Here is a 56,012-nt window from a genome sequence, read left to right as displayed (position 1 = left end):
GGCCGGGGATCGGTGCTGCGCCGTTCGGGCCGTTCGGGTTCACGAGGCCGCCCGCGTTGGTCACGGTGTTGCCGACCGAGGTGACGAGCTGACCGACATCGCCGACGAGCGGCTGGTTCGACGTGCCGGCGACCTGCTTGCCCGCCGAGCTGATTGCACCGCCGATCTGGCCGAGCAGACCCGACACCGGTTGTCCGAGGCCCGTGGTCGTGCCGACCTGTTGCGTGACCTGGCCCGCGGTGATCACCAGCGGCGTGATGGCCGAGCTGAGCGGTTGCGTCACTTGCTGCACGGCACCCGACGACAGCGTCGAGCCGATCGTCGTGCCGGCGGCCGTCAGGCCGTTGGCGACGGTGTCGAGCACGGTGCCGACCGGTGTCGTGACAGGGGCGAGCGGCGCGAGCGGACCCGTGCCGAGCGCCTTGACCGTCGAGCTCAGTCCGGACACGGTGTTGCTCGTCGCACCGACGACATTCCCGAGCCCGGCGACCGTCGTGCCGACCGGATCCTTCGTTGTGCCGATCTGTCCCAGGCCGTTGCTCACGGCATCGGCGGCTGCGTCGATGATCGTGCCGGTGCTCGAGACGGTGCTGCCGACACCCTTCGTCACACCGTCGCCGAGACCCGGCACGGTGACGTTGCCGATCGTGCCGCCGAGGTCGGTCGCGGTCTGGCCGAGCGTGCTGACGGCGCCCTTGGTGCCGGTCGTCGTGCCACTGGTGCCGCTCGTGCCGCTGCTGCCGCTCGTACCGCTGGAGCTGCCGTTGTTGCTGCTGGTGGGCGGCGTGCTGACGCTGTTGCCGCCGCACGCGGCGAGCAGGCAGGCCGTCGCGAAAACGGTAAGGGGCACTCGCCATTGGCGCAGGGCGATCGTCGTGATGGAACGCTGGGACATGATGGACTCCTCGCTGTCTTGTCGATGAATGGATGTCGGGTTACTTGTGCGTGCCGCCGAGCAGGCCGCCGAGCAGCGACGTGACAGGCGCGAGCAGGTTCGTGCCCGAGCCGGAGCCCGTGACGGCACCCGTGCCGCCGCTCAGTGTCGGTGCGCCGGCCGTGCTGGTGACTGCGGGGACCGGAGCGGCAATGGGGTTGCTACCGCTCGTTGCGCTGCCGAGTGCGCCGGTGACCGCGGAGACGAGGCCCGTGACCGGGGCGAGCGGGCCGCCGCTGCCGCCTGCAGCGCCGCCGAGTGCGCCGGTCACGGTGGAGACCAGGCTGGTGACGGGGGCGAGCGGACTGCCGCTCGTGCCGCCCGTTGCGCCACCGAGTGCGCCGGTGACGGTCGAGACGAGGCCGGTGACCGGAGCCAGTGGGCCGCCGCTCGTGCCGCCTGCAGCGCCGCCGAGCGCGCCGGTGACCGTGGAAACGAGGCCCGTGACCGGGGCGAGCGGGCCGCCGCTGGTGCCGCCGGTTGCGCCGCCCAGGCCGCCAACGGTCGTGAGGAGGCCCGTGAGCGGCGCGAGCGGATTGGTCACGCCGCCGGTGCTGCCGGTAAGCAGGCCGCCGACAGCCTTCACGGTATTGCCGGTCGACGAGACGGTGTTGCCGAGGCCGGTCGTGACGGGGTTGCCGCCCGTCGATGCGATCAGCGCGCCGCCCTGGTTCAGGCCGTTGCCGATCGTGCCGAGCAGCGTGTTAACCGGGGCGCCGAGGCCGGTGGCCGTCCCGATCGTCTGCGTCGTCTGACCGACCATCGTCGTGATCGGCGTGATCGCCGAGCTGACCGTCTGCGTGACCTGCTGGATCGGGCCGGTCGACAGCACGTTGGACAGCGTGGTGCCGCCGTTCGCTACTGCGTTGCCGACCTGCGTGACGAGGCCGCCGACGGCGCCGGTGACGGGGGCGAGCGGCGACAGCGGACCGCTGCCGAGGCTCGTGACGAGGTTACCGGTTTGCGTGACTGCGCCGCCGAGCTGGTTCACGACGCCGCCCGTGCTGGCGACCGTGACGCCGACCGGATCTGTCGTCGCACCGAGCTGGCCGAGGCCGTTGCCGAGGCCATTGCCGAGCGCCGTGACTGCGCCGCCGACGTTCTGCACGATGCCGCCTGCCGCTTGCGTCGTAGCCGGGTTGACGCCGGGCAGCGACTGGCCGGCGATCATGGAGCCGAGACCCGACACCGTGCCGCCGACATCATTGATGAGATTGCTGCTGCTTGCGAGGACAGTTCCCACCGCGTTCGACGACACACCGGAGGTGCCGCTCGTGCCGCTGCTCGTTCCGCTGGTGCTGCCGCTCGTCGAACCGCTCGTGCTGCCGCTGGTCGAGCCGCTGGTGCTACCCGACGTGCTGCCGCTCGTCGAGCCGGACGTGCCGCCCGAGGTGCCGCCGCCCGACGTGGAGATCGAGTCGCTGCCACCGGAGCCGGAGCCGCCGCTGAGCCCCTTGCTGATGGAACCGGAGCCGCCGCACGCGGAGAGGGAAAGCATGGCTGCCACGGTGGCCGCGATCATAGTCGTCCGGAGCGTGCCATGAGGGATAACCTGAATGTCCATTTCGTCCTCGCATTGAAACTGATGTTGTGTTGAGTGATGCGGGGATTACTCTGCAACTGTCGTGCCATTTCGATGGCCGACGGCTCGACGATTGGTTTTAAACGAGACAATTCCTTGTCGGAAAAGGAGTTTGTGGTAATTGAAAGATTGTTGAAATTGTTTAAAAACGGTCGAATGAGAACGGTTTCGGCCGTTTCGTAACGTAACGTCTCATCATTGGCGTTACGCGCGTGGCGTAACGTGGGGGCGAGGCAGGCCCCTGCAGGCGGTCTGATTGTTTTACTGGTGGATTAGGTGTGCACATCTAACCTATCGTTAGTCCTATGTGTAAGTCGTACCGAAACCCCGTACAAATACGCTGTGCTTCCGGAAAGTTTTTTCGATCCGGTCTTGAAAGAGGTTGGAAGTTAAATGGGATCGGATATAGAATCCGGGGCAGGTGTAAGGAAATGTACAGTTCGGTACACGACGTTCGAGGAGGGGCACTATCGCGAATGTTAACTTGCATCAAATCGTGACACATGCCCCTCGGGGTGACATATAAAGAAAGCGCATCCGGTTGTCGTTAACAGGTGTAACGAACGACACGGGGCAAGGGCCATATATGCGGGGATGTACAACGTATAAAAGGCCAAAAACGTACATACAGGCACGAGGAATTAAAAAATGAAAGCACTTATCAAGCGCTTCCTCAAGGAAGAAGACGGGGTTACCGCGATCGAGTATGGGTTGATTGCGGGTCTGATTGCTGCCTTGATCATTACCAGCGTGACGACCATCGGCACGAAGATCTCGGCTTTGTTCGCCACGATTGCCAGTTCGCTGCCCTGACCCTTGCAGTTCGTTGGGGGGTGAGCGAGCCGCGGTTGCGGCTCGCTCGCCGTTACGTGGGCATGCGCAGTCGATCGCGATATGGCACATCTCATCAGCACCAGCATTTTTTTTGCCTGGGCCGCGCTCGTTGCTGCCGGTGATATTCGATTTCGGCTTGTTCGGAACTCGCTTGTCATCTGCGGAGGCGCTGCTGCACTCGTCAGTTCACTGATAAACGCAAATCCGTTTGGCATTTCAACCGGGCAGGCATTGATCGGCATGCTGACCGGCTTGGTCGTTTTCTTTCCGCTTTTTGCGATGCGCGTCATGGGCGCGGCCGACGTCAAGGTATTCGCGGTTCTCGGCGCGTGGTGCGGCTTACCGATATTGCTCTGGCTGTGGGTGATTGCCAGCCTTGCCGCCGGATTACACGTACTTGGGCTGATGTTGCTCACTCATACGCCGCTCAGTGCGTTGTGGGTGCGCGGGGCGCCCGCAATGGCACTCGGCGGGCGGCGCTCGACACCGTACGCGGCATGTCTCGTCATTCCTGCGGCAATTTGGCTGGCCTATCTGGTCGTTACCTGGAGCGGGCGATGAAACGGCAGTATCGACCGGGCGCGCGTTTGCGTGAGCGAGGAGCGACTGCCGTCGAGTTCGCGCTGGTATTCCCGCTGTTTTTCCTGATCCTTTACGCGATCATCACGTTCGGACTGATCTTCGCGGTTCAGCAGGGCCTGACGCTCGCTGCGACCGAGGGGGCGCGTTCTGCGCTGAACTATGTGTACGAGGCCAACGGTTCGGGTACGCAGGCGCTGGCAGACCGGGCGAGTGCGGCAAAAGCGACGGCTGCCGGCCTCACTTCATGGCTGACCAATGTCCAGATCCCGACACCGGTATCCGGAACATGCAGCTACGACGCGACGATGTATTGCGTGACGGTCACGGTGACCTATCCGTACCAGGCGCATCCGCTGGTTCCATCTTTGCCGTTGCTGGGTCTCGTTACGCCGACGCAGCTGACCGGCACGGCCACCGTCCAGATCAATCCGGCAACCATTCTATGAGCCGGACAGCACGCCCCGCGGGGCACACGCATGCAGCGGTGCCCATGCTCGAACATAACTACATCAATCTACGGCACCGACATTCACCATGGCCAACAACTTGACGAAGATCATCGCCGGGCTGCTGATCGCAATCGCCGTTCTGCTCGGGATCTACGCGTGGACGCTCGGTCGCGCGCCGGCCCGTCCGCCGGTCGTGGCAACGCCGACTGCAGCGACACAGTCGGTGCCGATCGTCGTGGCGGCGCGCCTGCTGCCGGCCGGCCAGCCGATCCCCGCCGATGCATTGAAGCTCGCGCAGGTTCCCATGCTGCCGGCGGGCGGCTTTAGCGATCCGACGGCGCTCGTCGGCCGCGTGCCGGCGAACGACATTGTTGCCGCAGCACCGGTGCTCGAAGGCGGATTGACTTCCGGGCTGGCCGACCAGGTGACGCTCGGCGAGCGCGCCGTGGCCGTCAAGGTCGACGAAACCAACGCGGTCGGCAACCGGTTGCGGCCCGGCAACTTCGTCGATGTGTTCCTGAATCTGCGGCGCGACAACTCCGGCGGCGCGCAGGCGAACTCGGAGATTCCCGGTACGCAGGCGCGCCTGCTGTTGTCGAAGGTCCGTGTGCTGTCGTTTGGCGACGCGACGTCCGATCGGGACGGCGGTGGCGGACCGAGCGGCGCGGTACGGACCGCGGTGCTTGCGGTGCCGACTGCGCAGGTCGATGCGCTCACGCTTGCCGAAGCAAGCGGCCGTCTGACGCTCGCGCTGCGCAATCCGCGCGACACCGAAATCGCTGCACAGACGGTCGCGGTTCGTACGACGGTCGGGAATACGACGCCGTCGGCGCTGGCCGCGAGCGGCGTATGGCTCGACGATCTGTCGGGCGCTCGTGTGCGCGGTACGCCTCGCGCACCGGTTGCGCCGCGCGCACCTGTCATGGCCAGGGGGAGCGGCAGCAGCATCGAAGTCATTCGTGGCGGGCGTGCCGAAACGGTCGCCTATTGACATCAACATACGATCATCGACAGCAGCTAAGAGAGAAGGCCGCGCGACGGCCTCCGACACAATGACAAACAAATTGATTGCATACGCGATTGCCATTTGGGCCATGACCTTTGCCGTCCTGACGGAGGCGGCCGGTACAAACGCGTCGATCGACCTTGCGGTCGGCTCGCAACGACAGATCGCTGCAGGCCGCACGCTGCAACGGATTGCGGTCGGCGATCCCGCCGTCGTCGACGTCCTGGTCATGAAGGGGAGCCGTGCCGGGTCGGTGCTGCTGGTTGCGAAGGCACCGGGTTCGACAAACGTGTTGTTGTGGGAACGCGGCCGCGACGAGCCGACGGTATGGAACGTCAATGTCGTCGATGGGGCCGCTCAAGCGGTACTGGATGGTTCGGGGCCGAAGGTGAAGGCATACGGCGGAGCCGCGGTCCTGTCGGGTTCCGCGGCGTCGCTCGATGCGCATGAACGCGCCGTGGCGGTCGGCAAGCGGATGGGCGGCAAGGACGGCGCAGTGATAGATGCATCGACGGTCGGTAACCGGAGCGTCGTGCAGGTCGACGTGCGCGTCGTCGAGTTCAGCCGCTCGGTGCTGAAGGAAGCGGGGCTGAACTTCTTCAAGCAGAGCAACGGGTTCGCGTTCGGCGCATTTTCGCCGGGTGGCCTTCAGTCCGTGACGGGCGGGGCGACGGCGGGCTTCCTGGCGACGGGCGGCATTCCGATCGCGTCGGCGTTCAACCTCGTCGTGAATTCCGCCGGCCGCGGCATCTTCGGCAATATTTCGATCCTCGAAGCGAACAATCTGGCCCGTGTGCTTGCGCAGCCGACGCTGGTCGCGCTGTCGGGGCAGAGCGCGAGTTTTCTCGCCGGCGGTGAAATCCCGGTACCGGTGCCGCAGGCACTGGGTTCGACAGCGATCGACTGGAAGCAGTACGGCGTCGGTCTGACGCTGACGCCGACCGTGCTGAGCCAGCGCCGGATTGCGCTGAAGGTCGCGCCCGAATCGAGCCAGCTCGACTTTCAGCATGGCGTGACGATCAACAGCGTGTCGGTGCCCGCCATCACGACGCGGCGCGCGGATACGACGGTCGAGCTGGGCGACGGCGAGAGCTTCGTGATCGGCGGCCTGATCGACCGCGAAACGATGTCGAACATCAACAAGGTGCCGGTCCTGGGCGATCTGCCGATCATCGGTGCGTTCTTCAAGTCGTTGAATTACCAGCAGAACGACAAGGAACTGGTGATCATCGTGACGCCGCATCTGGTTGCGCCGATCGCGAAGGGCGCGCCGCTGCCGGCGACGCCGGGCGAGTTGTCCGAGCAGCGCGACGGGCCCGTATGGCGCTCGTATCTTGGTGGTATCGCGTCGCCCGATGCCGCGCCGGGATTTTCGAAATGACCGCACGGCGCGGCGTCGCGCGATATGGATTCAGGGGTATTCAACATGAACGCGAGAACCCTTTCATTGGCTGAGCCCGCCGTGACCGACTACTTTGTGTGCGCCTCGCGCCAGGACGAGCATCTCCGCTGGCTGGGAGACACGCTCGTCCCGGCCGGTACGGTGGAGGCGGTGGCGCTGGAGCCTGGCGCGCTGGCCCAGCGCATCATGGGGCTCAATCCTGCGATCGTCTTCATCGATTTTTCCCGAGCGCAGGCCGAAGCGAGTGCTGCCGCAGCAGCGGTGCGTCTCGCGCACCCGAGCCTGCCGGTCGTCGCACTCGGTACGCTGGCGGAGCCGGAAAGCGCACTCGCTGCGCTGCGGGCCGGCGTGCGCGATTTCATCGATGTTTCAGGCAGTGCGGAAGACGCATTGCGTATCACGCGCGGGCTGCTCGAGCACGCCGGCGCGGAACCGGCCAATCGCCACGGCAAGCTCGTCGCGCTGCTCGGCGCGCGCGCCGGGATGGGCGTGAGTACGCTCGCATCGAACCTGTCCGTATGGCTGCACAAGCGCGGGGCGGCCGCCAGCGTCGCAGGCGACGCGCCCGCGTTCGGTGTTGCCACGCCGCAAGCCCGGCAAACGGCGCTCGTCGACCTCGGCCTGCCGGCGGGCGATAGCGCGCTGTTTCTCAACACACGCTGCGAATTCCACTTTGTCGAGGCCGTCCGCAACCTGCGCCGCATCGACCGGACGTTCGTCAACACGGCCCTCGCGCGGCACGCGAGCGGCGTCGCGTTGACGACGCTGCCGCCGAACCTCGCCGATTTGCGCGATGTGTCGTATGCGGCATGCGTTGGCCTGCTGAACCGGTTGCGCGCATTCTTCGATCAGCAAATCGTCGATCTGGGTGGTTTTACGAACCTGGAGTTCGTCGCGCAGATCACGGCGGTTGCCGACGAGGCGTGGCTCGTCTGCGACCAAGGCGTCGCGTCGATCGTCTCCGCAGTCGAGCTGCTCGAAGGATTGCGCGACGCGGGAATCAACCTCGGCAAGATGCGTCTCGTCGTCAACCAGTACGACACGGCGCTGAGTCTGACGCCGGCCCAGATCGCGGACCGGCTCGGCATCGCGCTGCTGACGACGTTGCCTGCTCGGCGCGTGTCGATCGGGCAGGCGGCGAACCAGGGGCGACTCATCGTCGACATGGCCGAGCGCGATCCGTATGTGCGTGCGCTCGAGCCGCTCGCGGAGCGGCTGACAGGCACGGTGACGGCCGGAAAGGGCGCCGCTTCGGGCCTGTCCGTGCTCAAGCGTTTCATTCAACCTTCGTCCAAGCGTTCGTAAGCGATGGCACACGACATTCAATTTGCCGACGGCGCCGCGCCGTTCTCCCAGTCGCAGCAGTTCCATGACATCAAGAATGCCGCGCACGAACACTTGCTGACGCGCATCGAGGAACTGGGGGCCGAATTCGGTCGTTGGTCGCGCCAGGCGATCAACCAGTTCGTCGATCTGGAAATCGACAGCTTCGTGCGTTTGCGGCGCATTCCGCTCAACGAGAACGAGGTCAGGACGATTGCCGAGGCGTTGACCAAGGAGCTTGCCGGGTTCGGGCCGATCGAGGATCTGCTCGCCGATCCACATGTCGAGGACATCCTGATCAACGGCTACAAGGATATCTACGTGTCGCGCCACGGGATTCTGGCCAAACTGCCGATTCGCTTTACCGATAACGCGCACCTGCTGCGTATCGTGCGACGCATCCTTGCGCCGATCGGCCGCCGCCTCGACGAATCGAATCCGATGGTCGATGCGCGGCTGCCGGACGGCGGGCGCGTCAACGTGGTGATCGAGCCGCTGTCGATCGACGGGCCGGTCGTGTCGATCCGGAAATTCCGCAAGGACCCGCTGAAGCCGGCCGATCTGCTCGGCAACGGCACGTTCAATGCAGAGATCGGCGCGCTGCTCGAGGCGGCGGTCGAGGCTCGCTGCAACATCCTCGTGTCGGGCGGCACAAGCTCCGGCAAGACTTCGCTGCTCAATGCGCTCGCGTTCCACATACCGGAGCCGGAGCGCGTCGTGACGATCGAGGATACGGCCGAGCTGTCTCTGAATCACCCGCATGTCGTGCGGCTCGAAAGCCGGCCCGGCGGCTTCGACGGGACCGGTGTCGTGTCGATTCGCGATTTGCTGCGCAATACGTTGCGGATGCGCCCGGACCGGATCATCGTCGGCGAAGTGCGCGGCGGCGAGGTGCTCGAGATGCTGCAGGCGATGAACACAGGGCACGACGGCTCGATGGGGACCGTGCATGCGAGTTCGCCGCGCGAGTGTCTCTATCGTCTCGAGATGCTGGCCGGCTTCGCCGGGTTCCAGGGAACGGAATCGAGCCTGCGTCGGCAGATCGCGAACGCGATCGATTTCATCGTGCAGATCGGCCGCCTGTCGAACGGGCGGCGCCGGATCCTCTCGATTACCGAGGTAACCGGGCTGTCGGACAACATCATCGCGACGCAGGAACTGTATCGCTACGACGCGCGCGTGACGCCGGAGGGCGAAGAAGTCGACAACTGGGAATCGCTCGGCATTCATCCACACTCGCCGAAGCTCGCCCGATTCCGTCAGGCGCTGCAGGGCGGTTTCGGTGGCAGCGGCGGCGGTGGCTTCGGAGGCAGCGGCGGCGGTGGCTTCGGAGGCGGTGACGGTTTCGGCGGCGGTTTCGGCCGAGGGCGCGGGGGTTTCAATGTATAGCGTGCTGGCAATGGCGCTTCTGCTCGTGGCCGCCGCGCTGATGCTGTGGCGGCACGGCGAGATGAAGCGCGATCGCGCCGACGTGCAGCGCTTCATCGACAGCCGGATCGAACCCGGTGCGCGAGCGGGCCGTGTGCCACCGCGGGAAGCCGGGCCGGTGCCTGCCGCTGCGGCCGCACCCGTCGCGGCGCGCGTGGCGCCCGGCATACCGGCTTCGCAATGGGGACGCTGGCGTGCCATCGCGGCCGAATATCTGGCAAACGTGGCGAGCCGCGCGGGAATCGAGGACGCGCGCGGCAAGGCGCTGTTTGCACTGGTGGCGCTGGCCGGTGCCGCGCTCGCTGCAGGCGACCGGGGCGGCTGGCTGGGCGCGGTGGCGGCACTCGTCTGCGGAGCCGCGCTGCTCGTGTTCTGGCTGGTCTCGCGGATTCATCGGCGGCGCCTGATGATCGTTCGTCAGCTGCCGTCGTTTCTGGACGGGATCGTGCGGCTGGTGACGCTGGGCAATAGCGTGCCGGCCGCGTTCCAGGCCGCGCTGCAGACGACCGAGGCGCCACTGCGCGGATGCCTGGATCACGTGTCGAGGATGCTGCGTTCGGGTGTCGAGATCGATCGCGCGATGATGCATATCGCGAGCGTGTACCGCACGAGGGAGTTCGAGCTGGTCGGGTCGGTGCTGCGGCTGTCGGTACGGTATGGCGGTCGCGCGGACGTCATGCTCGACCGGATGTCGACGTTCATGCGCGACCTCGAACAGGCGGAGCGCGAACTGGAAGCGATGTCGTCGGAAACGCGATTGTCTGCGTGGGTGCTCGTCATGCTGCCGATCGCGATCGGCAGCTTCGTCATTGCGACCAATCCGCTCTATCTCCAGTCGATGTGGAACGACTATACCGGCCGTCAGTTGCTGGTCCTTGCCTTCATGCTGCAGGTCGCGGGCGGGATCTGGCTTTACCACATGGCCAAACTCAGGTGACGGCATGACAGCCAATCAACTTGGTTCGCTCGCACTGGTGCTTGGCGCGCTGGGCATCCTGTTGCTGGCGCTGCTCGCGATCCGCAGTGCGAATGCGCAATCGCGCAGCGGCCGGACGCTGACCAACGCGCTCGAGCGGCGGCTCGCGACGCTGGCGGCCGCGAGCGGGCGGGCAGCACAGGATGCGGACGAGCCGTTGCGGAAAGATCCGGACGCGCGGCAGGCAACCGGTCAACCGTCGCGTTTCGCGCAATTGCAGGCGCGTTTGTCGGCGCTCGGGATGCGCTGGCTCGATACCGGTATCGGCCGGCATATCGTCGCCGAAGAAGACAGATTGCTGCTCGAGCAATGCGGTTTCGTCGATACGCGCACGCGCGGCTTGTTCCTGAGTGCGCGAATCGCTTGCTCGATCGTCATTCCGCTGGCCTACATCGGCTTGGTCGGGCCGCATGCGAGCGGCACGCAGTGGTGGCTCGGCGTGGGCATTTCGTTCATCGTCGGCTTCATGGTGCCGAAGCTGTACCTGCGGCGCCGTGCCGCGAAGCGCCGGCAATCCGTCACCGACGAACTGCCGTTGCTGGTCGACATGCTGCGCTTGCTTCAAGGAGTCGGCCTGTCGCTCGATCAGAGTATCCAGGTCGTCACCAACGACTTCAAGGGAATGATGCCCGTGCTGTCGTCGGAAATGGAGATCGCCCAACGGCAGTTCGCGGCGGGGCGAACGCGCGAGCAGTCGCTGCAGCGCCTGTCGTCTGGCTTTGAAAACGAGGATCTGCGTGCCATCGTGCGATTGCTGATCCAGGTCGACAAGCACGGCGGCGCGGTCCAGGAGCCGCTCAAGCAGTTCGGCGAACGCCTGCGAGAGGCACGTCGTGCAATGCTGCGCGAGCGAATCGGCCGGCTGACTGTGAAGATGACGGGCGTGATGATCGTGACGCTTTTGCCCGCGCTGCTGATCGTGACGGCCGGTCCGGGGATGATCTCGGTGTTGCGTGCGCTGAGCCAGGCGCAGCACTGACGCGGGGAAGGGAAAGGACGGAAGATGAAACGCATCGATGAAGTCGCGAAATTGGCCGGCATGGTGGCGATGGCGGGCCTGCTCTGCGCGTGTTCGGCGTTCAAGGAAAGCGGGTACGGCGTCGGTCCGCAGGCCGAGCGTGCGGCATTGATGGACGCCGCGGCACAGAAGCAGGCGGCACCCGATACGCCCGGCATGTATCTCGGCCTGATCGAGCGGATGCAGTCGCAAGGACTGTATTACGCGTCGCTCGCGCATATCGACGCTTATGAGAAGCAGTACGGTGCGTCGCCACAGACCATCCTGCTGCGCGCCGATGCGTTGCGCATGACCGACCAGCCGGCCGCGAGCACGGCCGTCTATACGCAACTGCTCAACACACCGCTGGCCGCGCGCGGCTATCGCGGGCTGGGGCTGATCGCCGGTGCGGCGGGCGATTTCCCGCGCGCCGCTCAGGCATTGTCGCAGGCGACGGTGCTTGCGCCGACCGATGCCTCGACGCTGTCGGATCTCGCCTACGCAAAACTGCGTAGCGGCGATATCGATGGAGCGCGCATCCCGCTGATGAAAGCCGCCGAACTCGACCAGAACAATCCGAAAATCATCAGCAACCTGGTGCTGTACCTGCTCGCGTCCGGTCGTACGCACGACGCACAGCGGCTCATGGCGCAACAGAAGCTGTCGGCAGACGTTCGCAACGACATCCGCGGCGACGCAATGAAAATCACGGCGGCAGCGCGTGCGTGGCGGCGCGCGGCACCGCCATCGGGCCCGGTCGCGGCGGCGACGCCGGTGGGCTCGGGCAGCGTGGTCAATGTGTCGGGCGCCGATGTCGCGCGGCGGCCGTCGCCGGTCGCAAACATTCAGGGATTCGATCCCACCGCGCCGCTGCTGCAGCGGTTCGCACAATGACAAAGCATTCGGGGGAAGTGACATGACGGACGACAAACGTTTCAATTGCCGCGCTGGATGGCTGCACCGCGGTATCGCGCTGGTTGCGCTGATGGGGGGCGCGACGGCAGCACATTGCGAGCAATCGATGCCACCTGCGTCGGAAATCGGTCATGCGACCGATGCGCTGCTCGCACTGCAGCGGGACAACCGTACGGCCGGACCGGCGTTGCCGATGCTCGGCGATACCGCGTCGCTCAGCTACCAGCGCTATCTCGATTCGTTCAAGCACAAGATTCCGGAGTCGATGGGGTCGCCGGTCAACGAGAACGGCAATGGCGGGTCTGGCGGACAGCATCCGATGCAGTCGTATTGAGCGAGGCGGCAATGAGCGCGGCTCGCCATTCATCAAATCGCGTGACCGGACGGGGCCACGCCACGCCGCGGCGCCAGCGCGGCGCGGTTGTCGTCATGGCGTCCGTGTGGATACTGCTGGCGATGGTGATTCTCGGTTCGGTCGACATCGGCAATGTGTTCCTGGCCCGTCGCGACATGCAGCGCGTCGCCGATCTCGCGGCACTCGCCGCGGTCCAGCGGCTGAACGATACGTGTGCGAACGTGACGAGCGTGGCCACGAACAATGCGTCGAAGAACGGCTTTTCCGTCGGCGGCACAACGACGCTGTCGGCCGATTGCGGCTATTGGGCACCGACGGCCACGGGCACCTCGAGCAGTTTTTATGCGTCGAAGACATCGGTCCCGCAGCTCACCCAGTTGAACGCGGTCCGGGTCACGATTTCCAAGTCGATGCCGTATTTCTTCTTTGGACCGACGCGTACCGTGACCGCCACGTCGACCGCGAAGGCGACCAACATCGACACGTTCTCGATCGGCGCGACGCTGGCCGCCGTCGGCGGAGTCGGCTGCTCGGGCGTGCCGACCGGCAATCCCGGCCTGGTGAACGCGCTGCTGGGCGCGTTGCTGCAAGGCCAGGGCGGTACGCCGCTGACGCTCAATCTCGCGTCTTACCAGGGGCTCGCGTGCGCGAACGTCAAGCTCGGCGATATCGCCGTTGCGCTGCAGTCGCTGTCGGTCGGCAACGGGACGATGGGCGGGCTGGTCAATGCGCAGGCATCGGTCGGGACGTTGCTCAAGGCGATGGTGGCGGCCGTCGGGAAGACCTCCACGCTCGGCGCCACCGTGCAGTCGAGTGCCACCGGTGCGCTGAACAGCATTGCCAACCTGAGCCTGCTGAGCAATGCCGGCATCAAGGTCGCTAGCCTGACCGGACAGGGTGCCACGTCGCTGCTCACGCTCGGTCTCGCGAATGCGCAGGCGGCGGCCGACGCGAGCGTGAACGTGCTCGATCTCGTGATGGCGATGGCGCAGATCTCGCAGAGCGGCAAGCCGGGCGTCGTGATCGGCGCCAACGTGCCGCTGACGCTGTCGAACGGCAGTTCCGTCTCGATCGTACAGTTGCAGGCGCAGGTCATCAGCCCGCCGACCATCGCGGTGGGCGAAGGCGGGAAGGATGCGACCGGCGCGTGGCGCACGGTCGCGACGAATGCGCAGATCGGCCTCTATCTCCTCGTCAACCTCGGCGTGAATCCGCTGCCGGTCGTGGCGTCCGCGAACGTGTACCTGCCGCTTTACGTGCAGCTCGGGGCCGGCAGCGCGACGTTGCTGTCGACCAATTGCATGACCTTGCCGAATTCGGCCACGATCAGCGCGCAACCGAGCGTCGCGAATCTCTGTATCGGCCAGCCGCCACTCAGCGGCAATCTGCTCAACCTGCCGGCGACCTACAGCTGCTCGACGCCCGCCACCGTCCTCGACGTGCTGGTGCTCGGCGGTGCGGTCGAGGTATCGGCAACCGTCTCCAACGTGTCGGTGAATCTGGCCGGCAACACGGCGACCAACACGTTTTACGGACGGGGCGGAAGCGATCCGTCCTACTACTGGACCACCAACACGAATGCACTGGGTTCGGCCGTGAGCAATGCATTGGCGGGCCTGAGCTCGGCCACGATCACACCGAAGGTCAGTGTGTTGTTCGGACTGCTTTCCGTCACGATCACACCGGATTTCATTCCGAAACTGCTGGCGGTCCTGACCGGTGTTTTGAGTCCGCTGTTGAGTGCGCTGGACGGTATCATCGATCCGCTGCTGGATCTGCTTGGCGTCCAGCTCGGTGCCGCCACGGTGCATCAGATGTCGCTGACCTGCGGCGCTGCGCAAACTGTCAGTAATTAGAGAAGCAAGACCACCCGATGAGAACCACCTCCGCAATCGCAGAACTCGACCTGTACGTCTGGGAAGGCAAGGCGGACATTGTCGACCGCGTTGCCCGCTGCATGGCGAGCTTCGACGTCGAAGTGATCCGCGCCGACAATGCGGAAATCTCGCCGGAGCGCGCCGCATTGCGGCCGTCGCTCGCGATCATCAGCGTGACGATGATCGAAACCGGCGCGGCGTTCCTGCGCGACTGGCAGGCCAACATCGGCATGCCGGTCGTCTGGGTCGGCGCGGCGCGCGACCACGACGCGTCGCAGTATCCGCCCGACTATTCGCACATCCTGCCGCTCGACTTCACCTGTGCCGAACTGCGCGGGATGGTCGGCAAGCTCGTCACGCAGCTGCGCGCGCACGCAGCCGAAACACTGCAGCCGTCCGAACTCGTCGCGCACTCGGAGTCGATGCAGGCACTGCTGCATGAAGTCGACACGTTCGCCGACTGCGACACCAACGTGCTGCTGCACGGCGAAACCGGCGTCGGCAAGGAACGCATCGCGCAATTGCTCCACGAAAAGCATTCGCGCTACCGGAACGGCGAATTCGTACCGGTCAACTGCGGTGCGATTCCGGACGGCCTGTTCGAATCGCTGTTCTTCGGGCATGCGAAGGGCTCGTTCACCGGCGCGGTTGTTGCGCATAAAGGCTATTTCGAGCAGGCGGCGGGCGGCACGCTGTTCCTCGATGAAGTCGGCGACCTGCCGTTGTACCAGCAGGTCAAGCTGTTGCGTGTGCTGGAGGACGGCGCCGTGCTGCGCGTCGGCGCGACGGCGCCGATCAAGGTCGATTTCCGTCTCGTCGCGGCCAGCAACAAGAAGCTGCCGCAGCTCGTGAAGGAAGGCCTGTTCCGCGCGGATCTCTACTATCGGCTCGCGGTGATCGAGCTGAGCATTCCGTCGCTGGAAGAGCGGGGCGCGGTCGACAAGATTGCGCTGTTCAAGTCGTTCGTCGCGGAGGTGGTGGGCGACGAGCGGCTCGCACAGCTGTCCGACCTGCCTTACTGGCTCGCGGACGCGGTCGCGGACAGCTATTTCCCCGGCAACGTGCGCGAGTTGCGCAACCTTGCGGAGCGCGTCGGCGTGACGGTGCGGCAAACGGGCGGGTGGGATGCCGCGCGACTGCAGCGACTGGTCGCGCATGCGCGCAATTCGGCACAGCCGGTGCCGGCGGAGAGCGCGGCGGAAGTGTTCGTCGACCGCAGCAAATGGGACATGAACGAACGCAGCCGCGTGATCGCGGCGCTCGATGCAAACGGTTGGCGGCGCCAGGACACGGCGCAGCAGCTCGGCATCAGCCGCAAGGTATTGTGGGAAAAGATGCGCAAGTATCAGATATTTGACGAAGAGCCTGAGACCCGCGAAAGCGAGTAATTAATGGGATAAAATCGCGCTGAATTACAACGACACGGGCGGGAATAAAAATTCATGAGCCATTTGACGGGGTTGGGGCGAGCGTGTGTGTTGCTCGCCATGATGGGAGGCATGCAGGGCGCGGTCGCGCAGGGGTTGGCAGGCAATGCATCGCCGGCGGTACAGCAGGCATCGGCACCGGTGGCGGCGATTCCGGTGATCGATCAGCAGGTTCAGACGTCGGCGCAGCCGCAGGCGGGCGAGACAACCGGGCCGAGCACGGTCGCCGAACTGCAGCGCCAGATCCAGGCGCATTCGCTGACGGAAATGCGCACCAGCTACAACGGCAGCTACGGCGCTAGCCTGCTGTTCAGCGTGAAGGACGGTTCCTATTTCATCGCGTTGTTCCAGCAGAAGGCGTTCTGGCGCGTGATCAAGACTTACGACGAAACGCGGGCGGAAGCGATCTATCGCGATTTCTCGCGTCAGGCGGAGCGGCTGTCCGTCAACGAACTGCGTGCGGCGAAGCTGGAATCGCAGAAGGCGCAGATGGACCGGCAGATCGAAGTCACGCAGGAGCGGGCGCGGCGTCTGCAGGCCGACATCTCGATCGCACGCGAGCAGCAGGCTGCGGTCGCGGATCGCCAGAAGAGCGTCCGCAATGAAACGGCGGCGTTGCAGGCGCAACAGGCGGAGCTTCAGTCGCAACTGCGCGCATTGCAGCAGCAGGTGCGTTCGCTGCAGCGCGAGGCCGACGCGGGCTTGCCGACGACGGTACGCTGAGCGATCACGGCGCGGCCGTGCGGCGACATGCCGCGCCGGCCCACCAGGAAAAAGGGCAAGCCGGTTGGCTTGCCCTTTTGCTTTACTGGCCGTCCGGCACGATTCGCCGGCGGCGCGTGACGATCACCGGCCCGTTGCCGCCGCGTGCGTCGGACGGCGACGGGCTGCCCGATGCGTCGCCGGCATCGCGCGGCGCGCCGTAGCTTTCACGCGGTGCGCCGTAGCCTTCGCGGGGCTCGCGCGGTGCGCCATAACCCTCGCGTGGTTCGCGGGAGCCATAGCCTTCGCGCGGCTCGCGCGAACCGTAACCTTCACGCGGCTCACGCGAGCCGTAGCCGCCGTCGCCGCGCGATTCGCGGGCGCCGCCGTGCGAACCGTAGGGGCTGTGGCCGCCGCCTTCGCGGCCGCCGCCCGGCCGACCGCCGGTACGCGGGCCGCGGGGACCGCCGCCGCCCGGGCGCGAGCCGCCCGTGTCGAGCTGGATCGTGGAAATCGCACGCTTGTAGATGCCTTGCAGACCCACGGGGGTGCGCAGCATCACCAGGTACTGGTCGAACGACTCGATACACCCCGTCAGACGAATGCCGTTGACAAGATAGATTTCAACACGCTTACGTTCCTTGCGCGCCGAATTGATGAAGTCGTTTTGCGGATGGGATTCTGCGGGATTGGCCATTGAGGTGCGGCAGGAGCCTGCGTCAGAGAATATGTTGTGCGTGTGTGTGGCGTGTTCGCCCACCAGGTGTTTGGCGGGATTTTACCCTGTTCGTTCCGCCAGCGCGCGGTCGTGATTGTGTCGAACCGTAACCCACTATAGACGTTCCCATGCGTTTTCGCGATTCGGTCAAATGGCTAGTGCCGTTTGGTTACGTCGCGTTACGACTCTCGCAACGGCGTAGCACCTGGCGGCACGCGGCGGAATTACATTCGACGCGCGTGCCGGGCAGGCCGGCGGATCAGGGAAGGGAACATGAGCAAGAGGAGCTTGGCGGTGTGGATCGGAAGCGTGGCGTTGCTTGCTTCCGGCAGTGCAATGGCGGGGCACGTCGACCTGTCGGTGGGCATAGGCGTGCCGGTCGCGCCGGTCTATGTCGCGCCGGCGCCGGTCTATGTGGCGCCACAGCCGGCGGTGGTCGCCTATCCGGGTTACGGATACGGTTACTACGGCGACGAAGACGACGACGGCTACCGGAAATGGCGCAAGCACTATTACAAGCATTGGCGCAAGCATCACGACGATGACGACGACTGAGCGCGACGTGCGTGGCGCCGGTGACGATCAGAACGCGTAGTCCGGGTTTTTCGGGTCGAACGCAGATTCGTCGAGCGTTGCCGGCGCGATTTTCTCGATGATGATCCGCTCGAAGATCCTGCCGTCGTTGTCATAGGACTCGACAGTCCGGAAGTAGGGCGCGTGCAGGTCGAGCCCGAGGATTTCCTTCTTCGCGTAGAACTGCGGCCGGCCGGTCGGCGTCTCGTAGGTGAGCGCGACGACGCGCACGCCGCCGATTGTCTTCGCCTCCACCTGCGTCGGCCGCTGCACGCCGGCTTCCTGGTATTTCCTTCCTTCGGTCAGGTACAGGTTCGTGATGAACTCGGTGCCGAGATCCTTCACCTGGTGATTCGACTGCGCGCGTGCGAGTGCACCGTCGAGTGCCGTCCACAACGGAATCTTGCCGAGCAGGCCGCCGAGATGGCCGTACATCTCGTCCTTGCGCCGGGTCGTGTCGTAGATCGTCTCCTGCCCCGCGTGCGCGCCGCCTGGCAGCCATTTCGCATATACCCGCAACGGCTCGCGGGTGGTCTTCACGAGCATGCGGTCGGGCGTGTCGGACCATTTTCCGCTGATGCGTTCCTGACGCACCATCGTGAACTGGTACGACGGATAGCCGTTGGGACCATTGCGGATGTAGAACGGTACGGCGAGCGGATCGAGCGCCCTGAACAGCGCCGTGAGCGTCGCGTCGTCAAGTTGTGCGAGCGTGCCGCGCTGTGCGGCTGCGCGCAGCCAGCGCGCCTGCTGACTGACCGGCTCGCGCGTGACTTTCGCCAGTTCCGGCGGTAGCGCGGCCTCCGGTGTCGCGCTCGCGGCATCGGCCGTTTCCTGCGCATGCAGGCCCGGCTGCGCGAGCAGCAGCATGCAGGCGACCGCGGCGGCGGCATGCGCCGCGCGGCGCTTGTTTCCCTCGTTCATCGACAGCGTCTCCTCGAGCGATGCGGCGTTCAGCCCTGCTTCGCGGCCTTGATCCTGGCGAGTTCCTCGTCGCGCAGCGCGCGGCGCAGGATCTTGCCGACGTTGGTCTGCGGCAGCGCGTCGCGGAACTCGACGAACTTCGGTATCTTGTAGCCGGTCAGGTTCTTGCGGCAGTGCGCGAGCACGTCGTCGACCGTCAGCGCCGGGTCACGGCGCACGACAAAGACCTTGATCCGTTCGCCCTGTACGTCGTCCGGGATACCGATCGCAGCCGCTTCGCTGATGCCCGGGTGCGTGACCAGCACTTCCTCGATCTCGTTCGGATACACGTTGAAGCCCGAAACGAGGATCATGTCCTTCTTGCGGTCGATGAGGCGGATGAAGCCGCGCTCGTCCATCACGCCGATGTCGCCGGTGCCGAGCCAGCCGTCGGCGTCGATCACCTTCGCGGTTTCGTCGGGACGCTGCCAGTAGCCGCGCATCACCTGCGGACCGCGCACGCACAGCTCGCCTGGCTCGCCGACGGCGGCCCAGGTGCCGTCCTCGTGGCGAAAGCGCACGAGCGTCGACGGCGCGGGCAGGCCGATCGAGCCGCTGAACGCGGCCATGTCGTTCAGGTTCACCGGATTCATGGTGACGATCGGCGAGCATTCGGTGAGCCCGTAGCCCTCGACGACCGGCCGGCCCGTGACTTGCTGGAAGCGCTCCGCGACGGCGCGCTGCATCGCCATCCCGCCCGCCATCGCGAGCTTGAGCTTCGAGAAGTCGCGCTTGCGGAATTCCTCGTTGTCGAGGAACGCGTTGTACAGCGTGTTGATGCCGGTGATCCCGGTGAAGGTTTCGTTGCGGATGATCTTCATCACCATCTTCATGTCGCGCGGGTTCGCGATCAGGATGTTGCGCCCGCCGAGCCCCATGAAGATGAACGCGTTCACCGTCAGCGAATAGATGTGATAGAGCGGTAGCGGCGTCAGTACGGTCTCGACGTCGCCCGAAACCTGGTCGGCGATCCACGCCTTGGCCTGCAGCAGGTTCGCGATCAGGTTGCCGTGCGTGAGCATCGCGCCTTTCGCGACGCCGGTCGTGCCGCCCGTGTATTGCAGGAACGCGAGATCGTCGCGCGTCACCTGCACCGGCTGCGCTTTGCCGCGTGCGCCGAGCGCGAGGGCGGAGCGCAGCCGGATCGCCTGCGGCAGGTTGTAGGCCGGCACGAGCTTCTTCACGTGCTTCAGCACGAAATTGATCAGGCGTCCCTTCGCATTGAAACCGTCGGCGAGCAGGTCGCCGAGCGCGGTGACGAGGATGTTCTTCACCTGCGTTTCCGGCAGGGCGTCCTGAAGCGTGCGCGCGAAGTTCTCGAACACGACGATCGTCTGCGCGCCGCTGTCCTTCAACTGATGTGCGAGTTCGCGCGCGGTGTAGAGCGGATTGACGTTGACGACGATCGCGCCGGCCTTTAGCGTGCCGAACAGCGCGACCGGGTACTGGAACGTGTTCGGCAGCATGATCGCGACGCGGTCGCCCGGCTTCACGCCGGTGCTTTGCAGATACGATGCGAACGCATCGACTTTCTGCGCGAGCGTGCGGTAGGTCATCGATGCGCCTGCGCTCACGTAGGCGACCCGCTCGGCGAAGCGCGTCGTGCATTCGTCGAAGAACTGCACGAGCGATGCGTATTGCGTGACGTCGATCTCGTGCGGCACGCCGGGCGGATACGACGCGTACCAGATGCCGTCGCTGTTCGGCGGGAGCTGGGCCGGTTCGGTTGCTGCGGATGATGACATGATGTGTCTCCGTGTCGGTGAGAGTTAGCGCTTTAGCGCTTACTCTCACCCCATGCTTCGCGGTCGGTGAAGAGTTAGCGCTTTAGCGCTTACTCTCACCCCATGCTTCGCGGTCGGTGAGAGCTGGCGCTTTAGCGTTCAATCTCACCCCATGCTTCGCGGTCGGTGAGAGTTAGCGCTGCGTCGCTGACTCGTACCCGTGCTGTTTTCGTCGGCGAAAGCCAGCCAGCCTTGGCTCCCGCCGCATGACATTCGTTCGGCCCGAGCCAGCGCATCAACGCCGGCCCGGGCCGCATGTATCGTGAAACGCCGCCTGCGCGGCCTGGCGCGATCAGCTCGCCGAATGCACCGTTGCCGTATCGGCTGCGGCCGCACTCGACGCCAGCCCGAACGCTTCGCTCGCGCCTGCATCGTCGAGCACGGCCGCGAAGATCGACAACTGCGCGCTGTCGGGCATCGGCGCCTTCAACGCGGCGACGATCAGTGACGAAAGCCGCGCGATCATCTGCACGTCGTTCATCGTCCGGCCTTGCGAGAATTCGTCGATCAGGCTTTCGGTTTCGGCACCGGCCAGCGCGCCGGACAGCGCGCCGATCGCGAAGTGCAGCCGCCAGCCGAGTTCCGTGCGCGGCAGATGCGGCAGCGCGCGCTGGAACGAATCGAAGAAGCGGCCCGCGACGCTCGCATAGTGCGCGGTCAGGAAATTGCGCACGAACGGCGACGGGTCGGTGTACGCGCGGCCGATCAGCCGGAGGAAGGCGGGGCCGCCGCGATCGGGGTCGCGCGACGCCTTCAGCGCGGGAATGAACATCGCACCGAGCACGTGCTCGCAGGTAATGTGCGCACCGAGTTGCGCATCGAAGCGGTCGAGGATGCCGAGGCGTTCCTGGTTGAGCTGATCGAGCCGACGCGACAGCATCGCGTGGATCAGTGCTTCCTTGCTGCCGAAGTGGTAGTTGACCGCGGCGAGGTTCACCGCCGCGCGCGACGTGATCTGCCGCATCGACATGGCTTCGAAGCCATGTTCGATGAACAGGTCCTCGGCCGCATCGAGAATGCGCGCCTTCGTCCCGCCGGTTTGCCGATTGCCGGATGACCGCGTCCCGGACGACCGTCCCGCGGACGGTCGTCCCTCTTGACTTACTGCCATGTCCCGCCTCCCAATGCCGGTCGCCCGGCCGCGAACAGGTGATTTGTTTGTCTGATTCAAACAGTCGTTTTTATTAAGATAAAAAAACGCGGGCGGCGCGGGCAAGCGGGGAATCTGGACAAATTCCTCTAGTTCGATGTGCAGGTGCGGAAAACATCGCATGTCGCCCCGGCGGGACGAGGCGCACGCGATGGTGCAATGCGGCAACACGCGGGCTCAGCCGACGGTGGTACGCGTATTGACGGATTGCGTCATGTCGATGCCGCGCCGCTCTCGGCTGAACAGGATCAGCACGGCAATCACGACGGCCACGATACCGGCCACGAGTGCCAGCGCGAAACCGTAGTTGTTGCCCTGCGAAACCGCGAGCGATGCCTGCATCGTCGCATTACCGGCCGAAGATCAGCGCGCCGATCGGGCGCATCGCGAGCGTCAGCGTGAGCGCGAACGCGACGGCGGGGATCGTCGACGCGAATTCGGCGGCGATGTCCTTCAGCACGAAGACCATCAGGAAAAAATCGAACGCGTCGAGCGTCCACCCGAGGTAGGCGGCGATCGTGACGTTGCGCTATTCGCGGGTCCAGCTCATGTCCGAGGTCTCCTCGTTGGCTTGCGCGCTCACGATCTGCAGGCGGATGCCGGCCCGGCTTGCGCGCGGCGCGGGGGGCATGGCTCGAGTGTGGGCCGCGGTGCCGTGCGATGTGGGGCGCGATAACCGCGAATCGGGAATAATCCCTATGAAATGAACTATTGAGAAAACTGAAACGGAGCCGCGCGAAACAAGCGTCAGGCGTCTGTATCATTCCGGAAGGCATTTTGTAGCAGTGATGTCATGCGCGCGCTGCGCATCGCCACCGAATCAGGAATCCCGATGACCGAACCATCCGTTGCCACGTTGCCCGTCCTGGAGACCGAGCGGCTGTGGCTGCGCCCGCGCGTGCTGGCCGACCTCGACGCGAGCATCGAGATGGATCGCGATCCCGAGGTCACGCGGTACATCGCCGGCCCGTGGCACGATCCGGGCGAACACCGCCGCTTCGTCACGCACCGGATCACGCGCGACTATCCGCCGGGGCTCGGCTACTGGTCGATCTTCGAGAGGGCCATGCCCGACGCGTTCATCGGCTGGATCCTGCTGATTCCCGACTATGCGGACGGCGCGCGCGACGTCGAGATCGGCTGGCGGCTTGTGCGCGCTGCGTGGGGGCGAGGCATCGCGAGCGAGGCGGCGGCGGCCGCCGTGCATCACGCATTCGACACCGTGCGGCTGCCGCGCGTGATCGCCGATATCGCGGAAGCGAACCAGGGCTCGCTGAACGTCGCACGCAAGCTCGGGATGCGGCGCGTGAGCGTCGTGCACGACGGGATTCCTTACGTGCGTCATCGTCTCGAGCGCGACGACCTGCGCGCATGACGTGGCAACGCGACGCGGCTGCGCGGCTTGCCGTCAGCGATGATCAAGCGCATGCGTATCGAGGTCGAGACGTATTAACGGTTCGCACGATCAGGAGTATCGTTGCCGGAAATTCGCAACATGGGGTACGACCATGGCACTCGGCAACGACGTTCATCTCATTCCCGTCCGGCTCGACGCGCTGCGTCCGACGCAAATGACGGTCGGCTATCGCGAGGTGAAAGCGAAGCGCAAGCACTGGAAAACGCTCGACAAGCGTGCGCGCAAGGCCGCGATCGAATCGCACTGGTTTCCGGCCGTCCTCGGCCCGGGCGGGCTTCATTACATCACCGATCACCACCATCTCGGCCTCGCACTGATCGAGGAGGGGGAGACGCGCGTGAACGCGATGCTGCTGAAGGATCTGTCCTGGCTCGATGACACGATCTTCTGGCGGATGATGGAACACAACCAGTGGGTGCACCCGTTCGGCGCGGATGGCTCGCGTCGTGACTACGCGCATCTGCCGAAGGTGCTGACGGGGCTCGAGGACGATCCGTACCGGAGCCTCGCGGGCGAACTGCGCACGGCCGGCGGCTATGCGAAGGATGCGACGCCGTTCAGCGAATTCCTGTGGGCCGACTACCTGCGCCAGCACGTGACGCTCGACCAGATTCGCAAGAACTTCTCGAAGGCGCTCGATATCTCGCTGCGCCGTGCACACGACCAGGACGCGCGCTATCTGCCCGGCTGGTCGGGTGTCATCGCCATCAAACCCTGATACGGCCCGGTGCCTGCTGCCTCATGACGACCGCCCCGACCCGTCCGGATGCCGGCCCGCAGCATCCCGAGCATTTCGCTGCACTCGATGCGGCAACGCCGCCGCCCACGCGGCGCATCGGCCTCGATGCGCTGGCCGGCCTGTCGATCGCCGGGCTGCTGATTCCCGAGGCGGTCGCGTATGCGGGGCTCGCCAACCTGCCGCCGCAGGCCGGTCTCATCGCGCTGCTGTCGGGACTCGTCGTCTACGCGCTGACCGGCAGCAGCCGCTTTGCGATCGTGTCGTCGACCTCGTCGTCGGCCGCCGTGCTCGCGGCGACCGTGCTGGCCGAATCGGGGATGGCGCTCGCCGCGCAACTCGCGCTGGCGGCCGCACTCGTCGCGATGACCGGCGTGCTGTTCATCCTGGCAGGCGTCGCGCGGCTCGGCGGCATGTCGGATTTCGTCGCGCGTCCGGTCCTGCGCGGTTTCACGTTCGGCCTCGCGCTGACGATCGTCATCAAGCAGTTGCCGAAGATCCTCGCGATTTCCGTGCAGCACGGCGATGCGCCGCATGTCGCGCTCGAGCTCGTCATCGGCGCGCCGCATGCGAACCTCGCGAGCGTCGCGCTCGGCGCGACCGCGCTCGCGCTGCTGTTCCTGCTCGGGCGCAGCAAGCGCGTGCCGGCCACGCTCGTCGTGATCGTGCTGGCGATCGCGGCAGGCTACGTGGTCGACTGGAAGCAGTACGGGATCGCGATCGTCGGCCATATCGACTTCCAGCATATCGAGTTCGGCCTGCCGCCTCTCGACCGCAACGCGTGGATGCAGACGATCGAACTCGCGTTCGCGTTGATGCTGATCCTGTATGCCGAGTCGTACGGATCGATCCGCAACTTCGCGCTGAAGCACGGCGACAGCGTGTCGGCAAATCGCGATCTGGTCGCGATCGGCTGCGCAAATCTCGTGTCGGGGCTGCTGCACGGGATGCCGGTCGGCGCCGGCTATTCGGCGACTGCGGCGAATGAGGCGGCTGGCGCGCAATCGCGCTTCTCGAGCCTGTGGGCAGCCGGCGTGGTCGCGCTGATCGTGTGGCTGCTGCTGCCGCAGCTCGCACGCACGCCGGAGCCCGTGCTCGCGGCGATCGTGATCTTCGCGGTCAGCCATTCGCTGCATCCGTCGGTGTTCCGGCCGTACTGGGACTGGCATCGCGACCGGCTGGTCGTGGTCGCCGCGGTGCTCGCGGTGTTGGTGCTCGGTGTGCTGCATGGGCTGCTCGCGGCGATCGGCGTGAACCTGCTGCTGACGCTGCGCAAGCTGTCCGAGCCGAACGTCAGCGTGCTCGGCCGGCTGCGCGAGAGCCACGATTTCGTCGATGTCGCGATCCACGAGGACGCGAAACCGGTGCCCGGCGTGCTGATCGTGCGGCCCGAGGCGCAGCTGTTCTTCGCGAACGCAGACCGGATGCTCAATCGCGTGCGCGCGCTGATGAAGGCCGCGCCCGCCACGCATGTCGTGATCCTGAGTCTCGAGGAAACGCCGGATGTCGACGGCACGACGATCGAGTCGTTGCGCACGTTCGCGGCCGAATGCGCGGCACGCGGGCTGCAGCTTGCGATCGTGCGGATCAAGGAGCACGCGCTGCATGCGCTGCGCCGCGCGGCGGACGATACGCTGCGCGACGATGCGATGTCCGAGCTGAGTGTCGACGAGAGCCTGCAACTGCTGCAGGCGCGCGGTCATGGTGGTAATGGCGGTAACGTCGGGAAGGGCGGCACGTGACTCGGCGGTGCGTATGCGCGCCTGATGCTTTCCGATGCAGCCTAATGCGATAGCGCGGCGTCGGCCGGTTCGGCGGTCGCGCGGCTGGCCACGACATCGGCAACTTCGGCAGCCGTCGGAGCATACGCGCCTGCATGCGCACAGGCGACCGCAGCGCAGGCTGCCGCGTAGCGCAGATGGCCGGCGATCGATGCGTCGGGGTGCATGAGCTGGCTGGCGAGCCAGCCGCCGATGCTGGCGTCGCCGCAGCCGACGGTGTCGGCGACCTCGGTCGCGAACGCCGGCTGGAACAGCGCGGTGTCGCGATGCAGGAGCTGCATGCCGGCCGCGCCGCGCGTGACGAGCACGGTCGCGTCGGGCGCCCAGGCGCGCAATTGCGCGAGCGCGGCGGCTTCGTCGAGTTCGGGGAACAGGCCGCGCAAATCCTCATCGGACACCTTGATCCAGTCGGCGAGACCGGCCAGCCGGCGCAGCGTGTCGGGATACGACGGCGTGGCCATCGGCGCGCGATAGTTCGGGTCGAACGAGATCCGCCTGCCGGCCGCGCGTGCAGCCTGCACGACCTCGATCAGGCGCGACGCGAGCGGCTCGCGCACGACGCCGAGCGAGCCCACATGCACGATCTCGGCAGCGTCAAGCGCCCCGTCGGGCAGGTCGGCGGGATCGAACGCGAGATCGGCGCTGTTCTCTCCGATGAAGAAATAGTCGGGCGGCTGTTTCGACACGACCATCGCGAGCAGCGGCGCGCGGTCGACCTGTCGCATGAAGCGCGGGTCGAGCCCGGCATCGGCGCTCCTGCGCATCAGTTCGTCGCCGAAGATATCGCGGCTGACCGTGCCGGCGAACGCGGTCGGCACACCGAGCCGCGCGCCGACGCGCGCCACGTTCCAGCACGAGCCGCCGGCGACGCTGCGCCAGTGCTGCGCGTCGTCGCGGATGAAATCGGTCAGCGCTTCGCCGAATACGATCAGGCGGGGGAGCGTCGTCGTCATGTCGAAACCTTGTGCCGCGGCGTGTCGCGCGGCGGTGCAGCGGTTGAGGTGAGCGGACGGGCAGGGCCGGCGCCGCGCGCGGCGACGCGGCCCGGCACCGCCCGGGGGCGCAGGTCGCAGCGTGCGCTCAGCGCGGGCTGCTCCAGCCCTTGTAGCCCTTCACGTTGTCGCGCGTGATGAGCGTCGGCTCGATCAGGATCATCGGGTTGGCCGGCTTCTGGCCGTTCATGATGCCGTAGCCGACGTTGACGGCCTGCTGCGCCATCGCCCACGGATCCTGGCTCGACGACGCCTGCACGAGCGTGTTGGACTTCAGCGCCACCTCGATGTCGGGTGCGCCGTCGACCGACGTGATCACGATGTTCGGGCGATTCAGCTGTTTCGCCGCGAGATCGCTGCCGATCGCCTGCGGGTCGTTGATCGTGAACACGCCGTCGAGCTTCGGAAAGCGCGTCAGGTAGCCCTGCATCGTGTTCATCCCGCCTTCGCGCGAGCCCTTGCCGTCCTGGTCGCTCGACAGCAGCTTGATGCCCGGGTTCTTCGCGAGCACGGTCTTGCAGCCGTTCACGCGATCGATCACGGCCGACACCTGCGGGCCGTTCTCGATGATCACGTTACCCTTGCCGTTGAGCTTCTTCGCGAGGTAGTCGCACGCCAGCTCGCCTGCCTTCACGTTGTTGGTCTGCACGGTCGCGTTCGCGCCGGCGGCCGCGACGTCCACCGCGACGACCGTGATGCCGGCCGCCTGCGCCTTCTTCACCGCCGGCTCGATCGCCTTCGGGTCGGTCGCGTTGAGCAGGATCATGTCGACATGCGCGGAGATGAAGTTGTCGATCTGCGTGAACTGCTTGTTCAGGTCGTAGTCGGCCGACACCGCGGTGACCTTCGCGTTCGGGTTGAGCTGTTTCGCGCGCGCTTCGGCGCCTTTCACGATCGTGACGAAGTACGGGTTGCCGAGCGACCCGACCGTGACGCCGATCGATTTCAGCGGCTTGTCGGCTGCATGGGCGGCGGCGGTGCCGAATGCGAGCGCGCAGGCGACGGCGGTCAGGGCGGCTTTGTGCTTGAACATGTCGTTGTGTCTCCGGAAGGTCCGTTGGCGGACGGGCGCAGGAGGACCTGCCTGCGCCCTGGTGGTTGAATGGTGAGGGATGCGTGTCAGGTGCGGGCCGAGTCGCGCTGGCGATAGCGGTCGAGCGCGACGGCGCCGATGATCACGAGCCCCTTGATGATGTACTGCCAGATGTCGGACACGCCGAGCAGCACGAGGCCGTTGGTCAGCACCGCGATGATCAGTGCACCGATCAGCGTGCCGACGATCGAACCGACGCCGCCGACGAAGCTCGTGCCGCCGAGGATCACCGCGGCAATCGCATCGAGTTCGTACGACTGGCCGAGCTGCAGGCCGTTGGCCGCATAGAGCCGCGCGGCCGACATCACCGCGCCGAGACCGGCGAGCAGGCCCGAGGCCGCATACACGAACAGCTGGATCGCCCGCACGTTGATGCCCGACAGCCGTGCGGCTTCCGGGTTGCCGCCGACCGAATAGATCCGCATCCCGAGCACCGTGCGGCGCAGGATGAACCACGACAGCGCGATCACCGCGCAGGCGATCACGACGAGCCACGGCACGCCGAGGATCGTGCCGTTGCCGATGAATGCGAACGGCAGTTGCGGGTTGAAGACGGTCGTGTCGTTGCCGATCAGTCGGGCGACGCCGCGCACGGCCGTCATCGCGCCGAGCGTGACGATGAACGGCGGCAGGCGCAGGAACGAGATCAGGCCGCCGTTGATCGCGCCGAACACGAGGCCGACGACGAGTGCGATCGGCACGCCGAGCCAGCCCCAGCCGGGGATGGTCGACGCGAGCAGCGCGGCGACGGCCGACGCGGCGAGCACCGAGCCGACCGACAGGTCGATGCCGCCCGTGAGGATCACGAACGTCATGCCGGCCGCGAGCACGATGTTGATCGATGCTTGCTGCGTGACGATCGACAGGTTCTGCAGCGTGAAGAAGCCGTCGGTCAGGAACCCGAAGCCGATGCACAGGACCAGCAGCACCGGCAGCATGCCGGCGGTGCGCATCAGCGACTGCATGCGCGCGCGATGATCGGCGCCGCGCATCAGCGGCGTACGGTTGGCCACCGGATGGGCCGTCGCGGAAGCGAGGTTCCGCTGCTTGGTCGGGTTGATCATGTCGGTACCTGGATATAAGAGAGGAATGAAGGGCCGTGGTCAGTGCGCGTCGGCGAGTTCGGCCTGCGAGCCGGTGGCGAGCGCGATGATCGCTTCCTGCGTGATGGGCGTGTGCGTGTGGCCGCCGAGTTCGCCGGCGATCTCGCCTTCGCGCATCACGAGCACGCGGTCGGCGACGCCGATGATTTCCGGCAGCTCGCTCGAGATCACGATCACGCCGACGCCCGCGCGGGCCAGTTCGTTGATGATCCGGTAGATCTCGGATTTCGCGCCGATGTCGACGCCGCGCGTCGGTTCGTCGAGGATCAGCACGCGCGGCTTCGTCTCGAGCAGGCGCGACAGCAGCACTTTCTGCTGGTTGCCGCCCGACAGCGCGCCGACGTTCACGTTCGCGTTCGGCACGCGGATCGACAGCGATGCGATCGCGTCGCGTGCGCGTTCGGCACCGCGTGCGAGGTCGAGCGCACCGAGCCGCGCATCGCGGTTGCATACGGAGATGTTGATGTTGTCGCGCACGCTCATGTCGAGGAACAGGCCCTGGCGCTTGCGGTCTTCCGTCAGGTAGACGAGGCCGGCGTCGATCGCGTCGCGCGGCGAATGCGCGCCGAACGTGCGCTCGCCCAGCTTCACGTCGCCGCGCGTGCGCGGCTCCGCGCCGAAGATCAGCCGCGCGAGTTCGGTGCGGCCCGCGCCGACGAGCCCCGCGATGCCGAGCACCTCGCCGGCATGCAGGTCGAGGCTGCAGCCGCGCACGCGCTCGGCGTCGGCGATGTCGCGCACCGACAGCAGCAGGTGGCCGGGGTCGTACGGCGCATGTTCCTTCTTGTAGAAACCGGAGATGTCGCGACCCACCATCATCGCGACGAGCCGCTCGGCCGACAGCGATTCGCGCTCGAGCGTGCCGACGTACGATCCGTCGCGCAGCACCGACACGCGGTCGGACAGTTCGTAGATTTCGGCCATCCGGTGGCTGATGTAGATGATCGCGAGACCTTCCTCGCGCAGCTGGCGGATCAGGCCGAACAGGTGCTCGGTCTCGCGCGACGACAGCGGCGTCGTCGGTTCGTCCATCACGAGGATGCGTGCACGGGTGTGCACGGCGCGCGCGATCTCGACGAGTTGCTGCTCGGCGATCGACAGCGTGCCGACGAGCGTGTCCGGACCGAACGGTGCACCGAGGCGTGCGAGCACGTCCTGGCAGCCGCGCGCCATCGCCGCGCGGTCGATGGTGCCCCAGCGCCGGTTGCCGCGCCGCAGTTCGCGGCCGACGTAGATGTTTTCCGCGACGGTCAGGTTCGGCGAGAGGCACAGCTCCTGGTAGATCACCGCGACGCCCGCATCGCGCGCGGCGAGCGGGCCGTCGACGTCGATGCGCTCGCCGTCGATCAGGATCTCGCCGCCGGCATCGGCGCGGTACGCACCCGACAGGATCTTCATCAGCGTCGATTTGCCCGCGCCGTTCTCGCCCATCAGCGAATGGATCTCGCCCGGATAGACGGTCAGGCTGACGTTGTCGAGCGCGCGCACGGCCGGAAACGTCTTGCTGATCCGGCGCATCTCGAGCAGCGGTCGGGGCGACTCAGATTGCGACATGGTTGACCTCCTGCGATTCGGTGCGGGCGCCCTTGAGGATGCCGGCCCGCGGGGAGAAGTTGAAGAACATCGGCAGTGTCGCGGCGCCGATCGCGCCGGCGTCGGCGCCGAACGTGCCGCGCACGAGCGTCGGGGTGCCGCGTGCTTCCGGCGCGGTGGCGACGAGGGCCGCGCGCAGGCGGGTCGTCACCGCATCGAGCAGGCCGGCGTCGGTATCGGCGTCGAGCACCACCACCGGCGCATCGACGACGCACAGCACCGCGCGCAATGCCGGTGCGAGCGCGTCGACGCAGTCGTCGATCCATTCGTCGACCGCCGGCAGGCCGCGCGCGATGCAGGCCTCGAGGTCGGCGCGGTTCTCGACCGTCTCGCCGTGATGGCGCAGATGGCGCACGAGCGCATGCAGCGACGCGCGGGCGAGCAGGATGTCCCACGGGCCACGCGGCGGCGGTGCGGACGCCAGCCGGCTCGGCGGCACGGGAATCACGGCGATGTCGCCGGCATTGCCGGTCACGCCGCGCAGGCAGTCGCCGTCGATCGCGATGCCGCCGCCGATCGCGGGACCGATGAACAGGTACACAAAGTCGTCGCACTGCCGGCCGTACCCGTAGAACAGCTCGGCGATCGCGGCCGCGTTGCCGTCGTTTTCGCCGAACACGGGCAGCGAAAGCGTGCGCCCGAGGTCGCTCGCGAAATCGATGTCTTCCCACGCAAGGAACGTATCGGGGGCGAGGCCGAGCTCGCGCATCCATGCGCCGAGGTTGTACGGCTGGGCGACGCCGACGCCAGTCAGGCGTGCACGTTCATGTTCGGGGAGCAGATCCTGCATCGCATCGATGTCGCGCCGCACGATCTCGAGCACGTCGGCGGGCGGGGGGAGCAGCGTGTCGTGCGAGCGGCGGCCGAGCACGTCGCCCGCGAAATTGACGAGCGCCGTCTCGATGCGCATCCGGTCGAGATGGACGCCGATGCCGAACGCGCCGCGCGGATCGAGACGGATCAGCGACGCCGGCTGGCCGCGCTGGCCTTCGGTGCGGCCGGCGAACTGGATCAGCTTCGCGTCGGCCAGCGACGCGATGATGCTGCCGACCGCCGTGCCCGTCATGCTCGCAAGGCGGGCGAGGTCGGCCTTCGACGCGCTGCCCGCACGGCGCAGCGTCTTCAGCAGCAGGCGCTCGTTGTAACGGCGCACGTTGGCCGAGTTGCTTCCCTGGCCGATGTGCGGGCTTCTCATGGCGTCTCCTTCCATGTTGCGTCGGCTGTCGACGCATTAAATAAATCACGTTGATTTATTTAACCGCGTGAGCGGCGGCGTGTCAGCCTAGGGAAATCCCGGTTTCGTCCGGAGATGAAGGCGGGGCGTGGGTTTGCGGGCCGTGGGTGGACGGTGCGCCACCGGAAATTTTCGAATTCGTCTGATGGATTTGCTGCTTGCCGTGCGTCACGATTGCCCGTCGGGCTGCGTATGACACGACGGCCCGAACGCGGCGATGCCTGCCGGGGCCGGGTGGAGCGGCACCGGCTGGGCCGCTTGTTCATTCGACGCGGTGCGGCGGAAGTCGTCCTGCGTCTGTTCTATTCGGGAGAAAAACATGCATCGCGCGACGCGTCCCTCGATATCGCTCCTCGATCCTTACACCGGCAGCGAACCGCTGCCGCTTTACGCGACGACGGTGACCGTCATCGGCGGCGAATCGGCGCATGGACGATCGTCCGGGCATGCGCGTTCGGCAACCGGCGAGCTCGATGTGTCGTTGCGCCTGCCGGTTGAACTGGGCGGCGCGGGTGGCGGCACGAATCCGGAGCAGCTGTTCGCGGCCGGTTTCGCGGCATGTTTTCATGGTGCGTTGACGCTGGTTGCGACGAAACGCCGGATTCGACTGCCGGCCAATCTCATGATCTCGGCCAGTACAACGTTTCAGCGCGACCCTGCGGATGGTTTGTTTGCGATCGCGCTCGACGTCGAGGTCAGCATGCCGGGGGTTGGCGCCGATGATGCCCGTGAGCTCGTCGCGGAGACCGAGGCGATTTGCCCTTACGCGAAGATGGCGAGGGAGGGGATTCGGCACACCGTGCGCGTCATCGGGACGGTATGAGCGCGATGTGAGGGGGTATTGCGCTTCCGGAGCGGAAATGAAAAAAGGCCGGCTAAAAGTCGACCTTTTCAAAAAACAGATGGTGCCCAGGAGAGGACTCGGTCACACATGCGCGACCCCGGCTGCGCTTGCAAGCGCAGCCTTTCGAGTCCTCACGCAAAGCGCACAGGCGCTTTGCTTCCTGGGCTTGAAATGAAAAAAGGCCGGCTAAAGCCGACCTTTTCAAAGAATAGATGGTGCCCAGGAGAGGACTCGAACCTCCACGATGTTGCCACCGCTAGGACCTGAACCTAGTGCGTCTACCAATTCCGCCACCTGGGCACGTTTCGCTTGCTGCGATGCGAAGACCGCTATTCTAGCGTGTCTGAAGGATCTGTCAACAGTATTTGAGGTCGCGAACCAAAACAATTTGATGGTTTGGTTGCGGCGCTAGGGAGGAGGGCATGTGCGGCAACACATCGTCGATGCATCGTGACGTCAGTGCGCGAATAAATGCTGCCGTGAGTGCGCGTGTCGATTCGACGCCGGAAATGAAAAAAGGCCGGCTAAAAGCCGACCTTTTCAAAAACAGATGGTGCCCAGGAGAGGACTCGAACCTCCACGATGTTGCCACCGCTAGGACCTGAACCTAGTGCGTCTACCAATTCCGCCACCTGGGCACGTTTTGCAGTAGCTGCTTGCTGCAAAGAAGTGAAATTATAGCGTGTCTGAAGAGACTGTCAACACAATTTGATCGGTGGCGATAAAAATATCGCGCGTTGCGTGTTCGGGGCATCAGACGCCGATCGGATCCGCGCGCTTTGCCGCGAAATTCCAGTGCAGCGCTTCGCTCGTGTCGACGCGGGCGGGCAGCAGACCGGCTGCGAGAAACGTATCGGCGATCTTCTGTTGCTCGCCGAAGTTCTGCGTGACCACGGCGCGTACGAGATAGCTGCGGCGCGCGTTCGCGCGCTCGATCGTCTTCGCGTCGAGTCCCCAGATCGGCGCAAGGGTATTGGCGGCCTCCTGCTGATGTTCGCGCAGCCACGTGCCGGCCTGCGAGAGCCGGTCGAACACGATCTGGATGACGTCCGGACGCGTGGCAGCAAAGCTGCTCGATGCGAGGTAATAGCGCTGGTACGAAGCAAGCCCGTTGCCGTCGGCCAGAATCCGCACGTCGGGGTTCGAGTCGACGGATGCGACATACGGATCCCACGTGATCCACGCATCGACGCTGCCGCGCTCGAACGCCGCGCGGCCGTCTGCCGGCGTCAGGTAGTGGATTGCCGCGTCGGCGGGGGCGAGCTTTGCGCGTGCGAGTGCGGCAAGCAGCAGGTAGTGGCTGCCGGCAGCCTTCGTGACGGCGATGCGCTTGGCCCTGAGATCGGCGAGCGTGCGCAGCGCGCTGTCGCGCTTGACGATAATGGCCTGCGCTTTCGGTGACGGTGCTTCCTGCGCGACGTACACGAAGCGCGCATGCGCGGCCTGTGCGAAGACGGGAACCGTGTCGGCCACGTCCGCGCTGAAATCGACGGCGCCGACATTGAGTGCTTCGGTCAGCGGCAAGCCGCTCGCGAACTCATGCCACGACACGCGCAGGCCGAGCGGCGCGAGCGACTGTTCCAGCGTGCCGCGCGTCTTGAGCAGCGTAATGAGCGTCGACGATTTCTGGTATCCGATGCGCAACGCGGATGGCGTGCTCTCGGCATGCGTCCGGATGCCGGCGGCGCTCAGGCCGGCGGCCAGTATCGCGCGCGTGAACGCGCGGCGCTTCATTGGCGTCATGGGGCGAACTCCTCGTTGGATTCGTCGATAACAAGGCGGCTAACGTACCAACGGGGAGGGCAATCGATAACCGATTAATTCTGCTATCGATCGGAGTGACGGGCATATGGCGCGGCCAGTGCGCGCAATGTGCCGCCGGAAATGAAAAAAGGCCGGCTAAAAGCCGACCTTTTCAAAAACAGATGGTGCCCAGGAGAGGACTCGAACCTCCACGGTGTTGCCACCGCTAGGACCTGAACCTAGTGCGTCTACCAATTCCGCCACCTGGGCACGTTTTGCAGTAGCTGCTTGCTGCAAAGAAGGGAAATTATAGCGCCCCAATTATCCGTGTCAACACTTTTTTGCGATGCGCCGCAAACCGGCCGCTGTGGCGCCTGCACGCGGCATTCGCGTCATTTGGCAACACAGGCGGGTGATAGAATGGTCCGCCGCCGTCACTATAGAACTGTCTGACGGACACTTCTATGTTGATGCCGTGCACCATCAGTCAACGCAACGAGAACAATCATCGACAAACCCTTGAGCAAATATCCGTACCCCATTCCGAGCCGTGAAGAGATTCTCGGCGTGCTGCGTACGAGCGACGCGCCGCTGGCCGCCAACGACATCGCCGAAGCGCTGTCGATCAAGCGCCAGGAGCGCGAGGGGTTCTTCCGCCGTGTCGCCGCGATGGAACGCGACGGCCAGATCCGCCTCGACAAGCGCGGCCATTACCAGCTCACTCATCCGTCGAACTTCGTAGCCGGTCGCGTGCAGGGGCATCGCGACGGCTACGGGTTCGTGATCCGCGACGACGGCCAGGACGACCTGTTCTTGCCGAACGGCGAAATGCAGAAGGTGATGCACAACGACCGCGTGCTCGCGCGGATCGTCGGCTACGATCGCCGCGGCCGGCCGGAAGGCCATGTCGTCGAGGTCACCGAGCGCGCGAACAAGCGCGTGATCGGCCGCCTGCTCAACGAGAACGGCGCGCTGATCGTCGCGCCCGAAGACAAGCGCATCGGCCACGACATCCTGATCACGCAGAACGTGAAGAAGGCGAAGGTCGGGCAGGTCGTGGTCGTCGAACTGACCGACTTCCCGAGCCGCCATTCGCAACCGCTCGGCCGGGTCGTCGAAGTGCTCGGCGACATCGACGATCCGGGCATGGAAATCGAGATCGCCGTGCGCAAGTACGGCGTGCCGCACGAATTCAGCCAGCCGGCGCTCGACGAAGCCGCCGCGCTGCCGGACAAGGTGCGGCCGGGCGATCTGCGCTTCCGCGTCGATTTGCGCGACGTGCCGCTCGTGACGATCGACGGCGAGGACGCCCGCGACTTCGACGATGCCGTCTACTGCGAGCCGACCAAGGTCGGTCGCGGCGACGGCTTCCGCCTGATCGTCGCGATCGCCGACGTGTCGCACTACGTGCAGCCGGGCAATGGCCTCGATACCGACGCGCTGGAACGCAGCACGTCGGTCTATTTCCCGCGCCGCGTGATCCCGATGCTGCCGGAGAAGCTGTCGAACGGGCTGTGCTCGCTGAATCCGCAGGTCGACCGCTGCGTGCTCGCGTGCGACATGGTGATTACCGCGCGCGGCGAGATCAAGGCGTACCAGTTCTATCCGGCCGTGATCCATTCGGCCGCGCGCCTGACGTACACCGAAGTCGCGGCCGTGCTGTCGAACACGAAGGGGCCGGAGGCCGCGCGCCGCGCGGACCTGCTGCCGCACCTGCAGGACCTGTACGGCGTCTACAAGTCGCTGTTCGCCGCACGTCAGAAGCGCGGCGCGATCGATTTCGACACGACCGAGACGTACATCGTCTGCAACTCGCAGGGCAAGATCGAACAGATCGTGCCGCGTCAGCGCAACGATGCGCACAAGCTGATCGAGGAATGCATGCTGGCCGCGAACGTCTGCGCGGCCGACTTCCTGAAGCGCAACAAGCACCCGGGCCTGTACCGCGTGCACGCGGGCCCGACTCCGGAGAAGCTCGAGAACCTGCGTGCGTTCCTGCGCGGCATGGGCCTGACGCTCGGCGGCGGCGACAAGCCGCATGCGAGCGACTATGCGGCGCTGATGGCGCAGATCCGCGACCGGCCCGACGCGCAGATGCTGCAGCCGATGCTGTTGCGCTCGATGCAGCAGGCCGTCTACAGCCCGGACAACATCGGTCACTTCGGTCTCGCGTATGAGGCGTACGCGCACTTCACGAGCCCGATCCGCCGCTATCCCGACCTGCTCACGCACCGCGCGATCTACGCGATCCTGTCCGGCAAGAAGTACGTGCCGAAGGCGCCGGACGGTTTCGAGCTGAACACCGCGCTGTCGCCGCGCGCCCGCGCGATGCAGCAAGCCGACGACGAAGCGCGCGGCCGTTCGCGCTCGAACACGGCGATCTGGGAAGAGCTCGGCCTGCACTGCTCGGCGAACGAGCGGCGTGCCGACGAAGCGTCGCGCGACGTCGAGGCCTGGCTCAAGTGCTACTTCATGCGCGACAAGCTCGGCGAGGAGTACGGCGGGATGGTGAACGGCGTCACGTCGTTCGGCATCTTCGTGCAGCTCGATACGCTGTTCATCGAAGGGCTCGTGCACGTCACGGAACTCGGCTCGGACTACTTCCAGTACGACGAGATCAAGAACGAACTGCGCGGCGAGCGCACCGGTATCCGCTATCGCCTGTCGGATCGCGTGCGCGTGCAGGTGAGCCGCGTCGATCTCGACGCGCGCAAGATCGACTTCCGCCTCGTGCGCGACACGCCGGTGAAGGCGCCGCGTCCCGCACCGGCGCCGGCTGCCGCCGGTAACGGTAACGATCGCGGCGGCCCGCGCGTGCGTTCGTTGCCGCTGGTGGAGGAGGCCGCGCCGCATCGCAAGAAGGCGGCCAGCGCGCCGACCGCCGCGGTGAAGGAAGCGCGCGCCGCGCGTGCGGCGAAGAAGAAGGGCGGTACTGCGGTGAAGACGGCCGCGAAGAAGGCACACGCCCGCAAGAAGTATTGATCGTTCGGGACGGCGCCAGCGCCGCCCTTGCAGCATCGAGAGACGCCGCGTTCTACCGGTCACCGGCCGGCAACGCGGCGCTTTCCTTTTCCATGGATCGCGGCCGCGCGCATTGCGCGGCCGCACGTTTGATCGAAGGTTGTTCCAGTCATGTCACGTCTGAAGGTTCTTTACGGTTTTCATGCGGTGACCGCACGTTTGCGGCACGATGCATCGACGGTTGCGGAGGTGCTGTACGACCAGACGCGCCGCGACCGCCGCATGCAGGACTTCCTGCACGCCGCGAAGGAAGCGGGCGTGCGGCTGATCGCGGCCGACGAAACGCGCCTGTGGGGCCTCGCGCATACCGAGCGCCACCAGGGCGTCGTCGCGCGCGTCGAGGACATCCCGCTCGCGCAGAACCTGTCCGAGCTGCTCGACGGCATCCAGGGGCCGGCGCTGCTGCTGGTGCTCGATGGCGTCACCGATCCGCACAACCTCGGTGCATGCTTGCGTGTCGCGGATTCGGCCGGTGCGCATGCGGTGATTGCGCCGCGTGACCGCGCGGTCGGCCTGAATGCGACCGCGGCGAAGGTCGCGAGCGGCGCGGCCGACACGGTGCCGTACATCACGGTCACGAACCTCGCCCGCGCGCTGCGCGAGCTGAAGGATGCGGGTGTATGGGTCATCGGCACCTCGGACGAAGCGTCGGCGACGCTGTACGACACGAAGCTCGACGGCCCCGTCGCCATCGTGATGGGCGCGGAAGGCGAAGGCATGCGCCGGCTCACGCGCGACACCTGCGACGAAGTGATGAGCATTCCGATGGCCGGCAGCGTGGAAAGCCTGAACGTGTCGGTCGCGAGCGGCGTGTGCCTGTACGAAGCGGTGCGGCAGCGGCGCGTGAAGGGCTGACTACGGGGCTGACATACGGGGCTGACCCACGCGGTCTCGCGCGATGCGCGGGCCGCCACGACCCGAACGACGCGAGCCGTGATTGCGCGCGGCACGCGGCTCCCGGAACTCGCGAACCATGACCCTGTTTCGCCTCGGCGCATCGTGCGCCGTCCTTGGCCTGCTGGCTGCCTGTACGTCGCCGTCGCTGCTCGAGCGCGGCACCTACTACGCCGACACGAGCCTGCACGCGCGCGGCGCCGATTCGCGGATCCGCTTTCTCGTGATGCATTACACCGAAAGCGACGAAGCGAAATCGCTGCGCACGCTGACGGGCGATTCCGTCAGCGCGCACTACGTCGTGCCGCCGCAACCGCCCATCGAACACGGGATGCCGGTCGTCTACCAGCTCGTTCCGGAATCGAAGCGCGCATGGCATGCGGGCATCAGCGAATGGCAGGGCACGACCGAGCTCAATGCGGCGTCGATCGGCATCGAAAACGTGAACCGCGGCCCGCTCGATCCGCAAAACCGTACCTGGCAGCCGTATCCGCCCGACCAGGTCGATGCGCTGATTGTGCTGTCGAAGGATATTGTCGAGCGCTTCGGGATTCCGCCGACGCGTGTGGTCGGACATAGCGATATCGCGCCGCAACGCAAGATCGATCCAGGGCCGCTGTTTCCGTGGCATGCGCTCGCGCAAGCCGGCGTCGGCGCATGGCCGGACGAGGCGACGGTGGCCGCGCGGCTCGGCGGTCGCGATCCGCACGCGCTCGTCGACGTGCGCGAATTGCAGCTGAAGCTCGCGCGCTACGGCTACGACGTGCCGACCGACGGCGTGCTCGACGTACGCACGCGACGCGTATTCGCCGCGTTCCAGATGCACTTCCGTCCGTCCGACTATGCGGGCAATCCGGATGCCGCGACCGACGCGATCGCGCAGGCACTGCTCGACAAGTATTTCCCCGCCACGCCGGCAGTCGGCCACGCGTCCGACACCGGGGCGCCTTGACCGTCGGCGTGCCCGGCGCCCACACCCTCGCGGAAAAAGCCCGGGCCGTCTTCCGAGTCCGGTAAACTGGCGGTTTTCCGCAATCCCGCTGTATTCCCACCCCATGACTCAAGACGAACTCAAACGCCTGGTCGGCCAGGCGGCCGCCGATTATGTGATCCAGAACGTGCCGGAAGGCGCCGTGATCGGCGTCGGCACCGGCTCGACCGCCAACTGCTTCATCGACGCGCTCGCGGCCGTCAAATCGCGCTACCGCGGCGCCGTATCGAGCTCGATCGCGACGACCGACCGCCTGAAATCGCATGGCATCAAGGTGTTCGACCTGAACGAGGTCGAATCGCTGCAGGTGTACGTCGACGGCGCCGACGAGATCGACGCAAGCGGCGCAATGATCAAGGGCGGCGGAGGCGCGCTGACGCGCGAGAAGATCGTCGCATCGGTGGCCGATACCTTCGTCTGCATCGCGGACGGCAGCAAGCGCGTGCCGGTGCTCGGCGCCTTCCCGCTGCCGATCGAGGTCGTGCCGATGGCGCGCACGGCGATCGGCCGGCGCGTGACCGCGCTCGGCGGCGTGCCGGTGCTGCGCGTGACGCAGGACGGCGCACCGTACATCACCGACAACGGCAACGAGATCATCGACGTGAAGGGGCTGCAGATCGCCGATCCGCGCGGTTTCGAAGCGCAGGTCAACGCATGGCCGGGCGTCGTGACGGTCGGCCTGTTCGCCGAGCGCGGCGCGAATCTGTGCCTGCTCGGCACGGCAAACGGCGTTGAAACGATCGTTTATCCCGGTTAATCACAACTGAATGAGAAGCAGTCCGTAATGGCGTCAGGATGCCGTAATGGATTGCATGTTTAAATTTGGCAAAAATCGCGGCCCGGCAAGCGCAGAGCGCTTTCCGGGCTTTTTTTGAAGCCTTATAAATCACCCCGTCAAAAAGAGGGATAACCCTGTCAGGTGTTTACCAGATAGCGAAATATCCTCGAACTCATCAACTTATAGATCATAAGAACAGTCGTAACCAGGGCCGGCGGAACTGCGGAGCAGGTGTTCGCAAATCGACGCACGGGGAGGTGTCATGGAGCAGGGCAAAGACCGGTCACTGGTCGCCAAAGTGATGGATGGGCTTGTCGAAGGTATCGTCGAAGACAAGTACGGCGGCATTCTGCCGCCACAGGACGTGCTATCGAAAGAGTTCGATGTGAGCCGTACGGTGATGCGCGAAGCATTATCGATGTTGCTTGCGCGCGACATGCTCGACGTGCGTCCGAAAGTCGGCACGCGCGTTCGACCGATGCGCGACTGGCGCATGATCGATGAGGACGTGGTGAGCTGGCGGTTTCGCGCGAAGCCGGATCCGCAGTTCATGCGCGACGTCATCGAATTCCGGATGCTGATCGAACCGCGCGCGACCGCGCAGGCGGCGGTCCGTGCGACGGCCGTCGACATTGCGGGCATCCGCGAGGCGTTTGACGCGTTCAAGGTGTTGCAACCGGGCGACCCCGGCTACGACACGGCGGACGAACTGCTGCACACGCGGATCGTCCAGGCGAGCGGCAACCAGTTCTTCCAGCAGATGGCGGCGATCGTGCGCGGTGCGGTGCGGCTCGTGAATCCGCGCGTCGTGCAGAAGGATGGTGCGCACGACATCGCGGTCAAGGCGCATGCGCGCGTCGTCGATGCGATCGAACGTCGCGATCCGCGCGAAGCCGAAGCGGCGTCGCTCGCCCTGATCGATTTCAGCGCCGACGAGATATCGCGCGATTTCTCCGTCGACGTGCCCGTACGCGCCTGAATTCGCACGCGTCGCTTATTCGTGAGCCGGCGAGCCGTTTATCATGACGGCCGGCCGGCAGCGTGCCGGCCACCGTCATACGACCGACACGGAAGATCCGGATGAACGACCTCGACAACCGCCCGGTGCGCTTCGGCATCATCGGCGCTGGCAGCATTGCATGCCGTTTCGCGCAAAGCCTCGCCCACGTGCCCGGTGCCGTGCTCGCCGGCGTGTGGGCACGCCGCGCCGACGCGGCAACCGCCTTCTGCGAAGGCTGCGGCGGCACGCCTGCCGCCAGCCTCGATGCACTTCTCGCGAGCGACATCGACGCGATCTACATCGCGACCCTCCACGACAGTCACGCGTACTACGCGCAGGCGGCGCTCGGCGCCGGCAAGGCCGTGCTGTGCGAAAAGCCGGCGACGCTGAACGCGGCGCAACTCGACGCGGTGCTGGATGCGGCGCGCGCTGCCGGACGGCTCTTCATGGAAGCGATGAAGCCGCCGTTCTTTCCGTTGTACCGTCAGTTGCGTGCGCACCTGCATGACGACCCGATCGGCGAGATCCGGCTCGTGCGCGCGGGCTGCGCGTCGTCGTCGGTGCCTGGCGATCATTCGGTCTATCGTCTCGATCGTGCCGGCGGCGCGCTGCTCGACATCGGGATCTACGAAGCGTTTCTCGCGGTCGACTGGCTCGGTGCCGCACGCGACGTGCAGACGCTCGGGCGCGTCGGCGCGACGGGCGTCGACGTATTCGCGAGCCTGAACAGCCGCCACGCGAACGGCGGCATCGCGCAGCTCTTTTGCGGGCTCGACGTGATGGGGCGCGGCGACGCGCTGCTCGCGGCGGCGGGCGGACACGTGACGATTCACGAGAAGTGGTGGAACCCTGCGCGGGCGACGATTCGCTATGCCGACGGGCGTAGCGTCGAACTCGATGCGCCGGTCGACGGCGGCGGCCTGAACTACGAGACCGCGCATTTCTGCGATCTGCTGCGCGCGGGCGAGCTCGAAAGCCCGATCATGACGCACGACCATTCACGACAGATGATCGCGATGACCGATGCGGCACGCGCGGCGCTCGGCGTGCGCTATCCGGGCGAGTAGGCGGGCGAGTAGGCAGGAAGGAAGGGGCCGGGCGCGCATCCGCGGCCCGGCGAGAGAGGCAACGTGCTCAGTGCCGCGCGGGCAGCGACAGGCGCTGTTCGTACCAGCGCTGGACCCATTCGAGGATCTGGCACAGCACCCAGTAGACCGCGGCGGCGGCGAGGTACAGCGGCAACGGCTGGTAGGTCGCCGCGATCACTTCCTGCGCGCTGCGCAGCAGCTCGGTCACGGTGATCACGGATACGAGCGACGTGTCCTTGATCAGGCTGATCAGGCTGTTCGACAGGCTCGGCACGGCGATGCGCAGCGCCTGAGGGCCGATCACGAAGCGCAGCGTCTGGCCCCACGACAGCCCGAGGCTGTATGCGGCCAGCCATTGGCCGCGCGCGATCCCGTTGATCGCGCCGCGCATGCTTTCGGACATGTAAGCGGCGACGTTCGCGGATAGCGCGATGACGCCGGCCGGCGTCGGATCGAGCGAGATGCCGAGGCTCGGCAGCCCGTAATAGATCACGAAGATCTGCACGAGCAGCGGCGTGCCGCGCATCAGGCTCACGTATGTGCGCGCGAGCCACGCGAGCGCGTTGACCCAGATGCGTTCGAAGCCTTCGAGCGGTTCGCTTTGCCGGATGCCCATCATCGCGAGCACGACGGCGCCGAACAGGCCGAACACCATCGACAGCACGGCGAACTTGACGGTCAGTACGGCACCTTGGGCGAGCACCGGCAGCGATTGGACGAGCAGGGACGTTGTCGACATGGAATACGAATCGGATGCGTGCGCGAAAGCGCAATCATAAACCGGACCGGTAAAACAAAGGGCGGCATCGTTTCGGATGCCGCCCTTTCCGGCCCGCCGTCAGGCGGGAAACAGAGGCGTGCTTACTTGATCGGCTTCGTCACGTCGATGCCGAACCACTTGTCCGAGATCTTCGTGAACGTGCCGTCGGCTTCGAGCTGCGCCATCGCGTCGTCGATTGCCTTCTGGAACTTCGGATTGCCCTTCTTGAACGGGATGCCCGACGGATTCGCCGAGCCGACGTTCGCGCCCGGGCGCAGCGGCAGTTGCGAGTTCTTCGTCAGGTACGCGAGCATCAGGCGGTCGTTCAGTGCCGCATCGAGGCGGCCGGCCGCGAGGTCGCGCAGGTACTCGGGCGCGCCCGGGTACGTCTTCACGTCGATGCCGGGAACCGACTTCGCCATGTCCATGTAGTTCGTACCGAGCGCGACGCCGAGCTTCTTGCCCTTCAGGTCTTCGAGCGACTTGAATTGGCGCGTGTCGTCCTTGCGCTGGATCAGCTGCGCGGACGAATACGTGTACGCGGGCGAGAAGTCGAGCGTTTCCTTGCGCTTGTCGGTGATGCCGACCTGGTTGGAAATCACGTCGAACTTGCCGGCCTGCAGGCCCGCGATGATGCCGCTCCATTCGGTCGTGACGAATTCGGCCTTCACGCCGAGCTTCGCGGCGACGGCCTTCGCGATGTCGACGTCGAAGCCGACGAGTTCGCCTTGCGGGTTCTTCGAGTTGAACGGCGGGAACGTGCCTTCGAGGCCGACGCGCAGCGTGCCGCGTTGCTTCACCTGGTCGAGGAGGTCGGCCGCATGTGCGGTGGCGGCGGCGAACGACGTGCCGATCAGGCCGGCGACCAGCAGCTTCTTCAGCAGCGAAATTTTCATCGTGTGAGCTTCCTTGCCCCAGTGGGGCGCTTGATTCTGACAGTGGGATCGATCATAGCAAAAATACAATCGACCACGAAATATCGTTTGTTTATGGCTATATTACGCGGTGCGTTCGCGCGCGATGGCCTTCACGCATTCGGCCACGAGCGCGGGGCCGCGATAGATGAAGCCCGTGTAAAGCTGGACGAGCGATGCGCCGGCCGCGAGCTTCACGCGCGCGTCCTCGCCCGAGAAAATGCCGCCCACGCCGATGATCGGCACCGCGCTGCCGACTTCGGCATGCAGCTTGCGGATCACTTCGTTCGATGCGTCGAACACCGGACGGCCCGACAGGCCGCCGGCTTCGTCCGCGTGCGGCAGGCCCTGCACGGCCGCGCGCGACAGCGTCGTGTTGGTGGCGATGACCGCCTCGATCTTGTGGCGCAGCAGCGTGTCGGCGATTTCCTTCACCTGTTCGTCGTCGAGATCGGGGGCGATCTTCAGCGCGAGCGGCACGAGCTTGCCGTGGAGATCGGCGAGACGCTGCTGCTTGTCCTTCAGCGCGGCGAGCAGCGCGTCGAGTTCGCCCGCGCCCTGCAACTGGCGCAGGTTCTTCGTGTTCGGCGACGAAATGTTGATCGTCACGTAGCTCGCGAACGGGTACACGCGCTCGAGGCAGTAGAGATAGTCTTCCGCGGCGCGCTCGATCGGCGTGTCGGCATTCTTGCCGATGTTCAGGCCGAGGATGCCGCGATAACGGGCCGCCTGGACGTTCTTCACGAACTGGTCGACGCCGTGGTTGTTGAAGCCCATCCGGTTGATCAGCGCTTCGGCCTGCGGCAGGCGGAACATCCGCGGGCGCGGATTGCCCGGCTGCGGGCGCGGCGTGACCGTGCCGACCTCGATGAAGCCGAAGCCGAGCGAGGCGAGGCCGTCGATGGCGGCGCCGTCCTTGTCGAGGCCGGCGGCGAGACCGACGGGGTTGCGGAACGTGAGCCCCATCACGGTGCGCGGCGCATCGGGCACGCGAGCCGACAGCGCGCAGGCGAGGCCCGTGCGGCCGGCCGCGCCGAGCGCGCGCAGCGTGAGGTGGTGAGCGTCTTCCGCATCCATCTTGAACAGGGATGCGCGGGCCAGCGGATAGAGGGAACTGAACACGGGAATTGGGCGGACGGCCGGAATGAATGACAACCCGCTATTTTACCGGGAGTTGCGCGGCAAGGGCGGGCTTCGCCTCGCACGCGCCGGCGGCGGCGCTTCTCGTGCGGTGCGGCGGCGCGTGCATGGGCGGAAACGGTGCCCGTTGCAGGCGCGAAGCCGCGCCGCGGGAGCGGCCCGTCAACCCGACCCGGAATGTCCGCCCGGCAGCGGTGCGCGGGCCAGTGCCGCGTCGACCGGCGGCAGGTCGACCCGCTCGGGATCGAGGATTTTCCAGCGGCCGTCGAGCAATCCTTCGAGCGGATGGAAGTTCGCCTTGTAGGCCATCTTCGGGCTCTCGCGGATCCAGTAGCCGAGATACACGTACGGCAGGCCGAGGCTCTTCGCCTGCTCGATCTGCCACAGGATGTTGTAGGTGCCGTAGCTCGTGTGCTGGTCGTCGGGTTCGAAGAACGTGTAGACCGACGACAGTCCGTCGCCGAGGATGTCGATCATGCTGACCATGCGCAGCTTGCCGGGTTCGCCGCCCGGCGCGTCGAGGTCGCGGAATTCGACGAGGCGCGAATTGATCCGGCTCTGCAGCAGGAACTGCTCGTACTGGTCACGGCTGTCGCGGTCCATGCCGCCGCCCGCGTGGCGCGCGGACTGGTAGCGCATGTAGAGCGCGTAGTGCTCCTCGTCGTAGTGCAGCGGCGAGACCGTCGCGACGAGCGCGCGGTGCCGCTTCCACATCCGGCGCTGCGTGCGCGACGGCGTGAACGCGCAGACCGGCACCCGCACCGGTACGCAGGCACGGCAGCCGTCGCAGTACGGGCGGTAGGTGAACACGCCCGAGCGCCGGAAGCCTGCCTTGACGAGCTCGGTATAGATGTCGGAGTTGATCAGGTGGCTCGGCGTCGCGACTTGCGAGCGCGCGATGCGGCCGTCCAGATAGCTGCACGGATAGGGCGCCGTTGCATAGAATTGCAGCGCCGAAAGCGGTGAAAGCGGCAGCTCAGTCGGGTGAGTCATGGGCAGCTCTCGATGCAGGGAGGGAGTGCCGCGCTAGCGCTCGGTCCCGGAGGGCGCCGCCGTTTCGGCGGGGCCCGTCAGCGCGGCGAGCACGCGCTTGTCGAACTGCCACGGAATCGGCGGTTCGGCTACCGCGCGGCGCACGTGAGCGACAAAGGCCTTGCGTGCGATCTCGCGGCCGCCGAGCGACGCTAGATGCGACGTATTCTGCTGGCAGTCTATCATCTCCAGCCCCTGCTCGCGAAGGTGGGCGACGAGCGTCGCCAGCGCGATCTTCGACGCATCGGTGGCGTCGGCGTACATCGACTCGCCGAAGAACATCCGCCCGAACGCGACGCCGTAGAGGCCGCCGACGCGGCGCCCGTCGTGCCACGTCTCGATGCTGTGCGCGTTGCCGGACCGGTAGAGCGATGTATACGCGTCGATGATCTCGGCCGTGATCCAGGTGCCGCGCTGCCCGCGGCGCGGCGCCTGCGCGCACGCGCGCATCACGCCCGGAAAGTCATGATCGACGCGCACTTCCCACGTCGGGTCGCGCAGCACGCGCCTGAGCGTCTTGCGCAGCGATGGGGATACCTTGAATTCGGCCGGTGCGAGGATCATCCGCGGGTCGGGGCTCCACCACAGCACGGGCTGGCCATCCGAATACCACGGGAAGATGCCGCGCAGGTAGGCGTCGATCAGGCGCGACGGCAGCAGGTCGGCACTCGCGGCGAGCAGCCCCGGCGCGCCGGTTGCAGGACCGAGCGCGCGTTCAATGGGCGGAAACGGATCGTCCGGGCCGAGCCAGGGGACCATGGGGCGCGGGCTCAGCCGTTGCGCAGCGAGCGGAAGATATCGCCGGTATGCACGCCATAGTCGCCGGCGGCGCGATCGGCGAAGAAGAAGCGCAGGGTCTGGCTGACGGTCGGGAACGCGATCTCGTCCCACGGAATGTCGGCTTCGTCGAACAGCTTGACTTCGAGGCTTTCCTCGCCGGCCTCGTAAGCCGGATCGGTGAGCCGCGCCAGATAGAACAGATGGACCTGATGCACGTGCGGCACGTTGAGCAGCGTGAACAGATTCTGCACCTCGACGCGCGCGCCGGCTTCCTCGAGCGTTTCGCGCGCGGCGGCTTCGGCCGTCGTCTCGCCCATTTCCATGAAGCCCGCCGGCAGCGTCCAGAATCCGTAGCGCGGTTCGATCGCGCGGCGGCACAGCAGGACCTGATCGCCCCAGACCGGTACCGTGCCCACCACGTTGCGCGGATTCTGGTAATGGATCGTGCCGCAGTGATCGCAGATGAAGCGCTCGCGGTTGTCGCCCGGAGGAATGCGCGCGATGACTTCGTGACCGCAGACGGAGCAGAATTTCATGACGAGTGGAAGGGACGAGGTGATGCGAGTGTATCACCGGGGCGAGGCATTCTCGAACGCGACCGCGTGTGTGCGGCGTGCCGCGCGCAGCGCAACGTGCGGTGCGCGGGATCGGGCGCGAAAAAACAAAAAGCCCGGCGCAGGGCCGGGCTTTTTGCATGAATCGGGACGTTGGTTGCGGGGGTAGGATTTGAACCTACGACCTTCGGGTTATGAGCCCGACGAGCTGCCAGACTGCTCCACCCCGCGTCCGTCGAAGAAATGAATTATATGGACTAACCCGAATGCTTGCAAGCACTTTCTCACAATCGCGATGCAATCACGGGCGGGGCCCTTGTAGGGCCGGTACGGCAGGCGCGTGCGCTAGAATCGAGCGGTTTGCATGTGCGGTTCATTCCTGCAGCGGAGTCGTGCGCGAATTGCGTCGGTGCCGTTGCACCACTCACTACTGCATCGACGGATTCATGGACATCGCTCACGATCTGCAATCGATCGGCGCTCAGGAACAGGCGCTCGTGTTTCCCCATTTCGACCCGGCTCGTGCCTGGGCGCTCGGCAACCGGATGCATGCGCTCGCGACCTCGCGCGGTCACGCGATCGCGATCGACATCGTCACGTTCGGCCAGCCGCTGTTCTACGCGGCGCTCGCCGGCGCGACGCCCGACAACGCCGACTGGGTGCGCCGCAAGCGCAATGTCGTCGCGCATTTCCGCCGCAGCTCGTATGCGATCGGCTTGCGCATGCAGCAGGCCGGCGCCACGCTCGCGGACAAGCACGGGCTGCCGGTCTCCGAGTATTCGCCGCACGGCGGCGCGTTTCCGCTGACCGTCGCGGGGGCCGGCGTGATCGGCTCGATCACGGCATCGGGGCTGCCGCAGCGCGCGGATCACGAGTTCGTCGTCGAAGCGCTGTGCGCCGAACTCGGGCAGGACTATGCCGTGCTGGCGCTTGCGAGGAGCTGAGCGATGCAGCTTCCGGGTTACGCATGGCTCGCGATCGCGATCGTCGCGGAAGTGATCGGCACGTCCGCGCTGCGCGCGGCGGACGGCTTCACACGCTTCTGGCCGTCGGCGCTCGTCGTGGCCGGTTACGGCATCGCGTTCTACTGTCTGTCGCTCACGCTGCGCACGATGCCCGTCGGCATCATCTATGCGGTGTGGTCGGGCGCCGGCATCGTGCTGATCACGCTCGTCGCGATGCTGCTCTATCGTCAGGTGCCGGACCTGCCGGCGGTGATCGGCCTCGGGCTGATCGTCTCGGGCGTCGTGGTGCTGAACCTGTTCTCGAAGATGCAGGCGCACTGAGCGTGCGCCCGCGATACGCCGGATGGCTCACATGACCGATTCCACTTCCGCTTCCGCCGACGCCGCCCAGCCCGACGTGCGCGCGTATGTCTCGAACCGCATCGGCTATCTCGAACTGAACCGGCCGAAGGCGCTGAACGCGCTGTCGGTCGGGATGATCCGCCTGATGCAGCAGGCGCTCGACGCGTGGCGTGACGACGCCGACGTGGTCGCCGTCGTCGTGCACAGCCCGCATCCGCGGGCGTTCTGCGCGGGCGGCGACGTGCGCTTCTTTCACGACGCGTGGCAGCGCGGCGACCGCGATGCGGTGGACATGTTCTTCATCGAGGAATACACGCTCAATCACACGATCTTCGCCTATCCGAAACCGTACATCGCGCTGATGCACGGCGTCGTGATGGGCGGCGGCATGGGTATTTCGCAGGCGGCGCGGCATACGGGCGGCTTGCGTGTCGTCACCGATTCGACGAAGGTGGCGATGCCCGAAACGCGCATCGGCCTGTTCCCGGATGTCGGGATGAGCTGGTTTCTCGCGCGCACGCCGGGCGCGATCGGCCGCTATCTCGCGGTGACCGGCGCGACGCTCGACGCGGCCGGCGCACTGTATGCGCAGCTCGCCGACGTCTACCTGCCCGATGCCGCGCTGCCGGCGCTGCTCGATACGCTGCGTAGCGCGCGCATCGACAGCGGGGCGCAGGCCGTCGCGTGCGTGGCCGACGCGGCTGCCGCGCACAGGGTCGTGCCGACGCCCGACACGTCGGCGCTGGCCGACGCGCGTGCCGGGATCGATCGGCATTTCGCGCAAGCCGACATCGGTGCGATCCTCGCGTCGCTCGACGCCGAGCAGGATTGCGCGGCCGTCGACGGATGGGTCGAGAAGGCGACCCACGCGATGCGCAGCCAGCTGTCGCCGCTGTCGATGGCCGTATCGCTCGAAGTCGTCGAACGGGCCCGTGGCGCGACGATGGCCGATTGCCTGCGGCGCGATCTCGACCTCACGCGTTCGACGTTTGCGCACGGCGACGTGATCGAAGGCGTGCGCGCGCTGATCGTCGACAAGGACCACCAGCCGGTCTGGCGCTTCAAGTCGACCGCCGATATCGACCGGGCCGACGTGCTCGCGATGTTCGACAGCCCGTGGACGCCCGACACGCACCCGCTGCGCAACCTCAAGGACTGACGCGCCGCGGTATCGACGTGAAAAGCAAAAAAGGCCGCCTGCACATGCAGGCGGCCTTTTCACTGGCGGATGCCGATCGAGCTCGGCGGCGGCGGGCCGCGCCTCGCCGCAAGACGTACGTCAATCGGCGCCGGCGTCGTCCGACATGAACGCACGCATGAACACGAGCGCGCCGAAACCCCAGAGCGCGTTCGCCGCGAAACCGGCTGTGAGCACCGGCATCATGTTGCCCGATGGCCAGATCCCGCGCAGCGGATCGATCGCGAACACGCGTGCGGCCGTCAGCACGATGCCGCCGAACACCAGCGCGCCGATCCACGGCGCCTCGCGCTCCGGCGACACGCGCAGCAGCCACGCCATCGGGATCGCGCAGCACGCGCTGATCAGCGCGTTCGCGACAAATTCAGGAATGCCGAGCGGCGCGAACGGTTGCGTGGAGAAGCCGGCTGCGGCGATCAGGTCGGCCGTGTGCAGGAGCGCGAGCGTCGCTTCGCGAAAGAAGAGGGCGGCCAGGAAGCCGGACAGGAACGGCAGGATGACTTTCTGCATCGATGAGTGCATTGCAGGCGCGTACGGCCGGGGCCGTACGCGCGAAGTTATTCGGACAGGTGCGTCATTATAGGGCCCGGCTAGGGCCCGGCCGACGCGATATTCGCTGGAGCGTCGTGCTAATCACGAAAGCGGAAAACCTAAGCTCAAAAAAATCGTTCCAAAGCCCTGCACCGATCCATAGACTGATTTCCCAGAAACAGCCGTGCAATCGCGTACTCGCCCGCTGCACGGCCCGACCGGCGAGCCATCCCGATTCGAACGCACACCATGCATGCGTCGCTCGTCCGCGACGCGAGTAGGCCTCGTTTTATCCAGATTCCGGCAAGAACAGTCAAGCAGGAGCAGCAGATGAATGTTTTCTGGTTTATCCCCACGCACGGCGACAGCCGTTATCTCGGCACCGCCGAAGGCGCGCGCGCCGCGGACTACGATTATTTCAAGCAGATCGCCGTCGCGGCCGACACGCTCGGCTATGAAGGCGTGCTGCTGCCGACCGGCCGTTCCTGCGAGGATGCGTGGGTCGTCGCGTCGAGCCTGATTCCGGCGACGCAGCGCCTGAAGTTCCTGGTCGCGGTGCGTCCGGGCATTGCATCGCCGGGGCTGGCCGCGCGGATGGCCGCGACCTTCGACCGCCTGTCGGGCGGCCGCCTGCTGATCAACGTCGTGACGGGGGGCGATGCCGCCGAGCTCGAAGGCGATGGACTGTTCGCCGATCACGACACGCGCTACGAGATCACCGACGATTTCCTGCACATCTGGCGCGGGCTGCTTGCCGCATCGCACGACAACGGCGGCTTCGACTACATCGGCAAGCACCTTCAGTCGAAGGGCGGCAAGGCGCTTTACCCGCCCGTGCAGCGTCCGCATCCGCCGTTGTGGTTCGGCGGGTCGTCGCCGGCCGCGCACGCGATCGCCGCGGATCACATCGACACCTATCTGACCTGGGGAGAGCCGCCCGAGGCCGTCGCGAAGAAGATCGCCGACATCCGTGCGCGCGCCGAATCGCGCGGCCGCAAGATCCGGTTCGGCATCCGCATGCACGTGATCGTGCGCGAGACCGAGGACGAAGCATGGCGCGATGCCGAGCGCCTCATCAGCCGTCTCGACGACGAGACGATCGCCCGTGCGCAGAAGGCATTCTCGAACATGGATTCGGAAGGCCAGCGCCGGATGGCCGCGTTGCACGGCGGCAAGCGCGGCGGCCGCGAGGCGCTCGAGGTGTATCCGAACCTGTGGGCCGGTGTCGGGCTCGTACGTGGGGGCGCCGGTACCGCGCTCGTCGGCAATCCCGAGCAGGTCGCGGAGCGCATGCGCGAATACGCGGACCTCGGCATCGAGACGTTCATCCTGTCCGGCTATCCGCACCTCGAGGAGTCTTACCGTTTTGCCGAGCTCGTGTTCCCGCTGATCAAGGGCGAGGGTGCAAAGCGGCCGTCCGGCCCGCTGTCGGGTCCGTTCGGCGAGATCGTCGGCAACAACTACCTGCCTAAGGCAAGCCAGAGCTGAGCGAAGGAGGCCTGCGATGACAACGAAAACGTCGACGGCCGCTGCCGCCGTGGCCGCTCGCACGTGGCGCGGTATCGCGCCGTGGCTCGTGCCGCTCGCGCTGCTGGCCGCATGGGAGATCGGCGCGCGCGTCGGCTGGCTGTCGACCCGCGTGCTGCCCGAACCGGTGGCGGTCGTGCGCGCCGCGTGGTCGCTCGTGACCTCGGGCGAGATGTGGGCGAACGTGAAGGTGAGTACCTGGCGCGCGCTGTTCGGTTTCGCGATCGGCGGCGGCGTCGGCCTGGCGCTCGGGCTCGCGACCGGCCTGTCGAAAGCGGCAGAGGTCGCGCTCGATTCGACGATCCAGATGATCCGCAACATCCCCGCGCTCGCGATGATTCCGCTCGTGATCCTGTGGTTCGGCATCGACGAGAAGGCGAAGCTGTTCCTCGTCGCGCTCGGCGTGTTCTTTCCGGTCTACATCAACACGTATCACGGGATCCGCTCGGTCGACGCGAACCTGATCGAGATGGCGAAGAGCTACGGCGTGCGCGGCTTCGCGCTGTATCGCGACGTGATCCTGCCCGGCGCATTGCCGTCGATTCTCGTCGGCGTGCGCTTCGCGCTCGGGCTGATGTGGGTGATGCTGATCGTCGCGGAAACGATTTCCGCGCAGTCGGGCATCGGCTACATGACGATGAACGCGCGCGAATTCCTGCAAACCGATGTGGTGGTGGTCGGCATCCTGCTGTATGCGGTGCTCGGCAAGCTGGCCGACGTGCTGGCGAAATGGATCGAGCGCGTGACGCTGCGCTGGCACCCCGCTTATCAATCAGGAGCAAAGGCATGAATGCGACCACTTCGGCGGCCGCCTACGGCCCGCTCGCCGGCGCAGACCTCGAGGCCGAACTGGCGCAGGCGCGCGTGACCGACGACGACGCACGGGATGCGGCGATCGTCGATCGGGACGGCGGCGCATCCGTCGTTCCGCTTGCACGGCGGCGCACCGGCAGCCCGGCACAGGACGACGCGGTGACGCTGTCGGGTGTCAGCAAGCGTTTCGGCACACGGACCGTGCTCGACAACGTCGAACTCGGCATCGCGCGCGGCAGCTTCGTCGCGATCGTCGGCCGCAGCGGCTGCGGGAAATCCACGCTGCTGCGCCTCGTCGCAGGGCTCGAGGCGCCGAGCAGCGGTGCGCTCGTGACGCGCGGCGAGGGCGGCGGCACGCTCGACACGCGGATCATGTACCAGGATGCACGGTTGCTGCCGTGGAAGACCGTGCTGCAGAACGTGATGCTGGGCCTTGGTCGCGGCGCGCGCGATCAGGCACGCGCGGTGCTCGACGAAGTCGGGCTGCTCGAGCGGGCGAACGACTGGCCCGCGCAGTTGTCGGGCGGCCAGCGGCAGCGCGTCGCGCTCGCGCGGGCGCTCGTGCACCGGCCGCAACTGCTGCTGCTCGACGAGCCGCTCGGCGCGCTCGACGCGCTGACCCGGATCGAGATGCATGCGCTGATCGAGCGGTTGTGGCGCGAGCATCGGTTCACCGCGTTGCTCGTCACGCACGACGTGCAGGAAGCCGTCGCGCTCGGCGACCGCATCCTGCTGATCGAGCAGGGGCGGGTCGCCCTCGATCAGCCGGTGCCGCTCGACCGGCCGCGTGCGCGCGCATCGGCCGCGTTCGCCGCGCTGGAAGACCGTGTGCTGCAACGCGTGCTCGCCGGTGGCGCCGGCGGGGCCGATCAGCGCACGGCGCTTGAAGTCGATCACGTACGACCGGTCGGGCAGATTCGCTGGGCCGTTTAATTCCGGGCGGCACCGGCCGCCTGTTCTCAGACTTTTTTCTTCGGAGCGATCAACCCGATGAGCATCACTGCAATCAACGTGCGTAACCAGTTCAAAGGCAAGGTGAAGGAGATCATTCGCGGGCCGGTGGTGTCCGAGGTCGACGTCGAGACGCCGTTCGGCATCGTCACGTCGGTGATCACGACGCGTTCGGTCGACGAACTCGAGCTGAAGGTCGGCGCGGAAGTCGTCGCGCTCGTGAAGTCCACCGAAGTGTCGATCGCGCGCCTCTGAGCGCGGGTCTTCCGTGCCGGGGTGGCGCGGGCGGTCTGTCCGTCCGCGACGCACCGGCTTTCGCGTCGCGCGTTTGCCTCGGTATTCGGCGTCCGGATGAAGTGCTAGGATGGAACGACACCGACGCCGGAGGCCAACGCATGACCCCCATCCTTTCTCCCGAAGCCATCGAGGCGCTGAAGTGGATCGACCAGTTCGGCGACAGCCGGCCGGTTCCGGCCGCGTTCGACGATGTCGTCTATGCGTTGCTGAACGAAGGGCTGATCTACCAGGCGGCGGCCGACCGCGTCGACCTGACCGCCGACGGCAAATCCATTTTGTCTAACGAATACGATTGAGCGCACGGCGCCGGCCGCCGAGGCGGCCTGGCGCTGCGTCGCCACGGAGCGTGCGATGGAACCGAGAGGCAGTGATCTCGGCGATTTCAGCGAGCCGTACCGCGGCTACGAGATCGAGGTGAAGACCGAGCAGGTGTGGGACGGCGAGCATGCGCACTACCGCGTGCTGGAAGGCGCGGCCGTGCGGATCGACTGGCGGCTCGTGAAGGTCGACGGGATGCTGCTCACCGAGCGGCGCGTGATCGAGCGCGTACTCGACGAGGCGCGGCGGGCCATCGACGCCGAACTGGGCGAGGGCGGGCCGGTCTAGTCAGGCTGCCGGGCCGGTCGGGTCGCGTTGCGGTAAAATCTCGGGTTGTTTCCCGCGCCGCTTGCTGCCCCGAATTCCATGTCCGCACCGTCCTCGCTTCCTCCCCGCCGCGTTTCCGTGGCGCCCATGCTCGACTGGACCGACCGTCATTGCCGGTCGTTCCATCGCACGCTGACGCGCGACACGTGGCTGTATACGGAAATGATCACGACGGGCGCGCTGCTGTTCGGCGACGCGCAGCGGCATCTCGCGTTCGCGCCGAACGAGTCGCCGGTCGCGCTGCAGTTGGGCGGCAGCGAACCGGACGATCTCGCGCGCGCCGCGAAGCTCGGCGAGCAGTGGGGCTATGACGAGATCAACCTGAATTGCGGCTGTCCGTCCGAGCGTGTGCAGCGCGGTGCGTTCGGCGCGTGCCTGATGAACGAGCCGCAACTCGTCGCCGACTGCGTGAAGGCGATGTGCGATGCGGTGTCGGTGCCGGTCACGGTCAAGCACCGGATCGGTGTCGACGCTGTCGAGGATTATGCATTCGTGCGGGACTTCGTCGGCAAGGTGGCGGAAGCGGGCTGCGAGACGTTCGTCGTGCACGCACGCAATGCGATCCTGAAGGGGCTGTCGCCGAAGGAGAACCGCGAGATCCCGCCGCTCAAGTACGACTATGCGTATCAGCTGAAGCGCGATTTCCCGTCGCTGGAGATCGTGATCAACGGCGGGATCAAGACGCTCGACGAAGTCGCGCAGCATCTCGAGCATGTCGACGGCGTGATGCTCGGCCGCGAGGCTTATCACAACCCGTATGTGCTCGCGGGCGTCGATGGGCGCTTCTATGGTTCGACCGCTGCGGTGCCGACGCGCGAAGAGGCCGAGGCGAAACTGATCGAATACTGCGCGGCGGAACTGAAGCGCGGCACGTATCTCGGTGCGATCGTCCGGCACGCACTCGGGCTGTATCGCGGTGTCGCGGGTGCGCGCGGTTGGCGTCGCGTGCTGTCGGACAACAAGAAGCTCGCGCGCGCCGATCTGGCCGTGTTCGACGAGGCGCGCGCGCATCTGAACGACGCTCTCGAAAATTTTGAAAAAAATGCTTTGCAAGACGGAAAAGTCTTCGTATAATCTTGTTCTTCGCTGCTGAACACGAAACGAAACAGCGAAGAAACAAAGTAGTATCAGTGGTGGCTGTAGCTCAGTTGGTAGAGTCCAGGATTGTGATTCCTGTCGTCGTGGGTTCGAGTCCCATCAGCCACCCCAAAAAATTCAATGACTTGCAGCGCGATTAGCCGATCCCGCAGCAAGTTTTGGAAGATGGGCTTTCGGAAA

General features: G+C 66.0%; 55 protein-coding genes, 5 tRNA genes and 1 pseudogene (1 of these 61 cut by a window edge). 36 read left to right on the top strand and 25 right to left on the bottom strand.

What is annotated here, in order from left to right; all coding sequences use genetic code 11:
* Positions 1-898, bottom strand: partial view of a collagen-like triple helix repeat-containing protein gene (locus DIE22_RS07090; protein WP_124604800.1) — the 5' portion only. Its footprint begins 452 nt before the window's first position; the window shows 898 of its 1,350 coding nt (coding positions 1-898); it begins with the start codon at positions 896-898; its stop codon lies off the left edge, out of view.
* A 37-nt stretch (positions 899-935) separates the two neighbouring features.
* Entirely contained in the window at positions 936-2,498 is a 1,563-nt protein-coding gene (locus tag DIE22_RS07085; RefSeq protein WP_124500494.1) for a collagen-like triple helix repeat-containing protein, read from the bottom strand.
* A 666-nt stretch (positions 2,499-3,164) separates the two neighbouring features.
* On the opposite strand from DIE22_RS07085, the gene DIE22_RS07075 reads away from it, so the two are divergent.
* The 14 genes from DIE22_RS07075 to DIE22_RS07010 all read left to right on the top strand — a co-directional run bounded on the left by DIE22_RS07075 (position 3,165) and on the right by DIE22_RS07010 (position 16,810).
* A complete protein-coding gene (locus DIE22_RS07075) occupies positions 3,165-3,329 on the top strand; it encodes a Flp family type IVb pilin (protein WP_124500495.1) in 165 nt (54 codons plus the stop codon).
* Between the two features lie 81 nt (positions 3,330-3,410).
* Entirely contained in the window at positions 3,411-3,911 is a 501-nt protein-coding gene (locus tag DIE22_RS07070) for a prepilin peptidase (protein ID WP_124500496.1), read from the top strand.
* Complete coding sequence (locus tag DIE22_RS07065; protein WP_124500497.1) at positions 3,908-4,378, top strand: TadE/TadG family type IV pilus assembly protein; 471 nt, start codon at positions 3,908-3,910, stop codon at positions 4,376-4,378. The genes DIE22_RS07070 and DIE22_RS07065 overlap by 4 nt, the downstream gene beginning before the upstream one ends.
* 88 nt (positions 4,379-4,466) lie before the next feature.
* A complete protein-coding gene (gene cpaB / locus DIE22_RS07060) occupies positions 4,467-5,372 on the top strand; it encodes a Flp pilus assembly protein CpaB (protein ID WP_124604784.1) in 906 nt (301 codons plus the stop codon).
* Positions 5,373-5,433: 61 nt separating this feature from the next.
* Positions 5,434-6,768 carry a type II and III secretion system protein family protein gene (locus DIE22_RS07055; protein ID WP_124604783.1) on the top strand — a complete coding sequence of 445 codons (1,335 nt, stop codon included), beginning with the start codon at positions 5,434-5,436 and terminating at the stop codon, positions 6,766-6,768.
* A 45-nt stretch (positions 6,769-6,813) separates the two neighbouring features.
* Positions 6,814-8,094, top strand: a complete 1,281-nt coding sequence (locus DIE22_RS07050; RefSeq protein WP_124604782.1) for a fimbrial protein — start codon at positions 6,814-6,816, stop codon at positions 8,092-8,094.
* Between the two features lie 3 nt (positions 8,095-8,097).
* Positions 8,098-9,501 carry a CpaF family protein gene (locus DIE22_RS07045; protein WP_124500501.1) on the top strand — a complete coding sequence of 468 codons (1,404 nt, stop codon included), beginning with the start codon at positions 8,098-8,100 and terminating at the stop codon, positions 9,499-9,501.
* Positions 9,494-10,477, top strand: coding sequence for a type II secretion system F family protein (locus DIE22_RS07040; protein WP_124604799.1), 984 nt, complete (start codon positions 9,494-9,496; stop codon positions 10,475-10,477). Before DIE22_RS07045 ends, DIE22_RS07040 begins: the two co-directional genes overlap by 8 nt.
* Positions 10,478-10,481: 4 nt before the next feature.
* Positions 10,482-11,495, top strand: a complete 1,014-nt coding sequence (locus DIE22_RS07035) for a type II secretion system F family protein (RefSeq protein ID WP_124500502.1) — start codon at positions 10,482-10,484, stop codon at positions 11,493-11,495.
* Positions 11,496-11,519: 24 nt separating this feature from the next.
* Positions 11,520-12,407, top strand: a complete 888-nt coding sequence (locus DIE22_RS07030) for a pilus assembly protein (protein WP_124604781.1) — start codon at positions 11,520-11,522, stop codon at positions 12,405-12,407.
* A gap of 22 nt (positions 12,408-12,429) precedes the next feature.
* Entirely contained in the window at positions 12,430-12,762 is a 333-nt protein-coding gene (locus tag DIE22_RS07025; RefSeq protein ID WP_124500504.1) for a DUF3613 domain-containing protein, read from the top strand.
* A gap of 11 nt (positions 12,763-12,773) precedes the next feature.
* A complete protein-coding gene (locus DIE22_RS07020) occupies positions 12,774-14,639 on the top strand; it encodes a TadG family pilus assembly protein (RefSeq protein ID WP_124604780.1) in 1,866 nt (621 codons plus the stop codon).
* A 17-nt stretch (positions 14,640-14,656) separates the two neighbouring features.
* Entirely contained in the window at positions 14,657-16,048 is a 1,392-nt protein-coding gene (locus DIE22_RS07015; RefSeq protein WP_124500506.1) for a sigma 54-interacting transcriptional regulator, read from the top strand.
* A 54-nt stretch (positions 16,049-16,102) separates the two neighbouring features.
* Positions 16,103-16,810 (top strand): DUF2968 domain-containing protein, encoded by a 708-nt coding sequence (locus tag DIE22_RS07010; RefSeq protein ID WP_124500507.1) that lies wholly within the window; start codon positions 16,103-16,105, stop codon positions 16,808-16,810.
* A gap of 82 nt (positions 16,811-16,892) precedes the next feature.
* Here DIE22_RS07010 and hfq read toward each other — a convergent pair whose 3' ends face one another.
* Positions 16,893-17,486, bottom strand: coding sequence for an RNA chaperone Hfq (gene hfq / locus DIE22_RS07005; protein WP_124604798.1), 594 nt, complete (start codon positions 17,484-17,486; stop codon positions 16,893-16,895).
* A 294-nt stretch (positions 17,487-17,780) separates the two neighbouring features.
* Here hfq and DIE22_RS07000 point away from each other — a divergent pair, with 294 nt between their 5' ends.
* Entirely contained in the window at positions 17,781-18,062 is a 282-nt protein-coding gene (locus DIE22_RS07000; protein ID WP_124500508.1) for a PXPV repeat protein, read from the top strand.
* Between the two features lie 27 nt (positions 18,063-18,089).
* Here DIE22_RS07000 and DIE22_RS06995 read toward each other — a convergent pair whose 3' ends face one another.
* The 5 genes and pseudogenes from DIE22_RS06995 to DIE22_RS06980 form a co-directional block, all read right to left on the bottom strand.
* Positions 18,090-19,004, bottom strand: coding sequence for a DUF1571 domain-containing protein (locus DIE22_RS06995; RefSeq protein ID WP_124500509.1), 915 nt, complete (start codon positions 19,002-19,004; stop codon positions 18,090-18,092).
* 29 nt (positions 19,005-19,033) lie between these two features.
* Positions 19,034-20,788 (bottom strand): AMP-binding protein, encoded by a 1,755-nt coding sequence (locus tag DIE22_RS06990; RefSeq protein ID WP_124500510.1) that lies wholly within the window; start codon positions 20,786-20,788, stop codon positions 19,034-19,036.
* 331 nt (positions 20,789-21,119) lie between these two features.
* Complete coding sequence (locus tag DIE22_RS06985; protein WP_124500511.1) at positions 21,120-21,938, bottom strand: TetR/AcrR family transcriptional regulator; 819 nt, start codon at positions 21,936-21,938, stop codon at positions 21,120-21,122.
* Between the two features lie 216 nt (positions 21,939-22,154).
* Positions 22,155-22,319 carry a hypothetical protein gene (locus DIE22_RS38110; protein WP_185640565.1) on the bottom strand — a complete coding sequence of 55 codons (165 nt, stop codon included), beginning with the start codon at positions 22,317-22,319 and terminating at the stop codon, positions 22,155-22,157.
* A gap of 10 nt (positions 22,320-22,329) precedes the next feature.
* Positions 22,330-22,527, bottom strand: a pseudogene (locus DIE22_RS06980) (MFS transporter); the annotation flags it as partial.
* Positions 22,528-22,809: 282 nt separating this feature from the next.
* On the opposite strand from DIE22_RS06980, the gene DIE22_RS06975 reads away from it, so the two are divergent.
* The 3 genes from DIE22_RS06975 (at position 22,810) to DIE22_RS06965 (ending at position 25,872) form a co-directional block, all read left to right on the top strand.
* Positions 22,810-23,352 carry a GNAT family N-acetyltransferase gene (locus DIE22_RS06975; protein WP_124500512.1) on the top strand — a complete coding sequence of 181 codons (543 nt, stop codon included), beginning with the start codon at positions 22,810-22,812 and terminating at the stop codon, positions 23,350-23,352.
* Positions 23,353-23,485: 133 nt separating this feature from the next.
* On the top strand, positions 23,486-24,112 hold the full coding sequence (locus tag DIE22_RS06970; RefSeq protein WP_124500513.1) for a ParB-like protein: 627 nt from the start codon (positions 23,486-23,488) through the stop codon (positions 24,110-24,112).
* A gap of 23 nt (positions 24,113-24,135) precedes the next feature.
* Positions 24,136-25,872 (top strand): SulP family inorganic anion transporter, encoded by a 1,737-nt coding sequence (locus DIE22_RS06965; protein WP_124500514.1) that lies wholly within the window; start codon positions 24,136-24,138, stop codon positions 25,870-25,872.
* A 41-nt stretch (positions 25,873-25,913) separates the two neighbouring features.
* Here the strand turns inward: DIE22_RS06965 and DIE22_RS06960 are convergent, their stop codons facing one another.
* From DIE22_RS06960 to DIE22_RS06940, 5 genes are all read right to left on the bottom strand, one after another.
* Positions 25,914-26,864, bottom strand: coding sequence for a carbohydrate kinase family protein (locus DIE22_RS06960; protein WP_124604779.1), 951 nt, complete (start codon positions 26,862-26,864; stop codon positions 25,914-25,916).
* 127 nt (positions 26,865-26,991) lie between these two features.
* Positions 26,992-27,936, bottom strand: coding sequence for an ABC transporter substrate-binding protein (locus DIE22_RS06955; RefSeq protein WP_124500516.1), 945 nt, complete (start codon positions 27,934-27,936; stop codon positions 26,992-26,994).
* Between the two features lie 86 nt (positions 27,937-28,022).
* Positions 28,023-29,060, bottom strand: coding sequence for an ABC transporter permease subunit (locus DIE22_RS06950; RefSeq protein WP_124500517.1), 1,038 nt, complete (start codon positions 29,058-29,060; stop codon positions 28,023-28,025).
* 39 nt (positions 29,061-29,099) lie between these two features.
* Entirely contained in the window at positions 29,100-30,653 is a 1,554-nt protein-coding gene (locus DIE22_RS06945) for a sugar ABC transporter ATP-binding protein (RefSeq protein WP_124500518.1), read from the bottom strand.
* Positions 30,640-31,887: an ROK family protein gene (locus tag DIE22_RS06940; RefSeq protein ID WP_124500519.1), complete on the bottom strand. Its 1,248-nt coding sequence runs from the start codon at positions 31,885-31,887 to the stop codon at positions 30,640-30,642. Before DIE22_RS06940 ends, DIE22_RS06945 begins: the two co-directional genes overlap by 14 nt.
* A gap of 358 nt (positions 31,888-32,245) precedes the next feature.
* On the opposite strand from DIE22_RS06940, the gene DIE22_RS06935 reads away from it, so the two are divergent.
* Entirely contained in the window at positions 32,246-32,749 is a 504-nt protein-coding gene (locus tag DIE22_RS06935; protein ID WP_124604778.1) for an Ohr family peroxiredoxin, read from the top strand.
* A 234-nt stretch (positions 32,750-32,983) separates the two neighbouring features.
* Here DIE22_RS06935 and DIE22_RS06930 read toward each other — a convergent pair.
* From DIE22_RS06930 to DIE22_RS06915, 4 genes are all read right to left on the bottom strand, one after another.
* Positions 32,984-33,070: transfer RNA gene (locus DIE22_RS06930), tRNA-Leu, on the bottom strand.
* A gap of 251 nt (positions 33,071-33,321) precedes the next feature.
* A tRNA-Leu gene (locus DIE22_RS06925) sits at positions 33,322-33,408 on the bottom strand.
* 115 nt (positions 33,409-33,523) lie between these two features.
* On the bottom strand, positions 33,524-34,513 hold the full coding sequence (locus DIE22_RS06920) for an aliphatic sulfonate ABC transporter substrate-binding protein (protein WP_124604777.1): 990 nt from the start codon (positions 34,511-34,513) through the stop codon (positions 33,524-33,526).
* Between the two features lie 183 nt (positions 34,514-34,696).
* Positions 34,697-34,783, bottom strand: a tRNA-Leu gene (locus DIE22_RS06915).
* 249 nt (positions 34,784-35,032) lie between these two features.
* Between DIE22_RS06915 and rnr the strand changes: the two genes are divergently transcribed.
* From rnr to DIE22_RS06885, 6 genes are all read left to right on the top strand, one after another.
* Positions 35,033-37,495: a ribonuclease R gene (gene rnr / locus DIE22_RS06910; protein ID WP_124497475.1), complete on the top strand. Its 2,463-nt coding sequence runs from the start codon at positions 35,033-35,035 to the stop codon at positions 37,493-37,495.
* Between the two features lie 150 nt (positions 37,496-37,645).
* Positions 37,646-38,389 (top strand): 23S rRNA (guanosine(2251)-2'-O)-methyltransferase RlmB, encoded by a 744-nt coding sequence (rlmB, locus tag DIE22_RS06905; RefSeq protein ID WP_124497476.1) that lies wholly within the window; start codon positions 37,646-37,648, stop codon positions 38,387-38,389.
* Positions 38,390-38,507: 118 nt separating this feature from the next.
* Complete coding sequence (locus tag DIE22_RS06900; protein WP_124604776.1) at positions 38,508-39,380, top strand: N-acetylmuramoyl-L-alanine amidase; 873 nt, start codon at positions 38,508-38,510, stop codon at positions 39,378-39,380.
* A 103-nt stretch (positions 39,381-39,483) separates the two neighbouring features.
* A complete protein-coding gene (gene rpiA, locus DIE22_RS06895; protein ID WP_124497478.1) occupies positions 39,484-40,176 on the top strand; it encodes a ribose-5-phosphate isomerase RpiA in 693 nt (230 codons plus the stop codon).
* A 283-nt stretch (positions 40,177-40,459) separates the two neighbouring features.
* On the top strand, positions 40,460-41,176 hold the full coding sequence (locus DIE22_RS06890) for a FadR/GntR family transcriptional regulator (protein ID WP_124497479.1): 717 nt from the start codon (positions 40,460-40,462) through the stop codon (positions 41,174-41,176).
* 101 nt (positions 41,177-41,277) lie between these two features.
* Positions 41,278-42,264: a Gfo/Idh/MocA family protein gene (locus DIE22_RS06885; protein ID WP_124604775.1), complete on the top strand. Its 987-nt coding sequence runs from the start codon at positions 41,278-41,280 to the stop codon at positions 42,262-42,264.
* A 67-nt stretch (positions 42,265-42,331) separates the two neighbouring features.
* Here the strand turns inward: DIE22_RS06885 and DIE22_RS06880 are convergent, their stop codons facing one another.
* The 7 genes from DIE22_RS06880 to DIE22_RS06850 form a co-directional block, all read right to left on the bottom strand.
* Entirely contained in the window at positions 42,332-43,024 is a 693-nt protein-coding gene (locus DIE22_RS06880; protein WP_124497481.1) for an amino acid ABC transporter permease, read from the bottom strand.
* A 122-nt stretch (positions 43,025-43,146) separates the two neighbouring features.
* Positions 43,147-43,941, bottom strand: a complete 795-nt coding sequence (locus DIE22_RS06875; protein WP_124497482.1) for a cystine ABC transporter substrate-binding protein — start codon at positions 43,939-43,941, stop codon at positions 43,147-43,149.
* Between the two features lie 102 nt (positions 43,942-44,043).
* On the bottom strand, positions 44,044-45,081 hold the full coding sequence (locus DIE22_RS06870; RefSeq protein ID WP_124497483.1) for a quinone-dependent dihydroorotate dehydrogenase: 1,038 nt from the start codon (positions 45,079-45,081) through the stop codon (positions 44,044-44,046).
* A 180-nt stretch (positions 45,082-45,261) separates the two neighbouring features.
* A complete protein-coding gene (locus tag DIE22_RS06865; RefSeq protein ID WP_124604774.1) occupies positions 45,262-46,092 on the bottom strand; it encodes an arginyltransferase in 831 nt (276 codons plus the stop codon).
* 33 nt (positions 46,093-46,125) lie between these two features.
* On the bottom strand, positions 46,126-46,890 hold the full coding sequence (aat, locus tag DIE22_RS06860) for a leucyl/phenylalanyl-tRNA--protein transferase (protein ID WP_124604773.1): 765 nt from the start codon (positions 46,888-46,890) through the stop codon (positions 46,126-46,128).
* A gap of 11 nt (positions 46,891-46,901) precedes the next feature.
* Positions 46,902-47,447 carry an NUDIX hydrolase gene (locus tag DIE22_RS06855; RefSeq protein WP_057924364.1) on the bottom strand — a complete coding sequence of 182 codons (546 nt, stop codon included), beginning with the start codon at positions 47,445-47,447 and terminating at the stop codon, positions 46,902-46,904.
* Between the two features lie 172 nt (positions 47,448-47,619).
* Positions 47,620-47,696 (bottom strand) — tRNA-Met (locus tag DIE22_RS06850).
* Positions 47,697-47,911: 215 nt separating this feature from the next.
* On the opposite strand from DIE22_RS06850, the gene DIE22_RS06845 reads away from it, so the two are divergent.
* Genes DIE22_RS06845 through DIE22_RS06835 form a run of 3 tightly spaced genes read left to right on the top strand, consistent with a single transcriptional unit; the run spans position 47,912 to position 49,931 of the window.
* Positions 47,912-48,409 (top strand): heme-degrading domain-containing protein, encoded by a 498-nt coding sequence (locus tag DIE22_RS06845; protein ID WP_124497487.1) that lies wholly within the window; start codon positions 47,912-47,914, stop codon positions 48,407-48,409.
* A 3-nt stretch (positions 48,410-48,412) separates the two neighbouring features.
* Positions 48,413-48,751, top strand: a complete 339-nt coding sequence (locus DIE22_RS06840; protein WP_124497488.1) for a multidrug efflux SMR transporter — start codon at positions 48,413-48,415, stop codon at positions 48,749-48,751.
* A 31-nt stretch (positions 48,752-48,782) separates the two neighbouring features.
* Positions 48,783-49,931, top strand: coding sequence for an enoyl-CoA hydratase/isomerase family protein (locus DIE22_RS06835; RefSeq protein WP_124497489.1), 1,149 nt, complete (start codon positions 48,783-48,785; stop codon positions 49,929-49,931).
* 120 nt (positions 49,932-50,051) lie between these two features.
* Here DIE22_RS06835 and DIE22_RS06830 read toward each other — a convergent pair whose 3' ends face one another.
* Positions 50,052-50,480: a hypothetical protein gene (locus tag DIE22_RS06830; RefSeq protein WP_124497490.1), complete on the bottom strand. Its 429-nt coding sequence runs from the start codon at positions 50,478-50,480 to the stop codon at positions 50,052-50,054.
* A gap of 351 nt (positions 50,481-50,831) precedes the next feature.
* Here DIE22_RS06830 and ssuD point away from each other — a divergent pair, with 351 nt between their 5' ends.
* The 8 genes from ssuD to DIE22_RS06790 all read left to right on the top strand — a co-directional run bounded on the left by ssuD (position 50,832) and on the right by DIE22_RS06790 (position 55,943).
* Positions 50,832-51,989, top strand: a complete 1,158-nt coding sequence (gene ssuD / locus DIE22_RS06825; RefSeq protein WP_124497491.1) for an FMNH2-dependent alkanesulfonate monooxygenase — start codon at positions 50,832-50,834, stop codon at positions 51,987-51,989.
* Between the two features lie 16 nt (positions 51,990-52,005).
* Positions 52,006-52,818, top strand: a complete 813-nt coding sequence (gene ssuC / locus DIE22_RS06820) for an aliphatic sulfonate ABC transporter permease SsuC (protein ID WP_124497492.1) — start codon at positions 52,006-52,008, stop codon at positions 52,816-52,818.
* Positions 52,815-53,774, top strand: coding sequence for an ATP-binding cassette domain-containing protein (locus tag DIE22_RS06815; protein ID WP_124497493.1), 960 nt, complete (start codon positions 52,815-52,817; stop codon positions 53,772-53,774). Before ssuC ends, DIE22_RS06815 begins: the two co-directional genes overlap by 4 nt.
* A gap of 57 nt (positions 53,775-53,831) precedes the next feature.
* On the top strand, positions 53,832-54,047 hold the full coding sequence (locus tag DIE22_RS06810; RefSeq protein WP_006400187.1) for a molybdopterin-binding protein: 216 nt from the start codon (positions 53,832-53,834) through the stop codon (positions 54,045-54,047).
* Between the two features lie 140 nt (positions 54,048-54,187).
* Positions 54,188-54,385 carry a hypothetical protein gene (locus tag DIE22_RS06805; RefSeq protein ID WP_014897153.1) on the top strand — a complete coding sequence of 66 codons (198 nt, stop codon included), beginning with the start codon at positions 54,188-54,190 and terminating at the stop codon, positions 54,383-54,385.
* Positions 54,386-54,440: 55 nt separating this feature from the next.
* Positions 54,441-54,695 (top strand): hypothetical protein, encoded by a 255-nt coding sequence (locus DIE22_RS06800; RefSeq protein ID WP_124497494.1) that lies wholly within the window; start codon positions 54,441-54,443, stop codon positions 54,693-54,695.
* A gap of 126 nt (positions 54,696-54,821) precedes the next feature.
* Complete coding sequence (gene dusA, locus DIE22_RS06795) at positions 54,822-55,808, top strand: tRNA dihydrouridine(20/20a) synthase DusA (protein ID WP_260426623.1); 987 nt, start codon at positions 54,822-54,824, stop codon at positions 55,806-55,808.
* A 59-nt stretch (positions 55,809-55,867) separates the two neighbouring features.
* Positions 55,868-55,943 (top strand) — tRNA-His (locus tag DIE22_RS06790).
* Positions 55,944-56,012 lie beyond the last annotated feature (69 nt).

Source organism: Burkholderia sp. Bp9142 (assembly GCF_003853415.1).
Lineage (GTDB): Bacteria > Pseudomonadota > Gammaproteobacteria > Burkholderiales > Burkholderiaceae > Burkholderia.
This window is presented reverse-complemented; position numbering and strand designations above follow the sequence as displayed.

Coding starts and splice junctions, on each gene's coding strand:
- DIE22_RS07065 (WP_124500497.1), top strand. CDS start 3,908: ATGAAACGGCAGTATCGACCGGGCGCGCGTTTGCGTGAGCGAGGAGCG.
- DIE22_RS07015 (WP_124500506.1), top strand. CDS start 14,657: ATGAGAACCACCTCCGCAATCGCAGAACTCGACCTGTACGTCTGGGAA.
- DIE22_RS06875 (WP_124497482.1), bottom strand. CDS start 43,941: ATGAAAATTTCGCTGCTGAAGAAGCTGCTGGTCGCCGGCCTGATCGGC.
- DIE22_RS07055 (WP_124604783.1), top strand. CDS start 5,434: ATGACAAACAAATTGATTGCATACGCGATTGCCATTTGGGCCATGACC.
- DIE22_RS06940 (WP_124500519.1), bottom strand. CDS start 31,887: ATGAGAAGCCCGCACATCGGCCAGGGAAGCAACTCGGCCAACGTGCGC.
- DIE22_RS06970 (WP_124500513.1), top strand. CDS start 23,486: ATGGCACTCGGCAACGACGTTCATCTCATTCCCGTCCGGCTCGACGCG.
- DIE22_RS06945 (WP_124500518.1), bottom strand. CDS start 30,653: ATGTCGCAATCTGAGTCGCCCCGACCGCTGCTCGAGATGCGCCGGATC.
- DIE22_RS06865 (WP_124604774.1), bottom strand. CDS start 46,092: ATGACTCACCCGACTGAGCTGCCGCTTTCACCGCTTTCGGCGCTGCAA.
- DIE22_RS06855 (WP_057924364.1), bottom strand. CDS start 47,447: ATGAAATTCTGCTCCGTCTGCGGTCACGAAGTCATCGCGCGCATTCCT.
- DIE22_RS07000 (WP_124500508.1), top strand. CDS start 17,781: ATGAGCAAGAGGAGCTTGGCGGTGTGGATCGGAAGCGTGGCGTTGCTT.
- DIE22_RS07075 (WP_124500495.1), top strand. CDS start 3,165: ATGAAAGCACTTATCAAGCGCTTCCTCAAGGAAGAAGACGGGGTTACC.
- DIE22_RS07070 (WP_124500496.1), top strand. CDS start 3,411: ATGGCACATCTCATCAGCACCAGCATTTTTTTTGCCTGGGCCGCGCTC.
- DIE22_RS38110 (WP_185640565.1), bottom strand. CDS start 22,319: ATGCAGGCATCGCTCGCGGTTTCGCAGGGCAACAACTACGGTTTCGCG.
- DIE22_RS06920 (WP_124604777.1), bottom strand. CDS start 34,513: ATGACGCCAATGAAGCGCCGCGCGTTCACGCGCGCGATACTGGCCGCC.
- DIE22_RS07085 (WP_124500494.1), bottom strand. CDS start 2,498: ATGGACATTCAGGTTATCCCTCATGGCACGCTCCGGACGACTATGATC.
- rlmB (WP_124497476.1), top strand. CDS start 37,646: ATGTCACGTCTGAAGGTTCTTTACGGTTTTCATGCGGTGACCGCACGT.
- DIE22_RS06965 (WP_124500514.1), top strand. CDS start 24,136: ATGACGACCGCCCCGACCCGTCCGGATGCCGGCCCGCAGCATCCCGAG.
- cpaB (WP_124604784.1), top strand. CDS start 4,467: ATGGCCAACAACTTGACGAAGATCATCGCCGGGCTGCTGATCGCAATC.
- DIE22_RS06840 (WP_124497488.1), top strand. CDS start 48,413: ATGCAGCTTCCGGGTTACGCATGGCTCGCGATCGCGATCGTCGCGGAA.
- DIE22_RS07010 (WP_124500507.1), top strand. CDS start 16,103: ATGAGCCATTTGACGGGGTTGGGGCGAGCGTGTGTGTTGCTCGCCATG.
- DIE22_RS07045 (WP_124500501.1), top strand. CDS start 8,098: ATGGCACACGACATTCAATTTGCCGACGGCGCCGCGCCGTTCTCCCAG.
- DIE22_RS06880 (WP_124497481.1), bottom strand. CDS start 43,024: ATGTCGACAACGTCCCTGCTCGTCCAATCGCTGCCGGTGCTCGCCCAA.
- ssuC (WP_124497492.1), top strand. CDS start 52,006: ATGACAACGAAAACGTCGACGGCCGCTGCCGCCGTGGCCGCTCGCACG.
- DIE22_RS06960 (WP_124604779.1), bottom strand. CDS start 26,864: ATGACGACGACGCTCCCCCGCCTGATCGTATTCGGCGAAGCGCTGACC.
- DIE22_RS06800 (WP_124497494.1), top strand. CDS start 54,441: ATGGAACCGAGAGGCAGTGATCTCGGCGATTTCAGCGAGCCGTACCGC.
- DIE22_RS06990 (WP_124500510.1), bottom strand. CDS start 20,788: ATGTCATCATCCGCAGCAACCGAACCGGCCCAGCTCCCGCCGAACAGC.
- DIE22_RS06830 (WP_124497490.1), bottom strand. CDS start 50,480: ATGCAGAAAGTCATCCTGCCGTTCCTGTCCGGCTTCCTGGCCGCCCTC.
- ssuD (WP_124497491.1), top strand. CDS start 50,832: ATGAATGTTTTCTGGTTTATCCCCACGCACGGCGACAGCCGTTATCTC.
- DIE22_RS06950 (WP_124500517.1), bottom strand. CDS start 29,060: ATGATCAACCCGACCAAGCAGCGGAACCTCGCTTCCGCGACGGCCCAT.
- DIE22_RS06900 (WP_124604776.1), top strand. CDS start 38,508: ATGACCCTGTTTCGCCTCGGCGCATCGTGCGCCGTCCTTGGCCTGCTG.
- DIE22_RS06835 (WP_124497489.1), top strand. CDS start 48,783: ATGACCGATTCCACTTCCGCTTCCGCCGACGCCGCCCAGCCCGACGTG.
- dusA (WP_260426623.1), top strand. CDS start 54,822: ATGCTCGACTGGACCGACCGTCATTGCCGGTCGTTCCATCGCACGCTG.
- rpiA (WP_124497478.1), top strand. CDS start 39,484: ATGACTCAAGACGAACTCAAACGCCTGGTCGGCCAGGCGGCCGCCGAT.
- DIE22_RS06810 (WP_006400187.1), top strand. CDS start 53,832: ATGAGCATCACTGCAATCAACGTGCGTAACCAGTTCAAAGGCAAGGTG.
- DIE22_RS07040 (WP_124604799.1), top strand. CDS start 9,494: ATGTATAGCGTGCTGGCAATGGCGCTTCTGCTCGTGGCCGCCGCGCTG.
- DIE22_RS07030 (WP_124604781.1), top strand. CDS start 11,520: ATGAAACGCATCGATGAAGTCGCGAAATTGGCCGGCATGGTGGCGATG.
- hfq (WP_124604798.1), bottom strand. CDS start 17,486: ATGGCCAATCCCGCAGAATCCCATCCGCAAAACGACTTCATCAATTCG.
- DIE22_RS06955 (WP_124500516.1), bottom strand. CDS start 27,936: ATGTTCAAGCACAAAGCCGCCCTGACCGCCGTCGCCTGCGCGCTCGCA.
- DIE22_RS06975 (WP_124500512.1), top strand. CDS start 22,810: ATGACCGAACCATCCGTTGCCACGTTGCCCGTCCTGGAGACCGAGCGG.
- DIE22_RS06995 (WP_124500509.1), bottom strand. CDS start 19,004: ATGAACGAGGGAAACAAGCGCCGCGCGGCGCATGCCGCCGCCGCGGTC.
- DIE22_RS07050 (WP_124604782.1), top strand. CDS start 6,814: ATGAACGCGAGAACCCTTTCATTGGCTGAGCCCGCCGTGACCGACTAC.
- DIE22_RS06885 (WP_124604775.1), top strand. CDS start 41,278: ATGAACGACCTCGACAACCGCCCGGTGCGCTTCGGCATCATCGGCGCT.
- DIE22_RS07035 (WP_124500502.1), top strand. CDS start 10,482: ATGACAGCCAATCAACTTGGTTCGCTCGCACTGGTGCTTGGCGCGCTG.
- DIE22_RS06815 (WP_124497493.1), top strand. CDS start 52,815: ATGAATGCGACCACTTCGGCGGCCGCCTACGGCCCGCTCGCCGGCGCA.
- DIE22_RS06845 (WP_124497487.1), top strand. CDS start 47,912: ATGGACATCGCTCACGATCTGCAATCGATCGGCGCTCAGGAACAGGCG.
- DIE22_RS06805 (WP_014897153.1), top strand. CDS start 54,188: ATGACCCCCATCCTTTCTCCCGAAGCCATCGAGGCGCTGAAGTGGATC.
- DIE22_RS06985 (WP_124500511.1), bottom strand. CDS start 21,938: ATGGCAGTAAGTCAAGAGGGACGACCGTCCGCGGGACGGTCGTCCGGG.
- aat (WP_124604773.1), bottom strand. CDS start 46,890: ATGGTCCCCTGGCTCGGCCCGGACGATCCGTTTCCGCCCATTGAACGC.
- DIE22_RS07025 (WP_124500504.1), top strand. CDS start 12,430: ATGACGGACGACAAACGTTTCAATTGCCGCGCTGGATGGCTGCACCGC.
- DIE22_RS06890 (WP_124497479.1), top strand. CDS start 40,460: ATGGAGCAGGGCAAAGACCGGTCACTGGTCGCCAAAGTGATGGATGGG.
- DIE22_RS06935 (WP_124604778.1), top strand. CDS start 32,246: ATGCATCGCGCGACGCGTCCCTCGATATCGCTCCTCGATCCTTACACC.
- DIE22_RS07020 (WP_124604780.1), top strand. CDS start 12,774: ATGAGCGCGGCTCGCCATTCATCAAATCGCGTGACCGGACGGGGCCAC.